The sequence below is a fragment of the Candidatus Dormiibacter sp. genome, assembly GCF_050999135.1.
GTDB classification, from domain to species: Bacteria; Chloroflexota; Dormibacteria; order Dormibacterales; family Dormibacteraceae; genus Dormiibacter; species Dormiibacter spiritus.
Genome location: NZ_JBPCPN010000035.1, coordinates 1 through 55,144, shown reverse-complemented (window position 1 = coordinate 55,144; position 55,144 = coordinate 1). Strand labels below are relative to the sequence as shown.

Below are 55,144 nucleotides of genomic sequence, written 5' to 3'. Positions count from 1 at the left end.
ATGGAAAAGCCTGACGTGGACGCCATTGACGGGCTCTCACCGGCGATCTCGATCGACCAGAAGGGCACCTCGCGGAACCCCCGCTCGACGGTGGGCACCGTCACCGAGGTGTATGACTACCTGAGGCTGCTCTACGCCAGAGTGGGCCATCCCCACTGCCCGATCTGCGGCCGGGAGATCGCGAAGCAGACGATCGAGCAGATGGCCGACCAGGTCGAGAAGCTGCCCGAGGGCACGCGGCTGATGATCCTGGGACCAGTGGTGAGGGGCCGCAAGGGCGAGTACGACAAGCTGTTGGAGGACATCCGCAAGCAGGGCTTCTCGCGGGTGCGCGTCGACGGCACCCTCTACGAGCTGGGCGCCGAGATTCCGCTCGAGCGTTACAAGCAGCACGACATCGAGGTGGTCGTCGACCGCGTGGTCGTCGGGCCCGACCAGCGCATGCGCCTGGTCGATTCGCTGGAGATAGCTGCCAAGCTGGGTCAGGGTTCTGTGCTGCTGGTTCACGTGGTCCGCCCGGGCGCCGCGGCGCCGGCCGAGGTCTGCCTTTCACAGGACTACGCCTGTCCCTACGACGGCCACAGCGTGCCCGAGCCGCAGCCACGCAACTTCTCCTTCAACACGCCCCACGGTGCCTGCCCGACCTGCACAGGCCTCGGCATGCAGCTCGTGGCTGACGCCGAGCTGGTCATCCCGGACCCCTCGCTGACCCTGCGGCAGGGCGCCATCGCCCCCTGGAGCCGCTCCCAGTTCTTCTATCCAGAGATGCTGGAGGCGCTCTGCGAGGCGGCCGAGATCGATATGGACCTGCCTGTGCAACACCTGAGCCGTCCGGACCTGGACCTGCTGCTCAACGGTTCGGGCAAAAAGAAGGTGCGCTTCTCCTATCGCAACCAGTACCGCCAGCGGCGCCACTACGAGGCTCCCTTCGAAGGCATCCTGGCCAACGTTCAACGGCGCTACGACGAAACCGAATCCGAATTCCTGAAGCAGGAGCTGGGCAAGTACCTGGCCGAGAAGCCCTGCCCCGCCTGTGGTGGCGCGCGCCTCAAGCCTGATTCCCTCGCCGTCACAGTGGCCGGCCGCAACATCGCCGACGTCTGCCGGCTAGCAGTCACCGAGGCAGTGGAGTTCGCCGACAAGCTGCGCCTCAGCGAGCGGGAGGAGACGATTGCCCGAGGCATCCTGAAGGAGATCCGCGAGCGGCTGCGCTTCCTCATCGATGTGGGACTCGACTACCTCTCGCTGGAGCGTGCTGCCAACACGCTCTCGGGCGGCGAATCCCAGCGGATCCGCCTCGCCACCCAGATCGGCTCCAAGCTGATGGGCGTGCTCTACATCCTGGACGAGCCCTCGATCGGCCTCCATCAGCGCGACAACCGGCGTCTCATCCAGACGCTGGTTCAGCTGCGCGACCTCGGCAACACGCTGATAGTCGTCGAGCACGATGAGGAGACGATCATGGCGGCCGACTGGATGGTGGACATCGGGCCGGGCGCGGGCGAGCATGGCGGCGTGGTGGTGGCGCAAGGGCCAGTGCAGGACGTGGTTGCCAAGAGCGACTCCCTCACCGCCCGCTATCTGCGCGGTGACCTCAGCATTGCGCTGCCGCGCAGCCGCCGCCCGGGGAACGGCAAGGAGCTGGTGATCAGGGGCGCGGCGGCCAACAACCTGCGCGGCATCGACGTCCGGCTGCCGCTCGGCTGCTTCATCTGCGTGGCCGGCGTGAGCGGCTCAGGGAAGTCGTCACTCATCAGCGACGTCCTCGCCCGCAAGCTCGGCCAGCACTTCTTCCGCGCCAAGGACAAGCCCGGTCGCCACGACCGGATCGACGGGCTGGAGCATCTGGACAAGGCGATCCAGATCGATCAATCGCCAATCGGCCGCACGCCTCGCTCCAACCCGGCGACCTACACCGGCATGTTCACCTCGATCCGGGAGCTCTTCGCGCAGTTGCCGGAGGCAAAGGTGCGTGGTTACGGCCCCGGCCGCTTCTCGTTCAACGTCAAGGGCGGTCGCTGCGAAGCCTGCCAGGGCGACGGCATCATCCAGATCGAGATGCAGTTCCTGCCCGACGTCTACGTGCAGTGTGAGGTCTGCCAGGGGACGCGCTACACGCGCGAGGTGCAGGAGGTGAAGTTTCGCGGCCACTCGATCTCTGAAGTGCTGGCGATGACAGTGGATGAGGCGAACGAGGTCTTCGAGAACGTCCCTCGGATTCTGAGCAAACTCAAGACCCTGCGCGATGTGGGCCTTGGTTACATCCGGCTCGGCCAACCGGCCACGCAGCTGTCGGGTGGGGAGGCGCAGCGCGTGAAGCTCTCGACCGAGCTGTCACGCCGGGACACCGGCAAGACCATCTACGTGCTGGACGAGCCGACTACCGGTCTCCACTACGCGGACGTAGAGAGGCTGCTCCACGTGCTGCACCGGCTGGTCGAGCATGGCAATACTGTCGTGGTGATCGAGCACAACCTGGACGTTCTGAAAACAGCCGATTGGATAGTCGACCTCGGTCCCGAAGGCGGGGGGCGAGGCGGTGATCTCGTCGCCGAGGGCACCCCGGAAGAGGTCGCCGTCAATGCCAACTCCTACACCGGCACATATCTACGGCGGGTGCTGGAGCGTGCTCAGCCGCACCTGGCCGCCGCCGACCAAAACGGCCGCCGTGCCGCGCGGAAACCGAAGGCTGTGAAGACGCCGCTGAAGGTGCCCGCTTGAGCGCATTGGCGGATCTGAGGGAGGTGCTGTTCGAGGTCAGCGACCTCCATCAGGCGGCTGAGCTGCTGGGCTGGGACCAGGAGACATACATGCCTGCCGGCGGCGTGGCGGACCGTGCAAATCAGCTCGGCACCCTGAGCCGTATAGCCCACGAGCGTTTCGTCGCTGCGAGCACTGGGCGGCTGCTGGAAGCCGCCGAGTCGGAGGTGAGCGGCCTGGCCGACGATTCGGACGACGCGCGCTTGGTCCGGGTGACGCGCCGCGATTGGGACCAGGAGACCCGGCTGCCCAGCGACCTGGTCGTGGCCCTGGCGCGCGAAGGCGCGATCTCGCGGCCCGTCTGGCAGGAGGCCCGCGCCAAGGGCGACTGGGCGCTGTTCGCGCCGCGGATGCGGATCACTGTGGAGCTGGCCCAGCGTGTGGCGGAGGCAATCGGAACCACCGGCAGGGCCTACGACGCTCTCATCGACCTGAACGAACCGGGTCTCGACACGGCTCAAGTGGAGCACCTGTTTAGCCAGCTGCGGGACCGGATAGTGCCGTTGCTGCGTCGGGTCCAGGAGCACTCAGACCGCGTAGACGTGTCGGTGCTGAGCCGCGAGGTCGAGCCGCAAAAGCAGCTCAGTTTTTCGACCCGCGTCGTCGAGCGTCTCGGTTACGACTTTGGGCGGGGCCGGCAGGACCTCTCCGCCCATCCGTTCTGCACCTCCTTCGGAATCGGGGACGTGCGGATCACAACCCGGGTCAAGCCGAGCCTGCGAGAGGGCTGCCTCTTCTCCTCCATTCACGAGTCGGGCCATGCGATGTACGAGCAGGGCATCTCGCCGGTCCTGGCTCGCACCCCCCTCGCCATGGGCACCTCGCCCGGTGTGCACGAGTCGCAGTCGCGCCTCTGGGAGAACCTCGTGGGGCGCGGGCGGCCTTTCTGGCAGCACTTCTACCCCCAGCTGCAGGAGGCCTTCAACGGGGCTTTGAACGAAGTGGGGGAGGAGGAGTTCTATCGCGCCTGCAACGCGGTGGAACCTTCCTACATTCGGGTCGACGCCGACGAGCTGACCTACAACCTGCACATAATGCTTCGCTTCGAGATCGAGAAGGAGCTGCTGGAAGGGCGGCTGGCTGTCGAGGAGGTGCCCGAGGCCTGGGCAGTGCAGGTGAAGGAGTATCTGGGCCTGGAGCCACCGTCAGGGGTGGAGGGGCCGCTGCAGGACATCCACTGGACCCAACCCATGCTCGGCGGCTTCATCGGTTACGCGCTGGGCAACGTGATAGGCGCCCAGCTCATGGAGCGCGCCCGGACGGGGCTGCCCCAGCTGGACGCTCAGATCGCAGCCGGTGATTTCGCTCCTCTCCTTGGCTGGCTGCGCGAAAACGTCTACCTGCACGGTCGCAAGTTCACGCCCCAGGAGCTGGTCCAGCGGGTGACGGGACGGGCGATAGAGGCGGGGCCCTGGATCCGCTACGTGGAAGGCAAGTTCGGCGATCTCTACGAGCTGAACTGAGCGCAGGGCTGATTCCGGCCCATGAGGTGGTCGGAGCCGAGTCGGGTGAGCGCGTGGTGCTGGTTCCCGGCACGTTCAGCGACAGGGGCGCGTGGCTCAAGCTGCTGGGCGCCCTCACTCCTCGCTTTCGCTGCGTCCTATTCGATCCTCGGGGAACCGGGCGAACAGCCGACCCGGGTGTCCCCTTCGGCCCCCAGCAGCTGGTGACCGACCTGCTCGCCGTCATGGACTCAGCCGGCTTGGCTGACGCCCACCTCGTCGGGCACTCGCTCGGCGCCACGGTCGCACTGCTGCTGGCGGCAGCAGCCCCCGGCCGCGTGAACAGTGTGGTGGCAATCTCTCCCGCGGAGCATGCTGACGCTCGTCTGCGGGCGGTGTTCGACCACTGGGAAGCGCTGGCGCGCTCCAATTTGACCGATGACCAGCTTCACCTCGGTTTGGTGCTTCCGGCCTTCGGTCGGGCGGCCTTCGCCCGCCTCGTGCCGGGGGTGGTTCGCCAGCTGAGCGCTCGTCCGCTGGGACGCGAGTCGATCCTGCGCTACATCGAGTGCGACAGGCGCCAGGATCTACGTCCTTTCCTGGGCTCGGTGGGGACGCGGACGCTCGTCATCGCGGGGGCAGAGGACGGCCTGACCGGATCTGTCCACGCGCTGGCGGTGGCAGCGGGCATAGAGGGAGCGCGCTGCGAGATCGTGTCAGGCTCAGGCCACACTCCCCAGGTGGAGCGGGCGCCGGCTCTCGCCCGGCTGCTGGTGCCCTGGCTCGGCGGCGGCTAACCTTCGTCGGGTGACCTATCTGGTTACCGGCGGCACCGGCTTCATCGGCCGCCACCTGCTGGGGCAGCTGAGCCGGCGGCAGGAGCCGATCCTGGCGCTGGTCCGTGAGGGCTCAGTCGGCAAGCTGAAGCGACTGCAGCCGCCCGGCGTGAAGCCGCTGGTAGGGGACGTCACGAAGCCTGCCCTGGGGCTCAGGAAAGCGGATCTGGCGCGGCTCGAAGGCGCGGTCATCTTCCATCTGGCGGCAATCTATGACCTCACCGCGAGCGAAGCTGACAACCGGCGCGCGAACGTGGCAGGCACCCGCCACGTGGTGGAGCTGGCCAATCGCGTGGGCGCCGGCTGCTTGAACCACGTGAGCTCCATCGCTGTGGCCGGGCGCGACTTTCGGGGCGGGTTCAACGAGGAGATGTTCGATCAAGGGCAGGCGCTTGACGAGCCTTACTACAGGAGCAAGTTCGAAGCTGAGCGCATAGTCAGGGAAGAGTGCGCTGGGCCGTTCCGGATCTACCGGCCGGGCATTGTCATTGGCAGTTCGGTGGATGGCGCCGCGGATCGGGTCGACGGTCCCTACTACGCCTTCAAGGTGCTCCAGCGCCTGCGCGACGCACTGCCCGCCTGGGTGCCGCTGCTGGGCTTGGAGGGCGGCCAGTTGAACCTGGTTCCTGTCGACTTCGTGGCGGCTGCGCTGGCTCACATAGCCGCGCAGCCCGGCCTAGACGGTCGCACCTTCCACCTCGTCGATCCCAAAGCGCTCTCGTTTGGTGACACCGTCAACGAGTTCTGCAGGGCGGCGCACGCCCCGCAGTTCACCCTGCGCCTCGATCGGCGCGCTCTGGGCATGGTGCCGGAGGGCGTGAGCGGCATGCTCTCGGCCTGGCCGGTCATGCAGGCGCTGCGGCGCCAGCTGCTGGAGAACGTCAAGATCCCGCCGGCGGCCCTGGCCTACGTGAACAACCGAGCGCGGTTCGGTTGTGAGCAGGCCCAAGCGGCGCTGGCCGGAAGCGGCATTGCCTGCCCGCCGCTGCACAGCTATGCCTGGAAGATCTGGGACTACTGGGAGCGGCAGCTCGATCCGGAGATGCTGACGCCCAACAATCTGGAGGCGGTGCTGCAGGGCAAGGTGGTCGTCGTGACTGGCGCTTCCTCAGGCATCGGCCGGGCGCTGGCAGGCCACCTGGCGCGGCACGGCGCCCGCGTGATGCTCGTCTCGCGCTCCCGAGACAAGTTGGAGGCACTGAGGCTAGAGATAGCCGCCGCGGGCGGCCAGGCCTGGGTCTACCCGACTGACCTGGCGGATATGAGCGCCTGTCAGCGCTTCGCTGAGCAGGTGCTTCAAGATCACCGTGCAGTCGACATCCTGATCAACAACGCGGGCCGCTCGATCCGGCGCTCCATCGCGCAGCAGACCGATCGCTTCCATGACTTCGAGCGCACGATGCAGCTCAATTACTTCGGCGCCGTGAAGCTCGTGCTGGCCTTTCTCCCCGGCATGCGCCAGCGCGGCAGCGGCCATATCATCAACGTTTCCTCGATAGGAGTGCAGTCTTATCCACCCCGGTTCGGCGCCTACGTGGCTTCAAAGAGCGCCCTGGCGGCGCTCGCCCGCTGCCTGGGGCCGGAGGTGGCGGACGATGGAGTGGCGGTGACCAACGTGCACATGCCGTTGGTGAGAACGCCGATGATCGCTCCGACCGACATCTACGCCAACTTTCCCACCATCGATACCGATCAGGCGGCGGAGATGGTTCTCCAGGCGGTTCTCAGCCGACCGCCGGAGGTGTCGACAAGGCTGGGCAAGCTGGGAGAGGGGGTCGACACCGTTGCTCCGGGGTTGCTCAAGCTGGTCATGACCGGCGCCTACCACGCCTTCCCGGAGTCGAGCGGCGGATCAGAGGCACGCGCGGGCAAGGAGGAGGGGGAAACCGAGATGTCGACCGAGGCCGCCGCCCTGGCGTACCTGATGCGAGGAGTCCACTTCTAGGACACCAGGCGGACGCTCACGCCTCAGCCGGAAGCCGAGAGCTCGCGGCTCAGCGCTGACCGAAGACCCCGGCGAGCACGCCGGCGAAGATCAGGATTACCACCCCGATCGCCAGCACGAACAGGGCCAGGTGGACGTAGCCCAGGATGAGTCCGGCGACGGCCAGACCGCTGCCTCCCTCGCCGGTCCGCCGGATGTCACGGCGCGCCATGTGGCCGGTGACCACTGCGACGATGGCGCCCACCAGTGGCAGGAACACGAAGGAGGCCGCCCCGGTGGCCAGACTGACGATGGCCAGGGCATTGGTGGGGCGAGAGCCGCCGGGGACTCCGACCCAGCCTCCTGGCGGTGGGGCAGGGGGTCTGGGTGCCGGCTCGTTGGGATGGTAGGGGCGTTCCTGCACAGTCCAACAGTAGCTCAGTTCCTAAGATCGAGCCAGTGAGCGAAGCCCAAGTCCAATCGATCCGTCAGCGGCTGCGGGCAGTGCCGGAGACACCTGGCGTCTACCTGCTCCGCGACGCCTCGGGCCAGGTCATCTACGTGGGCAAGGCGATCCGGCTCCGGGACCGGCTGCGCAACTACTTCACCCCTGGTTACGGCCAGACAGCGCGGCTGGCGGAGCTGCTCAACCGGGTCTTCGACTTCGATGTGGTGCAGGCTGCCAACGAGGTCGAGGCGCTGATCCTGGAGTGCAATCTCATCAAGCACTACCGCCCGCGCTTCAACATCCGCCTCAAAGATGACAAGAACTACCTCTACCTGAAGCTCCCTCTGCGGGAGGAGTTTCCTCGTGTCCACTACACGCGCCGGATCCAGAACGACGGCGCTCAGTACTTCGGCCCCTACACCAGCGCCCAATCCCTACGCAGCACTGTCAAGAGCCTGCGCCAGCTCCTGCCCTTCAGGACTTGCTCCGACGACATCTTCAAGCAGCACAAGGTCTGCCTCGACTTCCACATCAGGCGCTGTCCAGGGCCATGCGAAGGCCGTGTCGACCGAGCCAGCTACGGCTCCCGCATCCGGGAGGTGGGCCTCTTCATGGAGGGTCGCTCGGACATGCTCACCAAGCGCCTGAGGGAGCGGATGGAGCAGTCGGCGGAGAACCTGGACTTTGAGAACGCGGCTCGCTTCCGGGACCAGCTGGCGGCGATGGAGAAGATCGCCGATCGCCAGAAGGTGCTGACGCACAGCCGGGACGACGAGGACCTGGTCGCCTACGCGCGGCAGGGCCGCCACGTCTATGTCGAGGTGGCCTACGTGCGCCAGGGCAAGCTGATCGGCCACGATGGGCATGCCCTGGAGGGCGCCGGGGAAGCTGGCGAAAGTGAGCTGCTGCGCGGCTTCCTGCTGCAGTACTACGCCAGTGCCACGCACATCCCGCGGCGCATCCTCCTGCCAGGTCCAGTCGATGAGCCGGCACTGGTCCAGGACTGGCTCTCCAGCCGCCGCCAGGGCGCTGTGAAGCTGGAGGTGCCCCAGCGCGGCCGCCGGCGGCAGCTGGTCCAGCAGCTGAGCGACACGGCAGCGGGCGAGCTGACCCAGCTGCGGATCCAGGCAGACTATGACCGCAGCCGCACTGAGCCGATGCTCGCCGCGCTGGCTGAAGTTCTGGAGCTGGACGAGCCGCCTCATCGCATCGAGTGCTATGACATCTCGAACATCCAGGGCCAGTCGGCGGTGGGCTCCATGGTCGTTTTCGAAGACGGCCGACCGCGCAGCGATCACTACCGCAACTTCAGGATCAAATCCACACCAGGGCCCAACGACTTCGCCATGCTGCAGGAGGTGCTGCGGCGCCGCTTCGAGCGCCTCGAGCTCTCGCTGCGGCGCACCGACTCGGGCGACGGGGCAGCGCTGCCGGGCGGGACTGAGGACGCTTCCTTCTCGAGCCGGCCGGACCTGGTCCTGATCGACGGTGGGAAGGGCCAGCTGAGCGCGGCGATGGAGGTGTTGGAGGAGGTTGGCTTCGCCGATATTCCTACCTTTGGCCTGGCCAAGGAGCACGAGTGGCTGTTCGCGCCGGGTCGTTCCGAGCCGATAGTGCAGGAGCATGACTCCGCTGGAATGTTCCTGGTCCAGCGAGTGCGGGACGAGGCCCACCGCTTTGCCATCACGCATCACCGCAAGACGCGCACGAAGAAGGCGTTGAGCTCACCGCTCGATTCGGTGGAGGGCGTCGGCCCGGCCCGCAAGCGGGCGCTTCTGCGGACATTCGGATCGCTGCAGGGCCTCCGGGAGGCCAGCTTGGAAGACATAATCCAGGTGGGAGTGCCGGAACGGGTGGCGCTGCGGCTGAAGGAGCTGGTGTGAGCGGCCTGATCGTGCTGGCTGGAGTTGAAGGGGCCGCGGCGCAGGCTCATTTTCTGGCGACTGGACGCCCGCTGGAGGTGATCAGCGGCCCCACCGCGGAGCGCCTGCGTCAGCTGGACAAAGAAGGCCTTCGTTACGTGCTGATCCACGTTGGGGAAGACAACGGTGAGGCCGAGGGCAGCTACGAGCGAGCCCACCACCGCGTCACCCTGGCCGACGTGCCTGAGCTGGCGCTGCGGCTTCGGCAGCGCGAGAAGAAGCTGGTCACCTGCCTAGCCTTCGGTTACAAGAACGGCGTGCCGCCGGACGCAACCTGGCTCGTCGACGTTCGCTTTCTCGACAATCCCTACTGGGAGGAGAGCTTGCGCCCGCTGGACGGGCGGGACCCCGCAGTGACGGAATACGTGCTGCGTCAGCCGGCGGCCCGCGAGCTGCTGGATCGGCTGGAGTCGGTGCTGCGTTGGTCCATCCCGCTTTACCAGCGCGACGAGCTCACTGTGGCCTTCGGCTGTACCGGAGGCCGGCATCGCTCAGTGGCCCTGGCCCAGGAGATGGCGGTCCGGGTCAGCGCGATGGAGGGGCTGGACGTCGAGTTCAGGGCCCGCGACCTCTGAGCGTTGGGCCGACAAGTCGCTGGAGCCCGAAACCGAGGCCGGCGACGGCGACATAGGCGAGCCAGGTGAAACCCCAGTCGGGGATGCGCAGGACGCTGAGAGAGCCGAGCCCGGCGGCCACGCCGACCAGAATCCAGCCGGGGCCCGTGATGGCGCAGTGGGTCTCCCGGCAGGCGATGAAGTTGCGGATGCAGTAGGAACCGACGTAGAGGAAGAAGAGAGCCCAAAGCCCGCCCCAGAGGAGGCGTGGGGTGTGCAGTCGGTTGAGGCCCACGCCGGCGGCAAAGACCGCCAGCGCCAGCCACACCGGCCGCCAACCGCTGTGAAACGATCTCTCCCGTCCGGCGACCACAACGTTTTAGTGTGCTACTGGTGAGGGGACTACGGGCGCTGGTCATCGGCGGTGCGGGGTTCGTCGGCGTCGCCGCCTGCAAAGAGCTGATGCGGCGGGGCGTGGAGACGATCGCCGCCGGCCGCACGCCCAAGCCGTACGGCACCTTCACCAGCCACGCCGCCTTCGACCGCCGGGACCCGGACCAGCTTCACGAGAACCTGAAGCGAATCCGGCCCGACGTGATCTGCGACCTGGCCGCTTACCAGCCTGGCGAGGTGCAGGAGGTCCTGCGCAGCTTCAGCGGCCGCTACGTCTTCGTCTCCACTGGCGTTTATCCGGATGACTTCGGCCCGCGCCCGGCCCGGGAGGAGGACTTCCAGCCTCTTACTGGCGGCATCCCGCTGGACCCCCAGGAGTACCGGGAAGGAAAGCGCTGGTGCGAAACGGTTCTGGCCCGTCGCCCGGAGCGAGATTGGGTGGTGATCCGACCGCCCGCCATCCTCGGGCCGGACGACCACACCCTGCGCATCGCCGCCTACATCCAGCGGGTCGAGGACGGCGGCCCCCTGCTCGTGCCGGAGGAGACTTTCGAGCAGCAAGCGGGCCTCGCCTGGGTGAAGGACGTCGGCTATGCCTGCGCCCTGGCAGTGGATCAGCGCCCTCAGCTGCACGGGCCATACAACGTCGCGTTCGACGGCGTCAGCCTCCGGGCGCTCATCGAGTCTCTGGCCGGGGCGCTCGGCAGGCCCGCCCGGTTGGTCCCGCTGCCGTATGCTGAGCTGCCGCCGGGGGCCAGCCCGTACGGCCCTGATCCCAAGCGCTCGGCAGGCTATGACCTCACCCGGGCACGCCTGGAGCTCGGCTTCCAGCCGAGCCAGCTGGAGGACGCGCTGGCCGACACTCTGGCCTGGTACCAGGTGCAGCGGCCCTCCCACCCCGGCTACGCGAACCGGGCCCAGGAACTGGAGATCGCAGCTGCCCGAGGCTAGCGACCTGACCGCCGCCTTCAAGCAGCAGGCGAGAGCCTGCGCCACTCTCGGTTCGCCGCTGTATGAGCACCTGCTCGGCTGCGCAGCGGATGAGATCGCGGGCGGCGGCTGGCTGTTCGACCTGCTTCGCCCGCATGCAGAGGCGGCGGTCGAGAACGCGTTGGCGCTCAGGCTTCTCGCGCCGATCCATCGCTGGGTGCTCAGAGGAGAGCTGCCCGATCTCGCCCAGCACTACCGCTCGGCCGGCGGGACCCTGCCGCCGCGCGGCGCCTGGTCGAAGTTCGCTGCCGCCTGCGCCGACCGCCGAGTTGAGCTCGAACAAGAACTCGGCCTCGGCTGCCAGACCAACGAAGTGGGGAGGAGTGCGCCACTTGCGATCGGCTTTCTGCATGTGGCCGGGAAGACCGGCCTGCCGCTGCGCCTGCTCGAGCTGGGTGCGTCCGCCGGCCTGAACCTGCGCTGCGACAAGTACTGGGAAGCTCGCTGGTTCCTGGCCCTGCTCGAGGCAGGCGTTCGACGGGTCCCTGTGCCAGCGATCGTCGAGCGGCGAGGCTGCGATGTCAATCCGCTGGACCTGGCGGACGAAAACGCCGTCCAACGGTTGCGCTCCTTCGTCTGGCCGGATCGAATCGACCGCTTGGCGATCCTTGACTCTGCGCTCGACCTGGCCGCTTCCATCCGAGTGGAGATCGATCGAGCAGACGCCGCCGCCTGGCTCCCACCTCAGCTCGAACTTAGCGCTGAAGGCGTCGCGACTATCGTCTTCCACACAGTGCTTTGGCAGTACGTCAGCGCCGGCTCCCGCCAACAGATCGAGACCACCTTGCAGGAAGCCGGAGAGCGGGCCAGCGACGCGGCCCCGGTTGCGTACCTGCGCTTTGAACCAGTCGTTCCGGGCGCCCGGTTCCAACTGCGCTTGACGTCTTGGCCGGGCGGCCGTGAAGAACTGCTGGCGACAGCCGACCCGCACGGCCGCTCTGTTCTGCGGATGGATGCTCCGGGCCTCGGCGCCCAGGAGTGACGTGGGCCACCATGTCAACGCTGTCTGAGCTGGCTACCACAGAGAAATGGCTGTACACGGATCAGCGCATTAGTAGCCAACCGATGGCGATCCGCCGAACAGGCGACGCCCCGGCCCTCAGAAGACCCCCTACCTCAGACCGGGATTACGAGCGCCTCCAGTTCCCGGGGATAGTCGGTCATCACGCGGTGGCCCGAGTCGGTGATGCAGACGGTGTCCGAGTGGCGGAAGCCGCCCAGCTCGGGGAAGTACAGGCCCGGCTCGATGGTGAGCACCATCCCGGGCTCCAGCACTGCCTCCTCGCCTCGATCCAGGAATGGCGCCTCGTGGGCCTCCAGTCCGATCGAGTGGCCCACGTGATGCCGCAGCCGATCGGCGCAACCAAGGTCCCCGGCTAGGCCGGCCACCTCCCGATCCACCTCCGCCATTGGAAGACCCGGCCGCAGCACCTCGATCGCCCGCGCCTGCAGGGCCAGCATCTTGGCGAAGGCGTCGCGCTGGGCGCCGTTCGGCTCGCCCACGAACATCGTTCGCTCCAGCTCGGAGTGGTAGCCGTCGATATCTGCCGAGGCGCCGCTGACCAGCACATCACCGCGCTGCAGACCGTGGCCGCGCACGAAGCCGTGTGGATAGGCAGTCTTGCGGCCGCCGACGAACATGGCCGTCAGGCCGTTGCCACCGAATGAGCGCGGCCGCCAGCCCGGCAGGCTGCGGATCATCTCGCGCAGTGTCTCCAGCTCCGCAGGTGCGTAGCACTCGAGCTCGGTTTCTCCCGGGCGGATGGCCTCCTGCATGCGCCGGTGGCCTCGGGCCGCCCACTCGCAGCTGACCTGGATGCACTCCAGCTCTGCCGCTGACTTCTTCCGGCGGAGCGTTTCAACGAGCATCTCGCCGTCTGCCACCGGCGCTCCCAGCAGCTCGGAGAGCCGCGGCCCCCGGTAGCCCCAATACGGGACCACGCCGTCATGGTCCGCGCCAACGGAACCGGAGCTCACGAGTGAGCGCAGCACTTGGGCCAGCTGCTCGAGCGGGTGGCGCTCGCCGGGATACTCGAAGTACACCTCGACCCGGTCGACACCGGGAATGCTCTCGGCGTGCTCCTTCTCGACCGCCGGCACCACCAGCACCGTCTTTCCGCCAGGTCCGAGCACAAGGACCAGGGGACGCTCAGTGGGCACATGATGGAACCCTGTCAGGTAGGCGATCCGCGCCGGATAGAAGACCGCCAGCGCACTGAGACCCGCCGCCTCGGCGCCCGCCCAGACGGCAGCGCGGCGGCGGCCGAACTCCTCGGCGGTTATCTCCGGCGCCGGCCGAACCTCGGTGGTCAATAGGCTGCCAGATCGCGCATCGCCTGGGCGATCCGGGTCGGGTTGGGCATGAAGGCGTCCTCCTGCGGCTTGTTGAAGGGCATGGCCGGCACGTCAGGCCCGGCGACGCGCACCACCGGCGCGTCCAGGAATTCGAAACCTTCGCCCGCGATGATCGCGGCGATCTCGGCGCCGAAGCCGCCAGTCAGATTGTCCTCGTGGACCACCATGGCCCGAGCCGTCTTCTCGACCGAGCGGAGGATTGTCTTCTTGTCCAGGGGTGAGAGGGTCCGGAGGTCGATCACCTCGACCGAGATGCCCTCTTCGGCCACTGTGGTGGCTGCCTCGAGGCAGTAGTGGACCATGAGGCCCCAGGCCACGCAGGTGATTTTGTCGCCCTCCTGGCGAACGGCGGCGGGGCCGATAGGTGTCAGGTGATCGCTGCCGGGCAGCTCGCCCTTGATCAGCCGGTAGCACTTCTTGTGCTCAAAGAGGAGCACCGGATCGGGATCGCGGATGGCAGCCTTGAGCAGTCCCTTGGCGTCCTCCGGCGTACTTGGGATGACGACCTTCAGACCGGGCACGTGGGAGTAGAAAGCCTCGACCGACTGCGAGTGGTAAAGGCCGCCGTGGACGCCGCCGCCGTACGGCGCCCGGATCACTATCGGGCAGCCGAACTCCCCGTTGCTGCGGTAGCGGATGCGCGCCGCTTCGCTGACTATCTGATCGAACGCCGGGTGGATGAAGTCCGCGAACTGAATCTCTGCCACCGGCAGAAGACCATTCAGCGCCGAGCCGATCGCCACCCCCACGATCGCGGACTCGGCCAGAGGAGTGTCCAGCACGCGGTCGCCGCCGAACCTGGCGTGGAGACCTTCGGTGGCCAGGAAGACCCCGCCCTTGCGGCCGACGTCCTCCCCCAGCACCCAGACCCGATCATCCCGCTCCATCTCCTCGGCCATCGCCTCGCGGATGCCTTCGATCAGCGTTCCCTGCGCCATGGTCGGCTACCCCTCCTCCGCGAAGACATGGCGCGCCAGGTCGGCCACGTCAGGAGACGGCGCTGCCTCGGCCTGCTGAACCGCCTCATCCACTTGAGCCGTCGCCTCGCGCTGGATGCTCTCGTCCTCCGGGTCCGAGAGCAGTGAGTGCCGCTGCAGGTAGATCCGGAAACGCTCGATCGGATCCTTGCGCAGCATCGCTTCCAGCTCCTCCTGCGGACGGTAGCGCCGCTGGTCGTCATCCGAGGAGTGGGAGGTGAACCTGGCGACTTTAGCGTCTATCAGCGTTGGCCCCTCGCCGCTCCGAGCGCGCTCGACCGCCTGGCGCATGGCCGAATACATAGCAAGTAGGTCGCCGCCATCCACCGGCAGGCCTGGCATGCCGTACCCGACGGCGCGGCTGGCCACCGACTCCACGCTCATCTGGAGCCGGTGAGGAACCGAGATGGCGTAGTCGTTGTCCTGCACTATGCAGATCATCGGCAGCTGGTGCACGCCAGCGAAGTTGAGCGCCTCGTGCCAGTCGCCCTCCGACGTGCTCCCCTCACCCAGGCAGGCCACCGCAACCTCGCCCAGCCCGCGGACTTTGCTGGCGTAGGCCAGGCCCGCCGCATGGACAACCTGGGTCGCCACCACGCTGGAGGTGGTGATGATCCGGGCGCGCTTCAGGCCGAAGTGGCTGGGCATCTGGCGGCCACCGGAATTGGGGTCGGCAGCGCGAGCGTATACGGAGAGCAGGAAGTCGAGCGGCGTCATTCCCAACGCCAGGCAGAAGGCAAGATCACGGTAGTAAGGACACAGCCAGTCCTTGCCTGGCTCGAGAGCGTGGGCGGCCCCGACCTGGGCTGCTTCATGGCCTTGCCCGGAGATGACGAAGGGCGCCTTGCCCTGCCGGTTCAGAACCCACATCCGGCGATCAATGGCGCGGGCCAGCACCATCTGCCTGTACATGGTCAGCAGCTGTTCGCGCCCGAGGCCGAGTTGAACGTGGCTCGGAGCGGGCGAGGTCGCCGTCCGGCCGTCTCTCTCATCGCTCATGCCGCCGATTATCCGCCACCTGTGCCTTCAGTTGCCTGTACCAGCCGAACAGACCGGTACAGGCACTCGAGGCGGGCAGTCAGCGCCTATTCTCAGGCCGGATGTACTGCACAGCCGGGCAGCCGTGCCGGGGCAGTGAGCAGGTGGGAGCTCAGAGATGTCGTTCGCCGCTGAGGTGAAGGCTGAGCTGGCCGGGCTCACCAGCGCTCGCGCCTGCTGCCAGCTGCACGAACTACGCGGCGCCTTCCACTCAGTCAATGGGGTCATCGACCCGGCCGGCCAGTTGGCCCGCTTTCCGCTGCTGCGCAATCTGCTCGCGCGTCGAGTCGTGCGCCTGACCAGAGCGCTGGGAGCGGCCGAATCCCGGTTTCAGCATCACCGGACCCCGCATCAGACGCTTTACGACGTGGAGGCACGACTGCCGACAGCGCTCGTTGCCAGCCTCGTCGCGTCGCCGACGGTGCCGGAGCGCGCCTGCGACCGGAAGGCGCTGCTCCGCGGCTTCTTCCTCGGCTGCGGCTCCATCAACGCCCCGAGCGCGCGCTATCACCTCGAGTTTGTGCCGCCCAGTGTCGCCTGGGCTGAGGCGGTCCAGGCGACGCTGGCGGACCTGTCAGTGCGCAGCGGCGTCAGCACTCGAGGCGCTCAACCACTCGTCTACGTAAAGGACGGAAACGGCATAGTCCGCACGCTCTCCCTGCTGGGGGCATCGCGCTCGGTCATGGAGTTCGAGAGCCTGCGGATCGTGCGGGAGGTCCGGGGACTGGTGAACCGCAAGCTGAACTTCGAGACAGCCAATCTGGGCAAGACAGTCGGTTCCGCCGTCCGCCAGCTGGCGGCGATCGAGCAGCTGGAGAAGCGCGGTCGGTTGGACGCCTTGCCGCCGGCGCTGCGGGACGTCGCTCGGCTGCGGCGCGGCAACCCCGAGGCCGCGCTGGCGGAACTGGCGACTCGCTTGCAGGTCTCGAAGTCAGCCGTCAACCACCGCTTGCGTCGGCTCGAACTGGAGGCGGCTGGGGCCTTTCCGCCCAAACCGCACAACTAGCAGCGCCGCCGAGTGTCGCGGGACAATACGGTCGCGGTCTACCATTGAACCGTCCCCTTTGACGGCGGCTTCGGTGCGCTCTGCGATGCGCTCGCCGGTGCCCATAGCGGAGGCTCACATGACCATCAAGGTCGGCATCAACGGCTTCGGCCGTATCGGCCGCAACATCTTCCGGGCCGCCAGCGAACTCAATCCCGAGATCGACGTGGTGGCTGTCAACGATCTGGGCGACGCGGCCACGTTTGCCCACCTGCTGAAGCACGACACGGCACTGGGCACGTTCGGGGGCTCGGTGGAGGCAGCCGACGGAGCCATCATGGTCGACGGCCGGGAGCTGAAGTTCCTCTCCCACCGCGATCCCGGCGAGCTGCCCTGGCGCGAGCTGGGCGTGGACATCGTCGTCGAGTCAACAGGGCTGTTCACCGACGCCAACAAGGCACGCGTCCACATCGACAAGGGTGGCGCCAAGAAGGTGATCATCTCCGCTCCCGCCAAGAACCAGGACTACACGGTGGTCATGGGCGTCAACGACAGCGGGTACCAGCCTGATTCGCACCACGTCATCTCCAACGGCAGCTGCACCACCAACTGCCTGGTCCCAGTCGTCAAGGTGCTGAACGACCGCTTCGGCATCGAGAAGGGGATGATGACCACCGTCCACGCCTACACCGCCGACCAGCGCCTGCAGGATCTGCCTCACTCGGATCTGCGACGCGCCCGGGCGGCTGCCGACAACGTGATTCCCACCTCCACTGGCGCCAACCGCGCGGTGGCGGAGGTGCTGCCCGAGCTGGCCGGCAAGTTCATAGGCATGTCCTTTCGGGTGCCGGTGCTGGACGTGTCAGTCATCGACCTGAGCGTCGACCTGCAGCGACCAGCCGACGTGGAAGCCATCAACCAGGCCTTCGACGAGGCGGCTGCCGGGGAGCTGAAGGGCATTCTGGAGGTGTCGCATGACCAGCTCGTCTCCTCCGACTTCAAGGGCAACCCGCACTCCTCGATAGTCGACGCGCCCCTGACGTTGAGGCTCACCGAAAAGGGGGCGAAGGTCGTCTCCTGGTACGACAACGAGTGGGGCTTCAGCTGCCGCATGGTGGACGTCATCGGACTCGTCGCCAAGGGACTGTGAGCCTCAAGGCCTCCTATCACGACGTCCCGGTTCAAGGTCGGGCGGTGCTGGTGCGGGAGGACCTCAACGTCCCCCTCAGGGATGGCCGGGTCGCCGACGACACCCGTTTACGAGCGGCCCTGCCCACGCTGCGGGGGCTGTCAGCGGCGGGCGCCAGGGTGATAGTCATGTCGCACCTGGGCCGACCCCAGGGCAGGGTTGACCCCGCGCTCTCGCTGCGCCCGATCGGCGCCTGCCTCTCGCAGCTGCTGGAGAGGCCGGTTGCCTTTGCCGAGGACTGCGTGGGGCCGGCCGCCCTGGAGGCAGCCGCCAAACTGAGGAATTCTGAGCTCCTCCTGCTGGAGAACGTCCGCTTCCATGCCGGCGACGAAGCAAACGATCCCGACTTCGCGGCCCAGCTGGCCACACTCGGTGAGATCTACGTCAACGACGCCTTCGCTGCCTCGCACCGAGCCCACGCCTCGGTCGTGGGGGTGGCCGAGCGGCTGCCCGCCTACGCCGGCGATCTGATGTTGAGTGAACTGCAGGCACTGCACACGGCATTGGACGACCCCCAGCGGCCGCTGCTGGCCATAGTTGGCGGCGCCAAGATCTCGACCAAGGCAGGCGTTCTCCGGCACCTGCTGGACAAGGTGGACCACCTGCTGATCGGCGGTGCGATGGCCAACACCTTCTTGAAGGCCGAAGGCAGGGAGGTGGGCAGCAGCTTCATCGAAGACTCGGCTCTGACCGAGGCAAGCTCGGTCGCCGAGATGGCGGGTGAAAAGCTGGTCCTTCCGCTGGACGCCGTCTGCGCCAGGCAGATGGCGCGCGGGCAGGAGCTTCGAACGTTCGCAGTGGAATCGGTCGAACCTGGCTGGATGGAGTTGGACATCGGCCCTCGGACCCGGGAGCTCTTCGCCGCCCAGGTGGCCGGCGCGGCGACAGTCGTCTGGAACGGGCCGGTCGGCGTCAGCGAGATCCCCGAGTTTGCGGGCGGTACGCGGTTTCTCGCCGAGGCGATAGCCGGCTCGGGTGCCTATTCGCTGCTCGGCGGTGGTGACACCGCTGCCGCTGTGGAGGCGTTGGGGCTGGCGGGCCGCTTCTCGCACGTCTCGACCGGCGGCGGAGCCACTCTCGAATACCTGGAGGGCCGGGAGCTGCCCGGCGTAGCCGCTCTGCGAAACGCTGCCTGATGAGTCCCCAGCGGCCCTTGCTGGCGGCCAACTGGAAGCTCAACCCCGTCACGGCAGAGGCTGCCGCGGAGCTGGCGCGGGGAGTTCTGGAACGCGGCGAGCGGCTTTCGACCGAGGTGGACGTCGTGCTCTGTCCGCCCTACTGCTGGCTGCTCGGCGTGGCCGAGATCCTGCATGGCAGCCGTGTGGAGCTGGGCGCCCAGAACTGCTACTGGGAGCCGTCCGGAGCCTACACAGGGGAGGTCTCGGCAGCCATGCTGGCCGGCTGGTGCCGGTGGGTGATAGTCGGCCACTCGGAACGGCGGAGCCACTTCGGTGAGACCGACGAGATGGTGGCCCGAAAACTGGCAGCTGCCCTGGAGAGCGACCTCAACGTGATCGCCTGCGTCGGTGAGCAGGCGGCTGACTTCGACTCCGGCCGCAGCGCGGAGACCGTTGCCCGGCAGACCGACGCCCTGCTGGGCGTGACGGAGCTCCAGCGCCTGCGGCAGCTGGTGATCGCCTACGAACCTGTCTGGGCGATCGGGAGCGGCCGCAGCGCCGAGCCGGAGCACGCCTACTCGACCATGCGGGTGATCCGGCAGCGCCTGCGAGAGCGCTTCGACCAGGCGGCGATCGAGGTTCGCCTGCTCTATGGCGGCAGCGTGAAGGCGGCCAACGTGGCGGGCTATGTCGAGCTGCCGAACTGTGACGGCTGCCTGATCGGAGGGGCCAGCCTCGATGCCATCGAGTTCTCCCGCATGCTGGCAGCCGTGGCGGAGGTCTACTCAGGAGCCGGAGGCAGGGGTGCGGAGTGAGCTACTGCCTGATCCTTCTCCGGCACGGCCAGAGTGAGTGGAACGCCCGCGATCTCTTCACAGGCTGGGTGGACATCGGCCTGAGCGCGCAGGGACAGGCGGAGGCAGTCCGCGGCGGCCAGCTGCTCCGAGAGCGGGGTCTCCTGCCCGAGATCGTCCACACTTCGGTCCTGCGCCGGGCCATCCAGACCAGCGACGTCGCGCTCGATGTCTGCGATAGGCACTGGATCCCAGTCCGCCGCTCCTGGCGGCTCAACGAACGTCACTACGGCGCCCTGCAGGGCAAGAACAAAGCGCAGACGCTGGCCCAATACGGAGAACAGCAGTTTCAGCTCTGGCGCCGCTCCTACGATCAGCCTCCGCCACCTTTGGCGGACGACGACGAATTCTCGCAGGCGGGGGACCCGCGTTATGCACATCTGCCCCCCGAGTTGAGGCCGCGAACCGAGTGCCTGAGGGACGTCCTGATGAGGCTCCTGCCTTATTGGTACGAGTCGATAGTGCCTGACCTGCAGGTCTGCCGAGTGGTTCTCCTGGCCGCCCATGGCAACTCCCTGCGCGCCCTGCTGAAGCATCTGGACCAGATCGGGGATCAGGACATCGCCGGCGTCAACATCCCCACCGGCATCCCGCTGGTCTATGAGCTGGACAGCGACTTCCGGCCGGTCCGGCAAGGCGGAGAGTATCTGGATCCCGAGGCGGCCGCCAGGTCGATCGAAGCCGTCAAGAACCAGGGCCGGAGCCAGAAAGTTGGAAGCGATCCCCGATCTGAGTAGGTTTTGCAGTAGTCCCATCCACAATTCAAGGAGGAGTCGCCATGGCTTTCGAACTACCGCCGATCCCTTACGCGCTGGATGCGCTGGAGCCGCACGTCGACGCGCAGACCATGCAGATCCATCACGACAAGCATCACGCGACGTACGTGAACAACCTGAACGGCGCTATCGAGAAGCACCCGGAGCTCGCTCAGAAGAGCGTCGAAGAACTTCTCGGTGATCTGAATGCCATCCCCGACGACATCCGGACGGTCGTCCGCAACAACGGCGGCGGGCATCTCAACCACTCGATCTTCTGGACGATCATGGGACCGAATGCCGGCGGCGAGCCGCAGGGCGCCGCGGCCGACGCCATCAGCCAGGCCTTCGGTGATTTCGCCGGCTTCAAGGATGCGGTTACAAAGGCCGCGGTGGGTCAGTTCGGCTCCGGTTGGAGCTGGGCCTATCTCTCCGGCGGCAAGCTCCAGGTCAAGGGCTTCCCGAACCAGGACAATCCAGTCTCCGAGGGCGGCGTGCCAATCCTGGGCGTCGACGTTTGGGAGCACGCCTACTACCTGAAGTATCAGAACCGCCGGCCGGATTACGTGGCGGCCTGGTGGAACACTGTCAACTGGCAAGCCGTGAACGAGCGGTTGAGCGCCGCCCGCTAAACCGCCTCAGGCTTGACGCCCAGTCCGCCGGTCGCGGCGCTCGCGAGTGCCCGGCCGGCGGTAAACTGGCCCGGTTCTTCAACCATGGATAAGATTCGCAACGCCTTTGTGATCCTGGAAGTCGTGATAGGTGTGCTCCTCATCGCGGGCATCCTGATCCAGACTCCCAAAGCGACCGGATTGGGCGGCACCATCGGCGGCGGTGACGGTGGCCTGGGCGGCGGTTACCGCACCCGGCGGGGACTTGAGCGGCAGATCTACTACTCGAGCTGGGTACTGACGTTCGCCTTCTTCCTAGTCTCCGTAGCGAATATCTGGTTCTCGAGCCACACCGGTTGACGGCGCGAGCGCTGCTGGCGCTCCTGTCGCTGCTCTTGGTCGCCGGCTGTTCGGCCAACACATCGCTGGTGAACGTGCAGGGCTCCGCTGGGCAGGGGGGTTCGGTGAGCGAGGCGGTGGTGGGGACCGCCCGCACGCTGAACCCGCTGTTTGAGCAGGAGGACAACGCGCGAGACATCGACAGCCTGATCTACCAGGGCCTCACCACAATCGGACAGGATCAGCAGGTGGTGCCGCTGCTGGCGGCCAAGCTCACAGTCTCCGATGACCGCCTTACCTACACGGTCGACCTGAAGCGGGGTGTGCGCTGGGCGGATGGGCAGCCGTTCGGCGTCGATGACGTGCTCTTCACGTATTCGGTCCTGCAGTCGCCTGACTACAGGGTCTCCAGCGGCACCGACTGGAAGAACATCAAGATCGAGCCGGCCGGCCCCAACGCTGTGCGGTTCACCCTGAAGGCTCCCAGCGCTCCGTTCCCACTGGCGCTGCGGCAGGGCATCATCGCCAAACATGTCTTCGAGAAGGTGGCGGTGGCCGACATCCCCGGCGATCCCCACAGCGGCGAGAAAGCCTTCGGCACAGGGCCGTTCAAGGTGGACGCCATCTCCAAAGACCGTCGGCTGGTGACGCTGGGCCGCAACCCGCAGGCCAAGCCGGCGCCCTTTTTGGACCAGTTCCAGTTTCGCGGCTATCCAAGCCTCGGGGACGCGCTGGATGCCGTCGCCCGGGGCGAGGCTGATTCTGCCGGAGCCCTCCAGCCGCCCAACCTGGGCGCTCTCGCCAACCGGCCGGACCTGGCCCTGCATGAAGGCAGGACCTTCACTTTCGTGGCCATGTTCTTCAACCTGAGCCAGGACCAGGCCGCCAGTCTCGATCCCGCGGCCCTTCGCCAGGGCTTGGCCAAGGCTGTCGACCGGCAGCAGATAGTCGGCCAGCAGCTGGACGGACGAGCCGAGGTGGCCAGCGGGCCCATCCCACCGTCGAACTGGGGCTACTCAGCGGCGGCCGCCAAGCGGCTGGACTACGATCCGCAGGGTGCCGAAAAGCTGCTCGACGCGGCTGGCTGGCCCAAGGATCCGGCCACTCACCTGCGCATGAAGGATGGCCGACCGCTCAAGCTCACGCTGAAGACGTCTGACGGCTTTCCCTACAGGCAGGTCGCCGATGCCCTGGCCGCGCAGTACAAAGCGGTGGGCGTCCAGCTCGAGATCGAGCCCGTCTCCGCCTCGGCGCTGGTCAGCGACCTGCGTTCGAAGCAATACCAGGTGGCGCTGGGAGCTATCGACAACGGCCCCGACCCGGACCAGACGTTCTTCTGGCACTCGGACCCCACTGTCGACGGCGTCAACTTTGCGGGCCCTCTGATGCTGCGCCAGGCACTCATCGACAAGGACCTGGAGGACGGTCGGGCCGGGGTGGACCGAAAAGCCCGAAAGCAGGCGTATGACGACTTTCAGCAGCTCATGGCGGATGCCGCGCCTGCCGTCTTCCTCTTCGAGCCCCACTACGCGTACCTGCAGAACAAGCGGGTGCGCGGCTTCCGGATCAACCCCGCCATCGATCCGGTCGACCGTTTCCAGTTCGCCGCCAGCTGGTACGTGAACAGCAAGGCGGCCTAGGCGTCAGTTGATGAGCGTTTCCGGGCGAACACCTGGGGAGGAGAAATAGTGGATCTTGGCTTGAGCGGCGCCCGAGCCCTCGTGACAGCTGCCAGCAAGGGCCTGGGCAAGGCTTGTGCGGCCGCTTTGGCGCAGGAGGGCGCCCGCGTCTTCCTGGTCTCGCGCGATGATGCGCTGCTCGCGCAGGTGGAGCGGGAGATGGGCGCTGCCGGCCATCTGGCCCTCGACCTATCGCAACCGGAGAACCCAGCCCGCGCAGTGACGGCGGCGGTCGACGCCCTCGGCGGTCTGGACATCCTGATCTGCAACGCGGGCGGGCCGCCGGCGGGAACCTTTCAGAGCACGCCGCTGGCGAACTGGGACAATGGCTACCAGCTGACGCTCATGAGCGCTGTGCGGCTGACTGAGGCGGCGCTCCCGCATCTGAAGCGGAGCGGCCGCGGGCGCATTATCAACGTCACCTCCACTTCCGTGCGGCAGCCGATCCCCAACCTCGTCCTCTCCAACGCGTTCCGCTCGGCCGTGACGGCGATGGCGAAAACGCTCTCGATGGAGGTGGCCGGCGACAACGTCACGGTCAACAACCTGGCGCCGGGGACGATGATGACCGACCGGGCCAAGGTGCTCTACGGCGACAGCATCCCCGAGGTCGAGAAGACGATCCCGATGGGCCGCCTGGGCACACCGGAGGAGTACGGAGCGGTGTGCGCCTTCCTCTGTTCCCTGCAAGCGGGATACGTGACGGGTCAGACTCTGGGGGTGGACGGCGGTCTTTTGAAGGGGGTGCACTAAAACTCATGGCTATGAAGCTGGCGGAAAGGATGCAGCGGCTGGGTACTGAGGGGGCTTTCGAGGTCCTGGCCAAAGCGCGCAAGCTGGAGGCACAAGGCAAGCACATAGTCCATCTGGAGATCGGGGAGCCTGACTTCGCCACACCCGACCACATCACAGAAGCCGCCGTCTCCGCCCTGCAGGACGGGTGGACGCACTACACGCCGGCCGCCGGCATCCCGGAGGCCCGCGCCTCGGTCGCCGCCTTCGTCGGCCGCCGGCTGGGCGTCGAAGTGTCGCCTGACGAGGTGGTGCTGGTGCCCGGCTCCAAGAACGTCCTCCACTTCGTGCTGCTCTCCCTGATCGAGCCGGGCGACGAGGTGATCTACCCGGATCCCGGATACCCCGTCTACTCCTCGCTGATCAACTTCGTGGGCGCCAAGCAGGTGCCCATCAGGCTCCGCGAGGAGCGCAACTTCCGTCTCGATCCGGAGGAGCTCGCGTCGCTGGTCAGCGACCGGACGCGCATGATCATCCTGAACACGCCCCAGAACCCCACGGGGGGAGTGCTGACCAAGGAAGACGTGGAGTTCGTCAGCCGGCTGGCGGTCGAGCGCGATCTCTATGTGGTGGCCGACGAGATCTACTCGCAGATCACCTACGGCTTCGAGCACGCCTCGATCCTGGCCGAGCCGGGGATGAAGGAGCGCACAGTCCTGATGGACGGCATGTCCAAGGCGTACGCCATGTGCGGCTGGCGGCTCGGCTACGGCGTCGCGCCTCAGGAGCTGGCTGTGCAGATGGAACGGCTGATGATCAACACGTCGTCCTGCGCCGCCGCGTTCACCCAGATGGCGGCGATCGAAGCCTTCGATTCGCCGCAGTCCGAGCAGTCGGTGAGGCGAATGGTGGGAGAGTTCCGCCGCCGTCGGGACATTGTGGTGGACGGTCTGAACGACATGCCGGGTGTGCGCTGCCAGCGACCGGAGGGTGCCTTCTACGCCTTTCCCAACATCGAAGGAACCGGACTGGACGAGCGCGACCTGGCGGCGGCCCTGCTGGAAGAAGCGGGGGTGGCGATACTGCCCGGGACGGCCTTCGGCCCGGCTGGGAAGGGGTTCATCCGCCTCGCCTACACGCAGGGCGAAGAAGACCTCCGGTTGGGCCTGGAGCGGATGTCAAGCTACCTGGCCGGCCAGCGCGCCGGCACCACTGGAAGCGTGGAGCGAGCGCGCTAGGGTCTCTCCGGTCATACCAATCGAGCAGTGCTCGAGGCACGACATCCCACCGGTCGTCACGTCTCCTCGCCTGCCGGCGGGAGCACGCTCTGGCGATAGCTCCATGGCGCTCTTCGAGAGTGCTTACCCCCCAGAAGCTCGGACAACCTCCCGATCATCGAGGAGCTCTGCTCCGATTGGTTTTCTGACGAACTTCAACGTATTCGATAACTAGCGCTCGCGTGTCTTCTTCTTGCTGCCACCGCGGAGTCGCCGCTCCTCGGTCGAGTCTCGGCGAGCGAGCTGCGCGACTACCCGCTTGGTGGGCTGCACGCTGCCGCGACCAGCGGAGTCACCGGATCCCAAGGGAGCGGTGTAGTTCAGAGAGGTGTTGCCGTGTTTCCCGACGACTTCTCGATCCGCCGCCTGGTCGAGCGCGAGCACACGATCGTCCATTGGTCGGAGTTCGACCGAGGTGGTCACTTCGCGGCCATGGAGCAGCCGGATCTCTTGGTCGGGGACATCCGGGATTTCTTTAGGCGGTTTCGATGACCATGTGCGCGGGTCGCACCTTAAGAGCAGAGCTGCCCGACAGAGGAGCCGCACGAGGCGGGCTTCTCGCCTTGGCCGCGCTCGCCCACCGACGGAGGAATACCCAACAGTAGATTACCCGACATCACCAGTCTCGCCCCCCTTGTCTCTTCTCCGGCCAACTGTCGCTCAAGGCGCCCAGATGGCAGCGCATGTCGGACTCTTAAACAGGTCGAAGGGTGAGAAGTGGAAAGCGCTTAACGAGATTCTTGGCCTGGAGGGTGTCAATGCACTGCGTCTCAACCTGCAGACGCCAGCGAATCAGCTGGCCGAGCTGCCGAAGCCGCGACTCAAGAGCCGCTACCGGCCGGGGGATGCACTCGAGGTGCATAACGTCGAAGGTCGGGCCAATCAGATAGTCGCAGCAGTAAGAGATCTATGCAAGCTCGCGGCCATTGAGCCTCCCAACGATCTCGCCGGGCGTTTACGACCAAAGGAAAGCCTGATGGCAAACATTGAATTGATCGATCTGACAAAGCATTACCGCCAGGGCACGGGCGTGATTCGAGCCCTGGACGGTGTCTCACTCCAGATCGAATCCGGCGGATCTGTGTCATTCGTAGGACGGTCTGGAATCGGCAAGACGACCCTGCTCGACATTGATCACAGCCGAGCGTTTGCTTGGCACGGCATGTGTGCTCGTAGGCATCTGTCTATTCATGCGAGCGGTAGGGGTCCCATCTATGACCCATGGTTTCATTTGGCGGGGGCACTCGGGTTCATCCGAGTGCAGCCCGAGGGCGCGACTGGTCTGAGTTGGGTCCTCTACCTCCTCTACGGAGCAGTCGCGGCAGTCGTCGTTCAAAGGCTGACGGGGGTTTGGATAACCCGAAGAATGGCGCCGTCGTCTACGTCTGAGAAGGCCTCGGTGTCTCGACTAACTCGGGGATCGGACGCGCTAGGGTCTCAGAATGCAGGCGGAGACGGGTGCCGGGGCTCGTAGATTCCCAGCTCGCTGCCGCCGGGCAGCCTCAAGTAGGCGATGAGCCCGAAGCCCTGGTCGCTGACGGGGCGGGCAAGCTCCACACCCTTGCGCTCGAGTTCGTCGACGGTTGCCTTGACGTCGTCGCACATCACGTAGAACTCGTGGCGCTGGGAACCCTCCACCGGGTGCAGGGCCAGCTCCGCCGGCGGCGCTGCGAAGATGAGCCAGCCATCGCCCGCGTCCACGAAGGGCCAGCCCAGCACGTCCCGAAAGAAGACGCGGTCCGCCTCAGCGTCTGCGCTGTAGATGATTGCGTGAAGTCCCTTGATCATGCGGGGATCCTAACTCCCTGTCCTGTCGCATCGGCTGGTACGCGAGAGCACCGCAGTCGGGAAGGCACCAAGGGGCGGCCCCATCTCAGTTCCGGCGCTCCCAGGAGTCGCTCAGCCGCCACACTTCAAGGACTGAAAACCGAGCTTGACATATTGATGTCAGCATGAGATGCTTCGATGCGTGAGAACCACGATCCGGCTGGATGACAATCTGCTCGCCCAGGCCAAAGCCGAAGCGGCCCGGTCCGGTCGCACCCTGACGGCGGTGATTGAGGATGCACTTCGCGCGGCGTTCGGACGGCCCACGGATGTGCTCAGGAAGCGGGTTGACCTTCCCACCTTCAAGGGCAATGGAGCTCTCCCCAAAGTTGACCTGGACAGCACCGCTGCGCTGTTGGATCTCATGGACGATGCTGCTCCCTGACGTGAACGTTCTCGTCTACGCCTTTCGGGAAGATACAGCGGATCACTCACGGTTCCGGAATTGGCTTCACGCGCTGGTCAACTCCGACCAGGCATACGGCCTGTCCGATCTTGTCTTGAGCGGTTTCGTCCGGGTTGTGACCCATCCCCGCATCTTTGGCAGGCCCACTCCGGTGGACTCTGCCCTTAGCTTCGTTGCCCAGCTTCGCCACCAACCCAACCGCATTCCGGTTCAACCAGGATCCCGGCATTGGGACATCTTCACCAGACTGTGTCGCGAAGCTGGAGCCAAGGGGAATCTGGTGCCGGACGCCTACCTCGCGGCGCTGGCCATCGAGTCGGGCAGCGAATGGATCACGACCGACCGTGACTACGCCCGGTTCCCCGGCCTCCGCTGGCGCCATCCTCTGACCTAAGACGTCTGGCATCAACAACGCAATATCGGTTAACCGCGCCTGCGGACCTTAGGCCGGCCAGGCGCGAAGTCACGTGCTGTCAGCCGATGTCTGGCGGGCGGACGAAGCCGAACCCGTCCTCTGCCTCCAGGCTTTGGGCCAGGTCCAGCAGCGCCCAGTCCTGGCCGAAACCGCCGATCAGCTGCACACCCACCGGAAGGCCGTCGGCGAAGCCGGCCGGCACCGACACGGCCGGCAGCCCGGCGAAGCTGACAGGCAGCACGAACTGGGTGTACTCGCTCCACTCAGCCGAGAGAAAGGTGGGGACTGCTTCGATCGCCATGGGCAGCCTGCCGAGGGTGGGACTGAGGATCGCATCCCAGCGCGTCAACTGTTCTCGCAGCGCGGCGCCGGCCGCCAGGCCTGACTCAAGTGCAGATAGGTAGTCGGTCAGCGCCAGCCGCCGGCCGGCGGCGATCAGCCTGCCCGCGGATTCGCCGTATTCGGAGGGGTCGCCGGGCTGGCTGGCGACAGAGGCGGGGCGGACCACCTGATAGGCCCTCGCGAACGTTTCGGGGTCCCAATCCACTTCGCCCAGCTCGTGGCCGAGCCCGCTGAGCGCCAGCGCCGCCCGGTTGCAGGCGGCGGCGCATTCCGGCGCGATCGGCCGGCTGCTCTGGCGGACGACGCCTATGCGCAGTGGGCGGGAAGCTGCATTCGGTGGCACCTGTGGGGCGGCCAAAAAGGCCAGCACCAGGCGCAGGTCGGCCACCGAGCGGGCCAGAGGGCCCTGGACCGAGAGCCCTGTCGGATCCGGCTGCTCGTCCGCCACGAGCCCGCGAGAGGGCCGGAGGCCCACCACCCCGCAGCAGGCGGAGGGAATGCGGATTGAGCCGCCCATGTCGTCGCCCGTGGCAAAGGTGCAGAGGCCGGCAGCCACGGCGGCGCCGCTGCCGCCGCTGGAGCCACCCGGCGTGATCCCGTGCCGCCAGGGGTTGTGGGCGGGAGGGAAGAGCGGGTTGGTGGTGCCCACTGCCGCTGCCAGCTCGGGCAGATTGCTCTTGCCCAGGATGGCCGCCCCCTGACGGCGGAGGCGGCTGACCGCGATGGCGTCGTGATCGGCCACCCGAGCGCTATAGCGGGGCGAGCCATGCGTCCATGGCATTCCGGTCACCGGTTGGGTGTCCTTGACTGCCACGCTGGTGCCCGCGAGGAGACCGGCGCCCGAGGCGGCCAGTGGATCGACGTGAACGTAGGCCGCGAGCGCGGGATTGAGGCCGGCAATGCGCTCCAGGTGGGCAGCGACGACATCGCCTGACTGGATCTCGCCTGCTGCCAGGAGGCTGCGGATCTCAGTGGCTGTGAGCCAGGCGAGTTCCTGCTTGGTCATGCGCGATGATTCTCCCATGAGCATCACCTGGACCGGCCACCCGGAAGCCGATCGATTGCTGGAGTCAGACCCTCTCGCCCTCCTGATCGGGCTGGTGCTGGATCAGCAGGTGAAGATGGAGAAGGCCTTCTCAGGTCCCTACGAGCTGCGGAAACGGCTCGGCCACCTCGAGGCAGAGCGGATTGCGCGGATGGACCCTGACCGGCTGGCCGATGTCTTCCGTGAGCGGCCGGCGCTCCACCGTTTCCCGGGCAACATGGCCAAGCGCGTGCAGCAGCTCTGCCAGGTGGTGAGTGAGGAGTACGGCGGCCGGGCGGACAGAGTCTGGCGGGAAGCCGCCTCGGGTGAGGCCTTGGCGCAGCGCATCGCTCGACTGCCCGGTTTCGGTGAGCAGAAGACAAAGATCACTGTGGCTGTCCTGGCCAAGAAGTTCGATGTGAAGCCGGAGGGCTGGCGGCGCTACTCCGCCGATTGGCACACGATTGCCGACGTCGACTCCCCCCAGTCGATGGCAGAAGCCCGGGACGTGAAACGTCGGATGAAGGCCGAAGGCAAGGCCTGAGCCGGTCGGCAGCGGCGAGCTGCCCAGATCAGCGGAGCAGGAAGCCGGGTCCGAGGGGGTCGGTTGGTTCCAGGAAGAACTCGTGGCGGCCGGTCAGGTGCGCGCTGCCCTCGATGTCGGTGACCACAGCCGGCAGGTGCGCCACCTGGGTCTCCTCGACGATCCGGCCGGTGAACTCGGAGTTGACGATGGAGCGGTGCTTGAGAACGTCGCCCAAGCCCAATTCACCGGTCGCGTGTAGAAGCGCTAAGCGGGCCGAGGTGCCGCTGCCACAGGGTGAGCGATCCACCTCACCGTTGGCGAAGATCGTCACATTGCGGTCGTCCTGAGTCCAGATCACGCCGTAGATGTCGCGCAGCGCCGGCTCCAGCGGGTGGAAGATGCCACCCCGAGCGTTGAGCGCGGCCTTCACCTCCCGACCGGCGGTGACCAGCCGGTCCAGATTCTGGGCGGTGATGGCGACTGGCGCCGGCGCGATCGCGTAGAAGGCGCCGCCGTAGGCGATGTCCACCTTCATGCCCACCACCGGCACCGATCTCTGGAGCACGAACGAGGGCACGTTGCGGAAGCGAACGGAGGTCACATCGCCCCCTTCCAGGCTGGCCCAGGTGGGAAGCCGGCCGGAGGGCACGTCGACCAGCACTCTGGCAGCTGAACATCCGTCCGGCCGAAAGACCCTGCCGCTTTCCAACGCCCAGGTGACGAGCGCGATGGTGCCGTGACCGCAGGCCGTGGAGAAGCCCGCGTTGTGAAAGAAGAGCACGCCCAAATCGGCTCCCGCATCCACTGGGGCGGTCAGAAAACAGCCGTACATGTCGGCATGGCCCCGAGGCTCCTGCACCAGCATCCGCCGCGTCCTGTCAAGATGCTCCTCGGCCCAAGCCCGCTTGGCCAGCATGGTTTCTCCGCGCGGCGGCGATACGCCGGAGGTGACTATGCGGAACGGCTCCCCCGCCGTGTGGTAGTCAACCGTCCTGATAGACTCGGTGCCGGGCTGAGACATGCTCAGCCGAGATTAGACGAGACCAGCGTTAGACCAGTTCTAGTGACGAGATGAGCCTTATCCCTGCCTCGGCGGAGTCTGCGCGCCCGCTGCCAGCACGAACGCCACTGGTGCCTGTGCACCGTGACCTGCTGGCGGACATGCTCACTCCGGTTCGTGCCTACGCCCTGCTCTGCGCGCCCGATGCGCCGGGCTTTCTGCTGGAGAGCGTGGAGGGCGGTGAGCGGCTGGCGCGCTACTCCTTCATCGGCCACCAGCCGGTTCCTCTGGAGCTGGGGGAGGGAGATCCACTTCCTGCCCTGCGCCAGGTCGCCTGCGAGCAGGTGGTTGACGCCGCCGGCATGCCTCGCTTTCTGGGCGGCGCCGTCGGCTACCTGGGCTGGGAGAGCGCCCGCCACTTCGAGCGATTGCCCCAGGCGGCAGGCCCCGGACCGCCGCTGCCTGAGAGCGCCTTCCTGCGGGCTGAGAGCCTGGCGGTGTTCGATCACGTCCTGCAGCGGCTCCGCCTCATCACCCTCCATCGGCCCGACCGGGAGGACCGCTCCGCCGCTGAGCGCCGCCTGGACGAGATGGAGGCGAAGCTGGCGGCCGAGCCGCCAACGCCGCCCGCCAAGCCGGCGGCTCAAGACGACGCGTGGACATCCAACCTAGGGCAGGAGCGCTACGAGCGGATGGTGGAAGCCGCCCGAGTCCACATCCTGGCCGGCGACGCTTTTCAGGTGGTGCTGTCCCAGCGCTTTCGGAAGCCGCTGGCCGCGCGGCCCTTTGACGTCTACCGCTGCCTTCGCGGGGTAAATCCATCGCCCTACATGTTCTTCGTCGCCTTCGGCGGCGGCCGCCACATAGTCGGCACCTCGCCTGAGGTCTTGGTGCGGGTGGAGGCGGGGGAGATCACCACTCGCCCGCTGGCCGGCACCCGGCGGCGGGACCTGGACCCCGCCCATGACGAGGCGCTGGAGCGGGAGCTGCTGACCGACCAAAAGGAGCGGGCGGAGCACGTGATGCTGGTCGACCTGGGCCGCAACGATGTGGGCCGGGTGGCCGCGCCGGGCAGCGTGCGGGTCCCCCGTTTGATGGAGGTCGAGCGTTACTCCCACGTCATGCACATCAGCTCCACTGTGACCGGCCGCCTGGCGCGCGGCCAGGATTCGCTGGCCGCTGTTCGCGCCACCTTCCCGGCCGGCACGCTCTCGGGGGCGCCCAAGATTCGGGCGATGGAGATCATCGCCGAACTGGAGCCGGAACGGCGCGGACCTTACGGCGGCGCGCTTGGCTACGTCGGCTTCGGCGGCAACCTGGATCTCGCCATCACCCTGCGCTCGATAGTCATAGCTGACGGCATCGCCTACGTCCAGTCGGGCGCCGGCATAGTGGCCGATTCCGAACCCCCTCGCGAGCACCAGGAGACGCTGGACAAGGCGGGCGCAATGTTCGCGGCCGTCGAGCGGGCGGAGGCGATGCCATGAAGCGCGTCGCCGTCTTGGACAACTACGACAGCTTCACCTACAACCTGGTTCAGCAGCTGGCCGGTTTGGACTGCGAGACCATGGTGTTCCGGAACGATGTGGTCGAACCCGAGGCCCTGGCGGCGTTCGACGCGCTGGTCATCTCGCCGGGCCCAGGCCGGCCTGAGTGCGCAGGCATCTGCCTGGCAGCCATCCGCCGACTCAGCGGCAGCATGCCCATTCTCGGCGTCTGCCTGGGCCATCAGGCCCTGGCGGCAGCCTTTGGCGGTCGCGTCGTCAGCCATACTCCGGTTCACGGCAAGACCTCGCTGGTCAGCCACCGCGGCTCAGACGTCTTTCGCAACCTCCCGGATCCGCTGCAGGCGACCCGCTACCATTCGCTGATAGTCGAAGAGGCCAGCCTGCCCGTCGAGCTCGAGCCGACCGCCTGGGATCCTGACGGCGTGATCATGGGTCTCGCCCACCGCCGGCATCCGAGCTTTGGCGTGCAGTTTCATCCCGAGTCGATCCTCACCCCCGATGGTTCCCGGCTGCTGGCGAACTTCCTGGCGCTGGCGTGATCGAGTACCTCTCGCAATTGGCCCGCGGCCAGGACCTGAGCGAGGCGGATGCGGCGCAGGCGATGGAGCAGATCATGCGGGACGAGGCAGCCCCCAGTCAGATCGCGGGCTTCCTGATGGCGCTGCGGGTGAAGGGCGAGACGGTGGAGGAGATCACCGGCCTGGCCCGAACGGCTCGCCGGCTGGCGACCCCGATCGAGATTCCGGATCCCGCCTCGCTGCTGGATGTGGTGGGAACCGGGGGCGACGGATCAGGCAGCTTCAACATCTCCACCCTCTCGGCGATAGTGGCCGCCGCCTGCGGCGCCAGGGTGGCCAAGCACGGGAACCGAGCTGCTTCTTCACTCTGCGGCAGCGCTGACGTTCTGGAGGCGCTGGAGGTTCGCATCGACCTGAAGCCCGACGGTGTGGCGCGCTGCGTTGAGGAGGCTGGTATCGGCTTTCTCTTCGCACCGCTCTTCCATCCCTCGTTCCGCTTCGCAGGCGTGCCCAGGCGCGAGCTCGGGGTGAGGACGGTGTTCAACATCCTGGGGCCGCTCTGCAACCCGGCAGGTGCCGGTCTGCTGGCCCTCGGTGTGCCGGAGGCCGAGCTGGGCCGCCGGATGGCCGACGTGCTCGGTCGGGTCGGCAGCCGGCGCGCGCTCGTCTTCCAGGGCGAGGGCCTGGACGAGCTGAGCACCGCCGGCCCTTCGCTGGTGATCGAGATGATCGAAGGGGACCGGCGCGAGTACCAGCTGGACCCCCGCGAGCTGAACCTGGCTCCGGCGGATAAGGAGGACCTGCGCGGTGGCACAGCCGAGGTGAACGCCCGCATCGCCCGCGAACTGCTGGCCGGGGCGAAGGGCCCCAAGCGGGACATCCTCCTGCTCAACTCCAGCGCCGCGCTGCGCGCCGCCGGCTTGAGCCAGGGGTGGAAGGAGGGCCTGGGCCTGGCGGCTGAAGCCATCGACAGCGGTCGCGCCGCAGCGGTCCTGGACGGTTGGGCGCGGACCTCGCAAACGCTGGCCGCCGTTTGAGCAGCCGCAGCTCAGTCCTACCGGCCACCACGCCGGACCTGCTTCGGCGGCTGGTCGCCGAGGCGGAGGTTGAAGTTGCCCGACGCCGGGCGCGGGAGCCGGAAGCTGTCCTGGCGGCGAAGGCCGCCGCGCAGCCCAGCGCCCTGGATCTGGCCGCTGCGCTCAGGGGTGGACGGCTGCGCGTCATCGCCGAATGCAAGGCGCGCACGCCTCTCCTTGGCGTGCTGGCCCCGGACTACCGGCCGGGCCGCTTGGCAGCTGCCTACCAGGCCGCCGGCGCGGCGGCCATCTCCGTGCTCTGCCAGGAGACCAGCTTCGGCGGCAGCCCCGAGCACCTGGCGGAGGTTCGGCGCGAAGTCACCGTGCCGATCCTGCGCAAGGACTTCGTCGTGAGCGAGCACCAACTGCTCGAAGCGCGGGCGCAGGGGGCCGACGCCGTGCTGCTCATCGTCGCCGCCTTGGCTCCGCTCCGGCTGGGCGAACTCCTGGCGGCCTCTCGCGGGCTGGGGCTGCAGGCCCTGGTCGAGGTGCACTCCGAGGCCGAGGTGGAGACGGCGCTCAGCGCCGGTGCTGCCCTGGTCGGCGTGAATCATCGCGATCTGATGACCTTCCAGGTCGACCTGGGCCTCAGCGAGCGGCTCCGGCCGCTGGTCCCGGAGTCGGTGGTGCTGGTGGCCGAGAGCGGCATCCACGATGCGGCGGCGGCGCGCCGGATGCTGGAGGCCGGAGTGGACGCCATCCTCGTCGGCGAGGCGCTCATGCGGGCTGCGGATCCGGCTGAGAAGCTGGGCGAGCTGCGCGTCTGAACTGCTCTGTAGTGCATCCTGCAGACTCAGCCGCTATGACGCCAGAATCGACAGGTCACCTCGTCGAGCGCTATGCCGACCTGTTGCTGCAGGTCGGCGTGAACCTGCAGCCGGGGCAGGACGTGCTCCTCACGGCCGAGGTAGAGCACGTGGAGCTGGCGCGCGAACTAACGCGGCAGGCCTACCGCCAGGGTGCACGCTGGGTCGAGGTCGCCTATGGAGACCAGCACCTCCGCCGAGCGCTTATCGACCTGGCCCCCGAGGACGCGCTGGGCCACTCGCCGGCCGGCTGGCTGGCCACCCTGGAAGACCTTGGTCGCCGCCGGGGCGCGCTGATCCAGCTCGTCGACGACGGCTCGCCTTGCGTCTTGGCGGGAGCTGACCCGGTTCGGGCCGGCCGGGCCCAGATGATCGAGCGGGGGCGGTTGAGCAAACGGCTGACCCTGGAAGAACGCCTCTGCAACTGGCTGGTGGCCGGCTGCGCAACGCGAAGCTGGGCGGAGCGAGTGCTGGGCCGTCCTGACGTGGAGGAACTGTGGCGGGTGCTCGCTCGGACAGTTCGATTGGACGCCGAGGATCCCATCGCGGCCTGGCGTGAGCACTCGGCCCGACTCGCGGAGCGCGCTCGGCAGCTAAGTGAGAGAGCGTTTGAGGGCATTCGCTTCACGGGTCCCGGCACCGATCTCTTCGTCGGCCTCACACCGGGTTCCCGCTGGCTGGGCGGCGGCGGCCAGACCAGCTGGGGCCTGGACTTCATACCCAACCTGCCCACCGAGGAGGTGTTCACCTGCCCTGACAAGCGACTGACGCAGGGCGTGGTGACCGCCACTCAGCCGCTGGTGCTGGATGGCTCGCTGATCGAGGCGCTCTGCCTCCGCTTCGAGGGCGGTAAGGCCGTGGAGGTCACGGCTGATCGTGGCGCGGAGCTGGTCCAGCAGCGGATGAGCCTCGATGCCGACGCCTCCCGGCTGGGCGAGGTGGCGCTCGTGGACAGCGAGTCGCGAGTTGGGCAGGTCGGTCGACTCTTCTGGAGCACGCTCTATGACGAGAACGCTGCCTGTCACATCGCCTTCGGCTCTGGCTTCCCGGACCTGGTGCCGGAAGCCGAGTGGGAGGCGGCGCTCTCCCGCTCCAGCATCCACACCGACTTCATGATCGGCGGCCCCGAGGTCCAAGTCTTCGGGCTGGAGCGCGGCGGCAAAGAGGTGCCGCTCATCCGGGACAACCGCTTCCAGCTGTGACGCTGGTCAAGATCTGCGGCATCTGCTCCGCCGAGGACGCGCTGGCGGCAACCGCCCTGGGCGCGGATCTCCTGGGCTTCCACTTCTGTCCCAGCCGGCGGCGGCTGAGTGCTGAAGCGGCAGCCGAAATCGTGAGCGCATTGCCCAGCGACAGGCCGCAGCTGGTTGGGGTTTTCATCGACCCCAGCGAGGACCTCGTGCGTGAGATCAGCCAGGTGGTGGGATTGGACCTGATCCAGCTGCACGGGTCGGAGCCGCCCGGCTTCGCAGCTCCCCGGCCGGTGATGAAGGCGCTCAAGGTTAGAGCGGGCGACGTGCCTGACCCCGGCGACTGGCCTGATCCGCTCCTCCTCGACTCCTGGACCGCCGACGGTCGCGGCGGCAGCGGCGAAGCCTGGGATTGGGCGGCCGGCCGGGAGCTGATCGGACGGCGACGCGCCTTCGTTGCCGGTGGCCTCACGCCGCACAACGTTGGCGGAGCTGTGCGCCGGCTGCGGCCCTACGGGGTGGACGTCTCCAGCGGCGTCGAGCGTGAGGTCCGCCACAAGAACCCCGAGCTGGTGCGAGCTTTCATGCAAGCTGTACGGGATGCCGACGCAGACAGGTAGGTTCGGTCCCTACGGCGGTCAGTATGTGCCGGAAACACTCATGGCAGCGCTGGCCGAGCTGGAGTCGGCCTGGGTGGAGGCGTGGTCCGACGCGGCCTTCCAGCTGGAACTCCGCGCGCAGCAGCACGCGTTCATCGGCCGCCCGACGCCTCTCTACTCCGCCGACAGGCTGAGCGAGGAGTTCGGCGGCGCGCGCCTGCACCTGAAGCGCGAGGACCTCTGCCACACCGGCGCGCACAAGCTCAACAACGCCTTGGGCCAGGTAATGCTGGCTCGGCGCATGGGCAAGGCGCGGATCATCGCCGAGACAGGCGCCGGCCAGCACGGGGTCGCGGCGGCGACCGCCTGCGCCCGCTTCGGCTTGGAGTGCGTCGTCTTCATGGGCCGGGAGGACATGCGGCGACAGTCGGTCAACGTGCGGCGGATGCGCCTGCTCGGCGCCGAAGTGCGCGAGGTGACGCTGGGCACCGGCACGCTGAAGGACGCGACGTCGGAAGCGATCCGGGACTGGGTCGCCAACGTCGCCAGCACGCACTATGTGATCGGCTCGGCGGTCGGGCCGCATCCTTATCCCGAGCTGGTTCGCGAGCTGCAGCGCGTGATCGGCGACGAGGCCCGCGATCAGTACCTGGCTGCGGAAGGTCGGCTGCCGGACATAGTCATTGCCTGCGTCGGTGGTGGCTCCAACGCGATAGGCATGTTCACCGCGTTCGTCGGCGATCAGGACGTCCGCCTGGTCGGCGTGGAAGCGGCGGGTCGGGGGGTGGAGACCGGACTGCACGCCGCCTCGCTCACCGGGGGCCGGCCGGGCGTGCTCCACGGCAGCTATTCCTACGTCCTCCAGACGGAGGACGGTCAGGTGAAACCCACCCACTCCATCTCCGCCGGGCTTGACTATCCGGGCGTGGGGCCTGAGCATGCGTTCCTGCGCGACCTGGAGCGCGTCGAGTACACAGCCGTGACCGACGCCGAGGCGGTGGCGGCCTTCAAGCTCTGCACCCGCCTGGAGGGGATCATTCCCGCTCTGGAGCCGTCCCACGCCCTGGCCCGAGCCCGCGGTTTCGCCGAAGAACTGGGGCCCTCCGGGCGGATTCTCATCTGCCTCAGCGGTCGCGGCGACAAGGACCTGGACTCGGTGGAGGAGTTCGATGACCAGCACTGAGGCAAGGGCACAGGGAAGCCGGCTGGAGCTGACGCTGCACAGGCCAGGAGACGAGCTGGCGCTGATCCCCTACACGATGGCCGGCTACCCAGACCGGTCCCGCTCCATCGAGCACGGCCGTGCCTATGCCCGCGCCGGCGCCGCCGCCATCGAGGTGGGCGTGCCCTACAGCGACCCGCTCGCCGACGGTCCTGTCGTCCAGCGGGCAGGCCAGGCGGCCCTGGAGGTGGGCACCACGCTGGCCGATTCCATCAGCATTGCCGCAGCGATCGCCGAGGAGGGCGCTCCGGTCGTTCTCATGACCTATGTGAACCCCATCCTGAGCCACGGCGCCCAGCGCTTCGCGACCGACGCCGCCCGGGCCGGGATCGCCGGCGTCATCATCCCGGACCTGCCGGCGGAAGAGTCCGAGCCACTGGCGGATCCGCTCCGGGCCGCCGGCCTGGACACCATCTTCCTGGTCGCGCCGACCAGTCCGGACGCTCGCATCAGGAACATCGTGCAGCAGAGCTCGGGTTTCGTCTACTGCGTCACGCTGGCCGGCGTCACGGGCCCGCGCGCGGAGCTGGACCCGGGGTTGGAGGGCCTGCTGCTCAGACTCCTGGCCGCCACGACTCTGCCTGTCGCTGCCGGGTTCGGCATCGCGACGCCTGTCCACCTGCGCCGCCTGCGCGGCAAGGCCGACGCGGCAGTCGTGGCGAGCGCCCTGCTGGCCCGCATCCACGCCGGCGAGGAGCCGCTGACGCTGGCCGAGGAGCTGCTCCAAGCTTGCCGGTGAGGGGAATCCGGGGCGCCACAACCGCTGAAGCGAACGAGCCGGAGGCGATCGCCAGGGTCAGTCAGGAGCTGCTCGAGCAGCTGACCGCGGTCAACCAGATCGATCCGGAGGAGATCGCGTTCGCCTACTTCACCACCACTCCCGACCTGGACGCGGAGTTCCCGGCGGTCGGCGCCCGGCGTTTGGGCTGGGTCGACGTCCCCCTGCTCTGCGGTCGGGAGCTGGCAGTGCCGCCGAGCAACGCGCGATCGGTGCCCCGCTGCATCCGGGTGGTCCTCCTGTACAACACTGACAGGCGCCAGCGCGAGTTCAGGCACGTGTATCTCCGGGGGGCCCAGGCAATCAAGCGGGAGCTCGACCGATATAGGTCGCAGAGAGAAGGAAACGCCGAGTGATCATCGTCATGTCCCATCAAGCCAGCCAGGCCCACCTCGAGGCAGTCGTCGAACGCGTGGTGGAGCTGGGCCTGCAGCCGGAGGTCACGCGGGGCGAGGACCGATCAGTCGTCGCTGTGGTCGGGTCTAATGCCTACGCCTACCGGGAATCCTTCTCGCACCTGCCGGGAATCCAGGAGATCCTGCAGATCTCCAAGCCCTTCAAGCTGGCCAGCCGCGAGTTCCTGCCCCGTGACACGGTGGTGGACGTGGGCGGGGTTCCGGTCGGGGGAGCCGAGGTTGTGATCATGGCCGGCCCCTGCGCTGTCGAGAACGAGGAGATGCTGGTCGACACTGCTCGCTTCGTGAAGTCGCGGGGCGCCCGCATCCTCCGGGGCGGCGCCTTCAAGCCCCGCAGCTCTCCCTACAGCTTTCAAGGTCTGGGCGAAGCCGGGCTCAAGATGCTGGCGACAGCGCGCGAGGAGACCGGGCTGGCAGTCGTCAGCGAGGTGGTGGCCCCGGCGGACGTCGGGCTGCTCTGCCGGTATGTCGACATGCTGCAGGTGGGCACCCGCAACATGCAGAACTACACACTGCTGCAGGAGGTGGGGCGTTCGGGCAAGCCGGTGCTCTTGAAGCGCGGCATGTCATCGACCATCGAGGAGTGGCTGCTGGCCGCTGAGTACATCCTGAGCCAGGGCAATCGAGGGGTGGTTCTCTGCGAGCGGGGGATTCGGACCTTCGAGACCTCAACCCGTTTCACCCTCGACCTCAACGCAGTGCCGATGGTGCGGCAGCTCTCGCACCTGCCGGTGGTGGTCGACCCCTCCCAGGGGACAGGCCGCTGGGCGCTTGTCCGGCCGATGTCTCTGGCGGCCATCGCGGCTGGCGCCTGCGGGCTGATTGTCGAAGTCCATCCGCAGCCGGATCTGGCGCTGTCCGATGGGGCCCAATCACTGGACTTCGAGAACTTCACGGCTCTCATGGCCGACCTGCAGCGCCTCCAGGCGGTCACCTCGCCCCAGCCTGCGTAGGGGAGTATCGGCCGCCCGGCGGCCGCCGAGCAAGCGTGGCGAGTCCCGAGCCTGAGCGGCTCGAAGCCGCAGCCAGGCAGGTCCTGTCAGGCCACCAGCTCCGAGGCGTCCTCTACGTGGTGGCCGGGGCCGGGCTCTGGGGCCTGAACGGGGTGGTCGGGCAGGTGGTGCTGAGCGGCCATGGGATCAGCACCCAGTGGCTGGTCATGATGCGGCTGGCCGGCGCGGGGCTGCTGCTCCTGCTCTGGTTCAGGCCCCGCTTCCCCCGGCAGTATTGGCGGCGGCTGCTTGTGTACGGGGTGCTGGGCATAGCAGCCGTCCAGTACACGTACTTTGCCGCGATCCATGAGACGAACGCCGCGACCGCCACCTTCCTGCAGTACACGAGCATTCCGATGATCGCCACTTGGCAGCTGCTGCGCGGGCAGAGTCGGCTGACGCTGTGGCTCGGACTTGCCCTGCCGGCAGCGACGGCCGGCACACTGCTCCTGGCGGCCGGCGGGGGAGGCAGCCTGGCAGTCAGTCCGCTCGGGTTGGTGCTGGGCCTGCTCTCAGCTGTGACAGCCGCGATTTACATCCTCGCCTCGGTTCCCTTGATCCGCGTCATCGGCGCCTGGCCGACAACCACGTGGGGCTTCGTGATAGGGGCTGTGCCGCTGCTGGTCTGGTCGCCGCCCTGGGCTGTGCAGCCAACGGGCAATCTGCCGCTGCTGGCAGCACTCATGGTCTTCGTAGTGCTGGCGGGCACTCTGGTTGCGTTCGGCCTCTTCATCTCCAGCCTGCATCACATATCCCCTACCGAGGCCGCCATCGCCGGCACCGCCGAACCTGTGGTGGCCGCAGCTGCCGCCTATCTGATCCTGGGCATCAACCTTCGACCGCTGCAGTACGCGGGCGGAGCGCTGATCCTCGTCGCCGTGCTGCTGCTGCGGCGGCCCGAGCAGGCAACATGAGGCGGTGATGAGGATCGGAATCATCGGCCTGGGCCTCATGGGCGGCTCCCTGGCCCTGGCTCTCCGAGAGCGAGTGCCGGGCTTGACAGTGCTGGGCGAAGACACCGACGCAGCCACGCAGCGGGCGGCCCTGGAAGGCGGCCTCATCGTCGAGGGCGACCCGCGCCAGGCGGACCTATTGGTGCTGGCCTGTCCCATCTCCTCTATGCGGGGGGTGATGGCCACGCTGGCCGGTTTCGAGGGAGTTGTCACCGACGTCGCCAGCACCAAGGTGCAGGTCCTGGCCTGGGCTGGGGAGGCCGGCCTGGACCTGGTGGGCGGTCATCCCCTGTGCGGCCGCGAGCAGTTCGGCCTCAGCGCGGCTCAGGCGGACCTCTTTGGCGGTGCGGCCTGGGTGCTGAGCCGGGACGAACCAGTGGTTGCCGACCTGGTCCGCTCGGTGGGGGCGCAGCCGATCTTCCTGACGGCGGAGCGCCACGACCGCGTGGTGGCCGGGATCAGCCACGGCGCCTTCCTCTTGGCCACCGCCTATGTGCTGGCTCTGGCCGAGTCGCCTGACTGGGAGGACATGCGGCGGGTGGCCGGTCCCGGCTTCCGCGACGTGAGCCGCCTCGCCGCCGGTGATCCTCGCCTCTACGCCGACATCGCCGCCAGCAACCGGGGGCCGGTCGCCGAGACACTGCGGGCGCTGGAGCAGAACCTGGCAACGCTGCGGCACCGCGTGGAGGCCGGCGACCAAGAGCTGCTGCACGACTTCGCCACGGCCAAGGGGCTGCGCGACAGCTGGGCTGCCGAGCACCCGGAACGCGGCCGGTGAGCACGGTTCGGGTGTGTTCGCCGGGGCGCCTGGCGGGCACTCTGCGGCTGCCCGGCGACAAGTCGATCTCTCACCGAGCGCTGATCTTCAACGCCATCGCCCACGGCCGCGCCCAACTCAGGGGCCTGTCGCAGGGCGCTGACGTCGCGAGCACCGCCGGCTGCCTACGGGCCTTGGGCGTGGAGATGGGTGAGGGCTGGGTGGAGGGTCGCGGCCTCGGCGCTCTGCGCCCGGCGGCCGGCCCGCTGGACTGCGGCAACTCCGGCACCACCATGCGGCTTCTCGCGGGGCTGCTGGCCGGCCGCCCCTTCCCGAGCACACTGATCGGCGACGACTCACTCACGCGCCGGCCGATGGACCGCGTGCTGGTACCCCTGCGTCAGATGGGCGCCGCTGCTGAGGTCGCTCCGCTTCGGGTTGGGGGGCGGCCGGTGCGAGGAATCCGGTATGCGAGCCCGATCGCCAGCGCTCAGGTCAAGTCGGCTCTCCTGCTGGCCGGCCTCTCGGCAGAGGGCCGCACCGAGATAGTGGAGCCGGCGCCTTCCCGGGACCACAGCGAACGGATGTTGGCAACCCTCGGCGCACATCTGGAAGTGGCGCCGGGCATGGTCGCCATAGAGGGGCCCTTCGACGGCCTGCAGGCCCGGGATGTGGAGGTGCCGGGCGACTTCTCCGCTGCTGCGTTCTGGCTGGTCGCCGCCAGCTTTCACCCCGACGCCGATCTGCGGCTGCGCTGTGTCGGCCAGAATCCGACGCGCACAGCCCTTCTTGACGTCCTCCGTCGCGTGGGCGCAGCGTTTTCTCTCAGCGCTGAGCAGGAGGTGAGCGGTGAGCCTTTCGGTGATATGGAGATCAGCTCGGCTGCGCGGCTGCGCCCGATCCAGCTGCAGCCGAACGAAGCCGCCTGCCTGATCGACGAGCTGCCAGTGCTGGCGGTGGCGGCCAGCCTGCTCCCCGGCACCTCTCGCCTGGCCGGCGCTGCCGAGCTCCGGGTGAAGGAATCGGACCGCATCGCCGCCATGGCCGAGGGGCTGGACCGGCTCGGGGCCGATGTCCGGGAGCTGCCAGACGGCTGGGAGATCACCGGGCCGGCGCCTCTGCGGGGCGCCCGCGTGAACAGCCACGGCGACCACCGGGTCGCCATGGCCCTGGCGGTCGCCGGGCTGCTGGCCCATGGGGAGACCGAGATCGAAGGCGCCGAATGCGTCGACATCTCCTACCCCAACTTCTGGCAGGACCTGGAGCGGGTCAGCCTGTCGTGACCCAGCGTCCCACAGCTAGAGTCGCAGAGTGATCACCATCCTGGGCGGCGGAGTGGCCGGCGCTGCGCTGGCCCGGGCGCTCGCGCTGGGCGGGCGCCGGGACGTGGTGGTCGTCGATCCCTGTCCCTTCGGCACTGGCTCGACCGGAAAAGCGCTCGGCGGCTTCCGGGTCCAGCACGGCAGCGCTCTCAACATCAGCCTCTCGCTGGCGTCGCGGCCCTACTTCGCCGCCCGCGCCGATCGGATCGAGTTCGCTTCGGTCGGTTACCTGTATCTCGCCGACACGGCCGTGGCCGGGGCTGAGCTGGCAGCGCGCGCCGAGCTGCAGGCCGCGCACGGACTCCCCATCCAGCACCCCGACCCTCGCACCCTCTTTCCCGAGGTCGTCGCTGACGACCTCTTCGGGACGAACTACTGCGCCTGGGACGGCGTCTATCTGCCGGCCAAGGTGCTGGCCTGCGCCCGTGAGGAGGCCACCGCGGCAGGGGCCAGCTTCCGCTATGAGACCAATGCCAGCCGGGAGGACCTGGCCGCGGAGCAGGTGGTGATCTGCGCCGGCAGCTGGTCACGTCAGGTGGCAGCGTCGCTCGGCGTCGACCTGGGCGTGACGCCGCTCGAGCGGGGCGTCTTCCAGGTTGGCCCCTTCGAGTGGTTGAAGCCGCAGACTCCGGTGCTTCTGGAGGCCGGCTCGGGCTACCACTGCCGCGAGCGGCAGGGCCGGCTGCTCGTCATCGGTCCGGGCGATCCGAACGCCTGGGAGCATCATCGCCAGTGGCTTGAGCGCCGCCTCCCGGCGGCTGCAGCCGAGCAGCCGGAGGACCACTGGACGGGCCTCTACGAGATGACCAAAGATCACCACCCGCTGGTGGGATCGACTGAACGAGAGGGGATCTGGGCGATGTGCGGCTTCTCAGGTCACGGCGTCATGCATTCGCCGGCGGTGGCCGAATCGCTGGCGGCGATGCTGCTGGGCGATACTCCGCCGCTCGATCTGACCCCGCTCAGCCCGCTCAGGACTGAGGCCTTGCTCGATCGGACGCAGCTCTGATGGCGGCGCGGCGCGAGGAGGTGCTCTGCGTACGGCGGGCTGAGATCTTTCCCGACGGCGCCTGGCACGGCTTCGTGGGCGAGGGATTGGAGAGGTGTCAGCGGGTGATTCGGGAGCAGTCGTTCTTCCTACCCCGGGCCGAGGTGGAGGACGACAGCACCTACCAGCAGATCATCCCTTACTGCGCGTTCCGCCACGGTGACCACTACTTCCTCACCCGCCGGCTGAAGGCGTCCTCTGAGAAGCGCCTCCGCCAGCAGTACTCGCTGGGCGTGGGCGGTCACATCAACCGGAGCGATCTGGCAGGGGGAGATCCGATCGCTGATGGCATGCGCCGGGAATGGGAGGAGGAGGTTGTGTACCGGGGCAGGTTCAAAGCAGAGCTGCTGGGGCTGCTCAACGACGACTCCTCACCTGTCTCGAAAGTGCATCTGGGAGTTGTGTTCCTGATCGACGGGGACTCGGCGGAGATCGCCATCCGCGAGACCGACAAGCTCTCAGGTGAGCTGCTCACGCTGGAGGAGATGCGCATCCACTACCTGGCCATGGAGTCGTGGTCGCAGATGGTGTACGACAGGCTCCTCAGCGAGCGAGTGGAGGAGGGGGATTCCGGACTGCGAGTGCAGCGGCAGGCTCCTGAGCCGGATGCTGTCTAGCCGCTCCGGCGTACGAAACCCATCGCGTCGTACATCGCTTGCAGAGTCGGCGCGGACACTTCGCGCGCCTTCTCCCCGCCCTGGCTGAGCAACTTTTCCAGCTCGAGCGGATCGGAGCGCAACCTGAGGTAGCGCTCCCGGATGGGGTTGAGGCACTCGATCACCGCCTCCGCGACGGCGGCTTTGAAGCGACCATAGCCCTGGCCGTCATACTCCGCCTCGATCGACTCCGGTGAGCGCCCGGAAGCCACCGACATGATGTCGATGAGGTTTGTCACGCCAGGTTTGTCCTCCGCCCTTCGTACGTCACGTCCCGCGTCGGTCACCGCTGACATCACCTTCCTCCGAATCGCATCCGGTTGATCGACGAGCAGGATCTTGCCCATGTCCGAACTTGTTGTCGTGCCCATCTTCTTTTCGGGGTTGGTGAGGTCCATGATCCGTGCTCCCTGCGCCGGGTACTGTCCCCGTGGCAGCTTGAACGTCTCGCCGAAGCGTTGGTTGAAGCGAACCGCCATGTCGCGGGCCAGCTCCAGATGCTGCCGCTGATCGTTGCCGATGGGCACGAGATCCGTCTGGTAGAGCAGGATGTCGCCGGCCATGAGCACCGGGTAGGTGAACAGGCCGGCTGTGACGAAGGTCTGCTGCTCCGCCCTCTCCTTGAATCCGGTCATGCGGCGGAGCTCGCCGAAGCTGGCGACGGCGGAGAGCAGCCAAGCGGCTTCGGCGTGGGCGACGTTGTGGCTCTGGACGAAGATGGTTGAGCGGTCGGGTTCGAGCCCGGTGGCAAAGAGCATGGCGGCGAGGTTGAGCGAGCTCTCCCGCAGGGCCGACGGGTGGTAGTCGACTGTGACTGAATGCAGGTCGACGATGCAGAAGAAAGCTTCGCCCTCCGCCTGAGTGGCCGCGTACTGGCGGAATCCGCCTGAATAGTTTCCGAAGTGCTTATCCCCAGTCGGCTGGATGCCGGAAAAGATGCGCATTGGCCTGCGATTATCCCCGGTTCGGGCTCAGCCGGCGCGCGGCCAGTAGAAGTGCGGCCTGGCAGGGCAGGTTCTCAGCGACAGCGCCGATGGCCTCCTCCAGAGGCAGCCAGAGCCGCTCTCTGACAGACCCGTCAGGGTCCTCGCCGCCCACGCTGCCCAGCTCCGTCGCCAGGAAGAGAGAGATGCGCTCGTCGCAGAAGCCAGGACTCGAATAGCCACCACCCAGCTGGTGCCAGCGACCGGCTTCCAGACCGCATTCCTCCCGCAGCTCCCGCCGGGCCGTCTGCTCCGGCGTCTCACCGGCGTCGATCAGCCCGGCGGGTGCTTCCAGCAGCGTGCCGCCGGTCATCGGTCGGTCCACTCTGACCAGGGCCGTCCTGCCCTGCGCATCGACTGCCGCGATGACCACAGCAGCCGGATGCAGCACCAGCTCGTTGCCTCTCGCGTCCACGAACACCTTTATCAGTCGCCCGCTGAAAACCTCCCTGCGCACTGGGCGACTCTACCCAGCCGGCTCAGTTGCGTATCACTTGAGCGGATGACACGCAGTGAGGACCGCAAGTGAGATATGTGGAGGCGGGCGGCGAGCGCATCTCCGTCATCGGCCTCGGCACCTGGCAGTTCGGCTCGGGGGAGTGGGGGTACGGCGGCGAATATGCCGAGCGGACGGCCGCCGAGATAGTCAATCGGGCGCTGGACCTCGGCATCAATCTGATCGACACCGCCGAGATCTACGGGCTCGGCCGCTCCGAACGCATAGTCGGCAGGGCTATCGCCGGCCGCCGCGAGCAGGCGTTCCTGGCCACCAAGATCTTTCCGGTGCTGCCAGTCCCTTTCGTCATCCGCCGCCGGGCGCGAGGAAGCGCCCGACGCCTGCAGGTCGAGCAGATCGACCTCTACCAGCTGCACTTCCCCAACCCACTGGTGCCGGCTTCAGCTCAGCTGGGCGGCCTCGGGCGGCTGCTCGCGCAGGGCCTCATCCGTCACGCCGGGGTGAGCAACTACTCGCTGGCCGCGTGGCAGCGGGCAGATCGGGCGCTCGGTTCGCCAGTGCTGTCCAACCAGGTCTCCTACAGCTTGCTGCAGCAGGAGCCGCGGGCCGGGCTGGTGCCCTTCGCCCAGCGGGAGAACCGGATTGTCATCGCCTACAGCCCGCTCTCGCAGGGCGCGCTCTCCGGCCGCTACGGACCTCAGCGCCGGCCCAGCGGCCGGATCCGCCGCCTGAACCCGCTGTTCCGCCGCCCGCAGCGGTTGGCCGTTCTCGGGGCGGAGCTCAGGGCAGTCGGGGAGCGGCACGGGGCCACCGCCTCCCAGGTGGCGCTCGCCTGGCTCGTGAATCAGCCCCAGGTGGTAGCCATTCCCGGCGCCAGCTCGGTGGCGCAGCTGGAGGAGAACGCGGCGGCGGGAGATCTGCGGCTGGACACCGAGGACATCGTCAAGTTGGATGCGGCGGCGGCGCGCTTTCACAGCGCCTGACCAGGGACAGCGCTGACAGGTGGACAGATTCCTGCTTCGGTTACGTCAGCGCGAGATCAGGACGCCGGCCGGTCGCGCAGCTCCCCGCGCCACGTCTCGCCGCTGGCTCTGGCAGCACCTCTTTGGCGCTCGCGGCGCCACCAGTAGGTGGCGACCAGCCCTGTCAGGAGAACGCTCACGCCGCCCAGGACGAAGCCGGAGCGAGGCCCATACTGCTCCGCCACCCAGCCCACGAGGAGCGATCCGAAGGGAGTGCTGCCGACGAAGACCACGCCGTAAAGGGCCATCACTCGGCCCCGGAAGGCAGCGTCCACCCTGAGCTGCAGGGTGGAGTTGGCTGTCGCCTGGAAGGCCAGCGAGGCAACGCCCAGGGGGACCAGCACGAGGAGCTCCCAGATCAGGCCCGGCGCCACAGCCGCACCGAGCAGGCAGAGACCGAATACCAAAAGCGCGCCGAGCAGACCCGGCCAGCCAATCGTCCGCCGGGAGGCGGTGAAGAGGGCTCCTGCCAGAGAGCCGAGGCCGAGCGTCGAGAAGAGCAGGCCGAACGTCGTGGCGTCGCCGTGGAAGCTGTTCCGCGCGACCAGCGGCAGGATGACGTTGAAGTTCAGGGCGAGGGTGCCCACGGAAGCGATGATGAGCAGCAGCGCCCGCACCTCGCGGTTCCGCCAGGCGTAGCTGATTCCCGCTCGCAGCTGGCCCCGACCGCGAGCTGCCGGCAGTGAGCGCTGCAGCTCCGACGGGTTCATCGCGGCCAGCGCCAGCAGCACTGCCAGGAAGGAGGCGGCGTTGATCAGGAAGCACCAGCCGGTCCCCGCTGCCGAGATCAGGACGCCGGCCAGGGCCGGACCGATCACCCGGGCGCTGGTGAACACAGCGCTGTTGAGGCTGACCGCGTTGGTGATGTGCTGGCGTCCCACCATCTCCATCACGAACGCCTGCCGGGCCGGCATGTCGATGGCGGCGACGAAGCCCAGGGCCAGAGCGAAGGCGTAGACCATCGCGACGTTGACCACCCCACTCAGCGTTGCCAGGGCCAGGCCCAGAGCCAGCACGCCCATCGCCGCCTGGGTGCCGAGGAGGACGCGGCGCTTGTCGAATCGATCCGCCACGAGGCCGCCCCAAGCTCCAAGGAGCAGAACAGGCAGGAACTGGAGGGCGCTGACAGCGCCGAGCGCGACGCCGCTCCCGGTCAGATGCAGGACGAGCCAGGATTGGGCGATCCGCTGCATCCAGCTGCCGCTGACGGAGACGACCTGACCGAAGAAATACAGGCGGTAGTTGCGGACGGCCAGGGAGCCAAAGGTGCCCCCTGCAAGGCGGCGCAACGCCGTCACCGGGGGCCCTCTTCAAGCAGCTTCTCGAGCAGTTCCAGCGTTCGCTGCAGCTGGGCAAGTTCGCTGGAGGCGAAATGCTGCAGCCGAGCGGCCAGGTAGGCGGTCTTCTGCCGCCGCCGCCGATCCAGCTCATGGCGGCCGCGGGTGGTGATGGCGATCCGGCTGACGCGCCGGTCACCCGGCTCCGACTGACGGCTAACGTAGCCGAGCTCCTCCAGAGCCTGGACTGTCGCGGTCATAGTGGGCGGCTTCACTCCCTCCTCGGCCGCCAGCTCACCGAGTGACAGGGGTCCATGGCTGCGCAGGCTGGCCAGCGCCAAGCTCGCAGTGGGGCTGAGTCCTCCCTCCGCTTCGCGTCGAAGGCGGCGATTGAGCCGCGTCACCACAGTGCGCACACGGCCGGCCAGCTCGAGAACGGTGGCTGCCTCAGTGATGGGCGTCGACACGTTAGTTAGTCTACCTAAGTATCTGGCACCAGTGCATCCTTGCCGGCGGTCTGGCCGCAGCCGGCGCCGCCCGGATAGACTTCGTGCATGCAGACGTCGATCGGTGCTGGCGCGCCGGTCACCGTGTCGCGCCGGGTGCTCGGCCTGCGCTGTCGGGCCTGCGGGCAGGAGTACGAGACGCAGGCCACGCATGTCTGCCCGGCCTGTTTCGGACCACTTGACGTCGCCTACGACTACGCGGAGATCAGCCGGCGGGTCAGCCGGGCGAGCATCGAGGCGGGGCCGACCAGCATGTGGCGGTATCGCGACCTGCTGCCGCTGCCGGACGACGCGCCGATCGTCTCTCTGGGTGAGGGGTTGACGCCGCTGATCAAGGCGGATCGGCTCGGCGCGGAGCTTGGGCTGCGCAACCTCTACCTCAAGAACGACAGCATGAACCCGACCAACTCCTTCAAGGATCGGGTGGTTTCGGTCGCAATCTCCTGGGGTCGAGCGCACGGATTCCAAACTTTCGGCTGCGCCTCCACCGGAAACCTCGCCAACTCGGTGGCCGCCTACTCCGCTCGGGCAGGAATGGACTGCTACGTCTTCATCCCCGACGACTTGGAGGCCGGGAAGGTGACCGCGACAAGCGTTTTCCAGCCCCATCTGGTGGCGGTGCGGGGGAACTACGACCAGGTGAACCGGCTCTGCAGCCAGCTGCTGGAGGACCTGCCCTGGGGGTTCTGCAACTTGAACCTGCGGCCCTTCTACGCCGAGGGCTCGAAGACGCTGACCTATGAGACCGCCGAACAGCTTGGCTGGCGGCTGCCGGACGAGATAGTGATCCCCATCGCCAGCGGGTGCCAGTTCGTTCGCCATCGCCGCGCTGTCGGTGAGCTGATCGATCTCGGCCTGGCCCCCGAGCCGGCCGCTCTGCCGCGGCTGACCGGCGCGCAGGCGCTGGGCTGCGCGCCCGTCTACAACGCCTGGCGGGCAGGCAGCCAGCGGGTTCAGCCAGTCCGGCCTGACACGATCGCTCGCTCAATCGCCATCGGCAATCCCTCGGACGGCGGCGACGTGGTCCGCATCGCGGCCGAGACCGGCGGCGTCGTGGAAGCTGTGAGCGAGCCTGAGATAGTTGACGCGATCAGGCTTCTGGCTCGGACGGAGGGCATCTTCACGGAACCGGCCGGCGGCGTGACCATCGGCGTTCTGGCCAAGCTGGCACGATCCGGCCGCTGGAGCGGCGAGGAGGTGGTCGTGGCCTACGTGACGGGTCATGGCCTGAAGGCGGCCGAGGCCGTCGCGGATTCCAAACTCGACCACCTGATCGAAATAGACCCGAGTCTGCGGTCGTTCCAGGAGAGAGTTCTCAGGACAGCCAAGGAGTAGTTACAAGTGCCCCAATTCCGTATCCCCGGTCCACTGCGCAATCTGAGCGGCGGTCAACCCGTCGTCGAAGTCCAGGCGGAGGATCTGCGCGGCGCCATCGATGCGCTCGACGGCCTGCACCCTGGTTTCAAGGGTCGACTCCTCGACGACCAGGGGGAGCCGCGCGAGTTCGTAAATCTCTTTCTCAACGAAGACGACGTGCGCCTGGGTGACGGCCTGGCTTCCAAGTTGAAGGCGACCGACGAGATCGCCATAGTGCCGGCGGTGGCGGGAGGCTCTGCCAGGCGCACGTTCGTAACCGGTGCAACCGGATTCATTGGATCGGCCACGTCAGTTAGCAGCTAAGGGGGTACGAGGTTCTCGGACTCGGCCTGCTCCGACGCGGCCGCGTGTGGTCACCTCGGGGACGCTCATGCTCTCGCTTGGGACGCCTCGTGCTCACGTTGGGACGCCTCGGGGCGGAGGACCTCCATAACGGGACCGTAACAGCAGCCGCGTTCTTAGGACGCGAGCGAATCGATGTACGCTGCGGACTTGGCTTGGGTCAAGGTCCCTCCCGAGAACCATCCCGTCTTTCGCGCGGCGCTGCCGAAGGACCCCCGCGTGGAGACCGTCCGGATGTTCGGTGGGGTCGCTGCGAAGGTGAACGGCCACCTGTTCGCGGGTCTGTTCGGACGGTCGACGATGGTGATGTTGGACGAGTCTGATCGGGCAACAGCGCTGGCGCTCGAGGGGGCGGCCTTGTTCGATCCCATGGGTAACGGACGAGCTCGGAGCGACAAGGTCATGCTGCCCGAGAGCGTTATGAACGATCCGGCCGAACTTCAGCGTTGGCTGGGGCGAGCGTTCACAGCAGCCGCGATGTTGCCGTCAAAGCCAACGAAAGCGGCCCGAGCGCCCTAGCGTTCACCGCCGTTCGGCCGTGGCGCCGGATCAAGTCGGCCGGCGTCACCGTGCTTGTCTGAAGCCCAAGCGGCCTGACTGCGCTTGACATCCCCTACCCCTTGGCGCCCCAAACCAGAGGCTGGGCGCCCGCTTCGCCGCCTCTCTGATCGCTCCCTAGACTGGCAGGATGCGCATCGCGGTGGCCCTCTCGGGCGGAGTCGACTCGAGCGTGGCGGCAGCCCTGCTCGCGAAAGAAGGGCACGAGGTGACAGGTATCACCCTGCAGCAGTGGCCGCGCGACGATCAAGCCGCGGGCCGGCATGGGGGCTGCTGTTCGCTCTCCGCGGTGGAGGACGCCCGCCGCGTGGCCGCCCAGCTCGGCATTCCCTACTACGTCTGGAACCTGGAGCGGGAGTTCGGCGAACGGGTCATCGAGCCCTTCCACCAGGCTTATCGCGAGGGCCGGACCCCCAATCCCTGCCTCAACTGCAACGCGTTCGTCCGCTTTGACCTCATGCTGCGGCGCGTGCTCGACCTCGGCTTCGACGCCATGGCAACGGGGCACTACGCCCGGATCTTGGCAGGGCCCCTCGGGCCTGAGCTCCACGAGGCTCGAGACCCGGCCAAGGACCAGTCGTACATGCTCTACCACCTGACCGAGCCGGTGCTGGCGAAGCTGCGCTTCCCGCTGGGCGAGCTGACCAAGCCGGAGGTTCGCCGGCTGGCCGCCGACCTCGGCCTGCCAGTGGCGACCAAGCCGGAGAGCATGGACATCTGCTTCATTCCGCGCGGCCACACGCGCACCTATCTGAGCAGGCGGCTGCCGGTCGCCACCGGCGACGTGGTGGACAAGAGCGGACGGGTGCTGGGGCGGCATGCGGGCACGGCGCTGTACACGGTCGGCCAGCGACAGGGGCTGGGTCAGCTCGACCAGCCCGGCCCCTGGTACGTGACAGCCGTCCACGCAGGTCGAAATCACCTGACGGTGGGCCGGAGGGAGGACCTGGCAGTGCGGCAGGTGGAGCTCTCGTCCGTTCGCTTCGTGGCCGGAGCGGCGCCTGACCGGCTTGCTTGCCAGGCCCGGCTGCGCTACCGCGCCCGGCCGGTGATGGCGACCTATGCCGCCGGCCGCCTGGAGCTGGCGGAACCGTTCTCTGGCGCCGCGCCCGGCCAGGCCGCAGTCCTGTACGAGGGCAGTCGGGTGCTGGGCGGCGGCATCATCGCCTCCGCCGCCTGAGCGTTCCTGGACTGAGGCGAATGGGGGTTGGCAGAGCGGACGCCGGCTCGGTCTAGAGTGAAGCCATGAGCACCAAAGTCGAAAAGAGCGAGCAGGAGTGGAAGGCGGAGCTCAGCCCTGAGCAGTATCACGTCCTTCGGGAGCAGGGTACCGAGCGCCCCTTCACCGGCCGCTACTGGGACGTCCACGAACAGGGCAGCTATCACTGCGCCGGCTGCGGCGCCGAGCTGTTTCAGTCGGCTACAAAATTCGACTCCGGCACGGGCTGGCCGAGCTTCTGGGCTCCGGCGGACGACGCGTCGGTCACGCTGCACAAGGACCGCAGCCTTTTCATGACGCGGACGGAGGTGCGCTGCGCAAGCTGCGGCGGTCACTTGGGCCATCTGTTCGACGATGGTCCGCAGCCGACCGGCCAGCGCTACTGCCTCAATTCGGCGGCCCTGGAGCTTCGTCAAGAGGGCACAAGCTGATGGCGGTCGCAACCTTCGGTGCCGGCTGCTTCTGGCAGGTCGAGGCGACCTATCGGGCCCTGCCGGGGGTGCTCGACACTGCTGTGGGCTACATGGGCGGCAGCAAGGCGAACCCCACCTACCGTGAGGTGTGCACAGGCCGCACCGGCCACGCCGAGGTGCTGCAGGTCGAATACGACCCCGAGCGGGTGTCCTACGACCAGCTGCTGGACCTGTTTTGGGAGAACCACGACCCCACAACTCTCAACCGCCAGGGGCCTGACGTCGGCACCCAGTACCGCTCGGTGGTCTTCGCCTCAGATGAGGCCCAACTTGGCGCGGCCCAGGCTTCGCGCGAGCGCTGGCAGCCTCGCTTCAGGCGTCCGATTGTTACCGAAATCGTTCCTGCGGAGACGTTCTGGCGGGCTGAGGAATACCACCAGCGCTACCTGGAGAAGCACGGACTGGTCAGCTGCACGCTGGGCACACCAGTCCACTGAGCGGCCCCGGACCCGGCTCCTCTGAAGGCACCAACCCGCAGCTGCTGCGGCTGCCGGGGCCCTTGGGCTCGAGCCCTGAGCCGTCCGCCGCTCCCGGCCCGCGCCCTTGGGGACCACTTCGAGGGGCGCGTCGGCGGGCACGTTGACGCGAAGCTCGCAGTTCATGCCAGCCAGCATCTCGAGCGCCTCCAGCACCTCGTTGCCGGCTTGTGGGGAGGCGAAGCTCAGGGGGCGGAGCACGATCGGGGCGAGCGACCGGATATTTGGCTAGCGCTCGACCCGCTCGCCGAAGAGAACGCCGCCGCCTGGCTGGTCTCGAAGGTTGCGCCGAGGTGTGGCCCGCGGTGCATCAGGTGATCCGCGGCTGAGATAACTTACCGCTTGATAACGTATCTTGCATTGCGTGGCCAGACGGACCCGCAATCGCAAGGGTGCGGGAGAGCGGCTTCGCGTCGAGCTGCTCGAGGCCGCGTCCCAGCTGCTCGCCGAGGCCGGCGACGCCAGGTACGTGAGCGTCCGGGCGGTGGCAGCGGCGGTCGGGGTCACCTCGCCGTCCGTCTACCGCCACTTCTCCAGCAAGGAGGACCTGGTGCGGGAGGTGCTGGGGCTTCGCTTCGGCGAGTTCCGGGAGGCGCTGGCAGCTGCGGCCCAGGGGACCAGCGACGCCGGGGAGCGGTTGCTGCGGGCGTGTCGAGCCTATACCCGGTTCGGCCTGGCCAACCCGGGTCACTACCGACTGCTCTTCAGCACGGCCGGGACGGGTCCCGCGGGCGCTGGGCTCCCCCAAGGCGAGCCGCACCCGGGCGCTTCCTCGCTGGCGACCCTGTTTGAGCTGGTCGCCAACCGACTGGGTGACGGCGTTCGGTCGGAACCACTCGCCCTGGAGCTCTGGGCGTCCCTCCACGGCATCGTCGACCTCCGGATCACCAAACCGGAGCTGGAGTGGCCCCCGGAAGACGACCTGATCCAGCTCGCTGTGCGCGCCATCGACCAGGCGGCGACGAAGCGCGCCTGAGCGGCGGAACCAGGTAGCCGGAGGGGGCTTGACGAGCAGCCTGCCAATCGGTAACCTATCTATCGATAAGTTATGGCAGGATAGTCGCGATGGCAGAGATGCGTTTCCTCAAACACTTCCCGAAAGCGATCCTTCGGTCGCCACTTCACCCGGTGATGAGCCGGCGGTTCCTACTCCTCTCGTTCCAGGGCAGAAAGACCGGGCGGCGGTACCACCTGCCGCTGGCGTATCTCCGGCGCAACGGGGAGGTGATTATGACCACCGACAGCGGCTGGTGGCGCAATATGCAGGGAGGGAGGCCGGTGCAGCTTCGGATCGCCGGTCGGACGCTGAGCGGAATCGCCTGGGCCGTGAAAGACGAAGCGGAGGTGAGAGCCGCCATGCGGGACCTGATCGCCTCGCAGCCCTCCTACGCTCGTCTGGCTGGAGTGCAAAAGAACGAAGACGGCTCGCTGGACCTGGACCGTGCCGCGCGCGAGCGTGTGCTGATCCGGGTCGAGCTGGAGCCTGCGTCATGACCCTGGTGGACGTTCTCGGCGGCTTCACGCTGCTGGTTACCGGGTTCGTGTCATGCGCGGAGTTCGGGTCCTACGCCTTGGTGCACCCCGTGCTGCGGCGGCTTCCTCCGACCCACCACATCAGCGTCGAGCAGGGGCTGCTGCGGACCTTCGGGCGGGTCATGCGGTGGGCATGACCCTCTGCCTGGTGCTGGCCGTCCTCCATGCATCCATCCCAGGCGGCCAGGGCGGTCCGCTGCTGTGGCGATGGCTGGCGACGGCGTCCTTCGCGGCAGCGCTCCTCTCCACGATCATCTTCAACGTCCCTATCAACCTCGCAACGGGGCGGTGGGACGCCAGCAACCCACTGGCAGACTGGAAAGCAGACTCGCAACCGTTGGGAGGTGTTCCAGGGCCTGCGG

58 protein-coding genes and 2 pseudogenes (1 of these 60 cut by a window edge) are annotated in these 55,144 nt (G+C 67.6%); 48 read left to right on the top strand and 12 right to left on the bottom strand.

Annotation, left to right across the window (positions count from 1 at the left end; translation table 11 throughout):
* The 4 genes in view from uvrA to ACR2MZ_RS09280 are tightly spaced (at most 26 nt apart) and all read left to right on the top strand, a layout consistent with a single transcriptional unit that may run on beyond the window.
* Window positions 1-2,721, top strand: the 3' portion of a protein-coding gene (uvrA, locus tag ACR2MZ_RS09295) for an excinuclease ABC subunit UvrA (protein WP_434004771.1). Its footprint begins 207 nt before the window's first position; the window shows 2,721 of its 2,928 coding nt (coding positions 208-2,928); its start codon lies beyond the left edge, outside the window; it ends in the stop codon at window positions 2,719-2,721.
* The gene (locus ACR2MZ_RS09290; protein WP_434004770.1) at window positions 2,718-4,223 is read left to right on the top strand and encodes a carboxypeptidase M32; all 1,506 of its coding nucleotides are present in this window, start codon (window positions 2,718-2,720) and stop codon (window positions 4,221-4,223) included. The genes uvrA and ACR2MZ_RS09290 overlap by 4 nt, the downstream gene beginning before the upstream one ends.
* Before the next feature lie 26 nt (window positions 4,224-4,249).
* A complete protein-coding gene (locus ACR2MZ_RS09285) occupies window positions 4,250-4,999 on the top strand; it encodes an alpha/beta fold hydrolase (protein ID WP_434004769.1) in 750 nt (249 codons plus the stop codon).
* Window positions 5,000-5,009: 10 nt separating this feature from the next.
* Window positions 5,010-6,983 carry an SDR family oxidoreductase gene (locus tag ACR2MZ_RS09280; RefSeq protein ID WP_434004768.1) on the top strand — a complete coding sequence of 658 codons (1,974 nt, stop codon included), beginning with the start codon at window positions 5,010-5,012 and terminating at the stop codon, window positions 6,981-6,983.
* Between the two features lie 49 nt (window positions 6,984-7,032).
* Here ACR2MZ_RS09280 and ACR2MZ_RS09275 read toward each other — a convergent pair whose 3' ends face one another.
* Window positions 7,033-7,386, bottom strand: a complete 354-nt coding sequence (locus tag ACR2MZ_RS09275) for a DUF4190 domain-containing protein (protein ID WP_434004767.1) — start codon at window positions 7,384-7,386, stop codon at window positions 7,033-7,035.
* Between the two features lie 35 nt (window positions 7,387-7,421).
* Between ACR2MZ_RS09275 and uvrC the strand changes: the two genes are divergently transcribed.
* Together uvrC and ACR2MZ_RS09265 are read left to right on the top strand one after the other, a co-directional pair.
* Window positions 7,422-9,293 (top strand): excinuclease ABC subunit UvrC, encoded by a 1,872-nt coding sequence (gene uvrC / locus ACR2MZ_RS09270; protein WP_434004766.1) that lies wholly within the window; start codon window positions 7,422-7,424, stop codon window positions 9,291-9,293.
* A complete protein-coding gene (locus tag ACR2MZ_RS09265) occupies window positions 9,290-9,907 on the top strand; it encodes a RapZ C-terminal domain-containing protein (protein WP_434004765.1) in 618 nt (205 codons plus the stop codon). The genes uvrC and ACR2MZ_RS09265 overlap by 4 nt, the downstream gene beginning before the upstream one ends.
* Here ACR2MZ_RS09265 and ACR2MZ_RS09260 read toward each other — a convergent pair.
* Window positions 9,888-10,259 carry a hypothetical protein gene (locus ACR2MZ_RS09260; protein WP_434004764.1) on the bottom strand — a complete coding sequence of 124 codons (372 nt, stop codon included), beginning with the start codon at window positions 10,257-10,259 and terminating at the stop codon, window positions 9,888-9,890. The two genes, ACR2MZ_RS09265 and ACR2MZ_RS09260, sit on opposite strands and share 20 nt — an antisense overlap.
* A 20-nt stretch (window positions 10,260-10,279) precedes the next feature.
* On the opposite strand from ACR2MZ_RS09260, the gene ACR2MZ_RS09255 reads away from it, so the two are divergent.
* Together ACR2MZ_RS09255 and ACR2MZ_RS09250 are read left to right on the top strand one after the other, a co-directional pair.
* On the top strand, window positions 10,280-11,230 hold the full coding sequence (locus tag ACR2MZ_RS09255) for an NAD-dependent epimerase/dehydratase family protein (RefSeq protein ID WP_434004763.1): 951 nt from the start codon (window positions 10,280-10,282) through the stop codon (window positions 11,228-11,230).
* Entirely contained in the window at window positions 11,217-12,251 is a 1,035-nt protein-coding gene (locus ACR2MZ_RS09250; protein WP_434004778.1) for a DUF2332 domain-containing protein, read from the top strand. Before ACR2MZ_RS09255 ends, ACR2MZ_RS09250 begins: the two co-directional genes overlap by 14 nt.
* 134 nt (window positions 12,252-12,385) lie before the next feature.
* Here the strand turns inward: ACR2MZ_RS09250 and ACR2MZ_RS09245 are convergent, their stop codons facing one another.
* Genes ACR2MZ_RS09245 through ACR2MZ_RS09235 form a run of 3 tightly spaced genes read right to left on the bottom strand, consistent with a single transcriptional unit; the run spans window position 12,386 to window position 15,600 of the window.
* A complete protein-coding gene (locus tag ACR2MZ_RS09245) occupies window positions 12,386-13,582 on the bottom strand; it encodes a M24 family metallopeptidase (RefSeq protein WP_434004762.1) in 1,197 nt (398 codons plus the stop codon).
* Entirely contained in the window at window positions 13,579-14,562 is a 984-nt protein-coding gene (locus tag ACR2MZ_RS09240) for an alpha-ketoacid dehydrogenase subunit beta (RefSeq protein WP_434004761.1), read from the bottom strand. Before ACR2MZ_RS09240 ends, ACR2MZ_RS09245 begins: the two co-directional genes overlap by 4 nt.
* A gap of 6 nt (window positions 14,563-14,568) precedes the next feature.
* Complete coding sequence (locus ACR2MZ_RS09235) at window positions 14,569-15,600, bottom strand: thiamine pyrophosphate-dependent dehydrogenase E1 component subunit alpha (protein ID WP_434004760.1); 1,032 nt, start codon at window positions 15,598-15,600, stop codon at window positions 14,569-14,571.
* 157 nt (window positions 15,601-15,757) lie between these two features.
* On the opposite strand from ACR2MZ_RS09235, the gene whiA reads away from it, so the two are divergent.
* The 11 genes and pseudogenes from whiA to ACR2MZ_RS09180 all read left to right on the top strand — a co-directional run.
* A complete protein-coding gene (gene whiA / locus ACR2MZ_RS09230; protein ID WP_434004759.1) occupies window positions 15,758-16,645 on the top strand; it encodes a DNA-binding protein WhiA in 888 nt (295 codons plus the stop codon).
* 118 nt (window positions 16,646-16,763) lie between these two features.
* Window positions 16,764-17,774 carry a type I glyceraldehyde-3-phosphate dehydrogenase gene (gene gap / locus ACR2MZ_RS09225; RefSeq protein WP_434004758.1) on the top strand — a complete coding sequence of 337 codons (1,011 nt, stop codon included), beginning with the start codon at window positions 16,764-16,766 and terminating at the stop codon, window positions 17,772-17,774.
* A complete protein-coding gene (locus tag ACR2MZ_RS09220; RefSeq protein WP_434004757.1) occupies window positions 17,771-18,949 on the top strand; it encodes a phosphoglycerate kinase in 1,179 nt (392 codons plus the stop codon). Before gap ends, ACR2MZ_RS09220 begins: the two co-directional genes overlap by 4 nt.
* On the top strand, window positions 18,949-19,746 hold the full coding sequence (gene tpiA / locus ACR2MZ_RS09215) for a triose-phosphate isomerase (RefSeq protein WP_434004756.1): 798 nt from the start codon (window positions 18,949-18,951) through the stop codon (window positions 19,744-19,746). Before ACR2MZ_RS09220 ends, tpiA begins: the two co-directional genes overlap by 1 nt.
* A complete protein-coding gene (locus ACR2MZ_RS09210; RefSeq protein ID WP_434004755.1) occupies window positions 19,743-20,522 on the top strand; it encodes a phosphoglyceromutase in 780 nt (259 codons plus the stop codon). Before tpiA ends, ACR2MZ_RS09210 begins: the two co-directional genes overlap by 4 nt.
* 41 nt (window positions 20,523-20,563) lie before the next feature.
* On the top strand, window positions 20,564-21,172 hold the full coding sequence (locus tag ACR2MZ_RS09205) for a superoxide dismutase (protein WP_434004754.1): 609 nt from the start codon (window positions 20,564-20,566) through the stop codon (window positions 21,170-21,172).
* Between the two features lie 84 nt (window positions 21,173-21,256).
* A complete protein-coding gene (gene secG / locus ACR2MZ_RS09200; protein ID WP_434004753.1) occupies window positions 21,257-21,511 on the top strand; it encodes a preprotein translocase subunit SecG in 255 nt (84 codons plus the stop codon).
* Complete coding sequence (locus tag ACR2MZ_RS09195; RefSeq protein WP_434004752.1) at window positions 21,508-23,130, top strand: ABC transporter substrate-binding protein; 1,623 nt, start codon at window positions 21,508-21,510, stop codon at window positions 23,128-23,130. Before secG ends, ACR2MZ_RS09195 begins: the two co-directional genes overlap by 4 nt.
* A 48-nt stretch (window positions 23,131-23,178) precedes the next feature.
* Window positions 23,179-23,922, top strand: a complete 744-nt coding sequence (locus ACR2MZ_RS09190) for an SDR family oxidoreductase (protein ID WP_434004751.1) — start codon at window positions 23,179-23,181, stop codon at window positions 23,920-23,922.
* Window positions 23,923-23,933: 11 nt separating this feature from the next.
* Window positions 23,934-25,139 carry a pyridoxal phosphate-dependent aminotransferase gene (locus ACR2MZ_RS09185; RefSeq protein ID WP_434004750.1) on the top strand — a complete coding sequence of 402 codons (1,206 nt, stop codon included), beginning with the start codon at window positions 23,934-23,936 and terminating at the stop codon, window positions 25,137-25,139.
* A gap of 357 nt (window positions 25,140-25,496) precedes the next feature.
* Window positions 25,497-25,670 (top strand): annotated as a pseudogene (locus tag ACR2MZ_RS09180) (epoxide hydrolase); the annotation flags it as partial.
* A gap of 945 nt (window positions 25,671-26,615) precedes the next feature.
* On the opposite strand, the gene ACR2MZ_RS09175 reads toward ACR2MZ_RS09180, so the two are convergent.
* On the bottom strand, window positions 26,616-26,966 hold the full coding sequence (locus ACR2MZ_RS09175) for a VOC family protein (protein ID WP_434004749.1): 351 nt from the start codon (window positions 26,964-26,966) through the stop codon (window positions 26,616-26,618).
* A 181-nt stretch (window positions 26,967-27,147) separates the two neighbouring features.
* Between ACR2MZ_RS09175 and ACR2MZ_RS09170 the strand changes: the two genes are divergently transcribed.
* Complete coding sequence (locus ACR2MZ_RS09170) at window positions 27,148-27,390, top strand: ribbon-helix-helix domain-containing protein (protein ID WP_434004748.1); 243 nt, start codon at window positions 27,148-27,150, stop codon at window positions 27,388-27,390.
* On the top strand, window positions 27,377-27,805 hold the full coding sequence (locus ACR2MZ_RS09165; RefSeq protein ID WP_434004747.1) for a type II toxin-antitoxin system VapC family toxin: 429 nt from the start codon (window positions 27,377-27,379) through the stop codon (window positions 27,803-27,805). Before ACR2MZ_RS09170 ends, ACR2MZ_RS09165 begins: the two co-directional genes overlap by 14 nt.
* Before the next feature lie 79 nt (window positions 27,806-27,884).
* On the opposite strand, the gene ACR2MZ_RS09160 is transcribed toward ACR2MZ_RS09165, so the two are convergent.
* On the bottom strand, window positions 27,885-29,174 hold the full coding sequence (locus ACR2MZ_RS09160) for an amidase (protein WP_434004746.1): 1,290 nt from the start codon (window positions 29,172-29,174) through the stop codon (window positions 27,885-27,887).
* A gap of 16 nt (window positions 29,175-29,190) precedes the next feature.
* Here ACR2MZ_RS09160 and ACR2MZ_RS09155 point away from each other — a divergent pair, with 16 nt between their 5' ends.
* Window positions 29,191-29,736 (top strand): HhH-GPD-type base excision DNA repair protein, encoded by a 546-nt coding sequence (locus tag ACR2MZ_RS09155; RefSeq protein WP_434004745.1) that lies wholly within the window; start codon window positions 29,191-29,193, stop codon window positions 29,734-29,736.
* A gap of 28 nt (window positions 29,737-29,764) precedes the next feature.
* Here the strand turns inward: ACR2MZ_RS09155 and ACR2MZ_RS09150 are convergent, their stop codons facing one another.
* Window positions 29,765-30,739, bottom strand: coding sequence for a proline racemase family protein (locus tag ACR2MZ_RS09150; RefSeq protein WP_434004744.1), 975 nt, complete (start codon window positions 30,737-30,739; stop codon window positions 29,765-29,767).
* A gap of 50 nt (window positions 30,740-30,789) precedes the next feature.
* Here ACR2MZ_RS09150 and ACR2MZ_RS09145 point away from each other — a divergent pair, with 50 nt between their 5' ends.
* From ACR2MZ_RS09145 to ACR2MZ_RS09075, 15 genes are all read left to right on the top strand, one after another.
* On the top strand, window positions 30,790-32,205 hold the full coding sequence (locus ACR2MZ_RS09145; protein ID WP_434004743.1) for an anthranilate synthase component I family protein: 1,416 nt from the start codon (window positions 30,790-30,792) through the stop codon (window positions 32,203-32,205).
* Entirely contained in the window at window positions 32,202-32,765 is a 564-nt protein-coding gene (locus ACR2MZ_RS09140) for an anthranilate synthase component II (RefSeq protein WP_434004742.1), read from the top strand. Before ACR2MZ_RS09145 ends, ACR2MZ_RS09140 begins: the two co-directional genes overlap by 4 nt.
* A 62-nt stretch (window positions 32,766-32,827) precedes the next feature.
* The gene (gene trpD, locus ACR2MZ_RS09135) at window positions 32,828-33,781 is read left to right on the top strand and encodes an anthranilate phosphoribosyltransferase (RefSeq protein WP_434004777.1); all 954 of its coding nucleotides are present in this window, start codon (window positions 32,828-32,830) and stop codon (window positions 33,779-33,781) included.
* Window positions 33,778-34,587, top strand: coding sequence for an indole-3-glycerol phosphate synthase TrpC (trpC, locus tag ACR2MZ_RS09130; RefSeq protein ID WP_434004741.1), 810 nt, complete (start codon window positions 33,778-33,780; stop codon window positions 34,585-34,587). Before trpD ends, trpC begins: the two co-directional genes overlap by 4 nt.
* A 35-nt stretch (window positions 34,588-34,622) precedes the next feature.
* Window positions 34,623-35,828 carry an aminopeptidase gene (locus ACR2MZ_RS09125; protein ID WP_434004740.1) on the top strand — a complete coding sequence of 402 codons (1,206 nt, stop codon included), beginning with the start codon at window positions 34,623-34,625 and terminating at the stop codon, window positions 35,826-35,828.
* A complete protein-coding gene (locus ACR2MZ_RS09120) occupies window positions 35,825-36,436 on the top strand; it encodes a phosphoribosylanthranilate isomerase (RefSeq protein ID WP_434004739.1) in 612 nt (203 codons plus the stop codon). Before ACR2MZ_RS09125 ends, ACR2MZ_RS09120 begins: the two co-directional genes overlap by 4 nt.
* The gene (trpB, locus tag ACR2MZ_RS09115) at window positions 36,417-37,598 is read left to right on the top strand and encodes a tryptophan synthase subunit beta (protein WP_434004738.1); all 1,182 of its coding nucleotides are present in this window, start codon (window positions 36,417-36,419) and stop codon (window positions 37,596-37,598) included. Before ACR2MZ_RS09120 ends, trpB begins: the two co-directional genes overlap by 20 nt.
* Window positions 37,585-38,376, top strand: coding sequence for a tryptophan synthase subunit alpha (trpA, locus tag ACR2MZ_RS09110; protein WP_434004737.1), 792 nt, complete (start codon window positions 37,585-37,587; stop codon window positions 38,374-38,376). The genes trpB and trpA overlap by 14 nt, the downstream gene beginning before the upstream one ends.
* On the top strand, window positions 38,373-38,771 hold the full coding sequence (gene aroH / locus ACR2MZ_RS09105) for a chorismate mutase (protein ID WP_434004776.1): 399 nt from the start codon (window positions 38,373-38,375) through the stop codon (window positions 38,769-38,771). Before trpA ends, aroH begins: the two co-directional genes overlap by 4 nt.
* Window positions 38,768-39,784 carry a 3-deoxy-7-phosphoheptulonate synthase gene (gene aroF, locus ACR2MZ_RS09100; RefSeq protein ID WP_434004736.1) on the top strand — a complete coding sequence of 339 codons (1,017 nt, stop codon included), beginning with the start codon at window positions 38,768-38,770 and terminating at the stop codon, window positions 39,782-39,784. Before aroH ends, aroF begins: the two co-directional genes overlap by 4 nt.
* A gap of 35 nt (window positions 39,785-39,819) precedes the next feature.
* The gene (locus ACR2MZ_RS09095) at window positions 39,820-40,737 is read left to right on the top strand and encodes a DMT family transporter (RefSeq protein WP_434004735.1); all 918 of its coding nucleotides are present in this window, start codon (window positions 39,820-39,822) and stop codon (window positions 40,735-40,737) included.
* 7 nt (window positions 40,738-40,744) lie between these two features.
* Window positions 40,745-41,554, top strand: coding sequence for a prephenate dehydrogenase (locus tag ACR2MZ_RS09090; RefSeq protein WP_434004734.1), 810 nt, complete (start codon window positions 40,745-40,747; stop codon window positions 41,552-41,554).
* Complete coding sequence (gene aroA / locus ACR2MZ_RS09085) at window positions 41,551-42,816, top strand: 3-phosphoshikimate 1-carboxyvinyltransferase (RefSeq protein ID WP_434004733.1); 1,266 nt, start codon at window positions 41,551-41,553, stop codon at window positions 42,814-42,816. Before ACR2MZ_RS09090 ends, aroA begins: the two co-directional genes overlap by 4 nt.
* A 28-nt stretch (window positions 42,817-42,844) precedes the next feature.
* A complete protein-coding gene (locus ACR2MZ_RS09080; RefSeq protein ID WP_434004732.1) occupies window positions 42,845-43,864 on the top strand; it encodes an NAD(P)/FAD-dependent oxidoreductase in 1,020 nt (339 codons plus the stop codon).
* Window positions 43,864-44,520, top strand: a complete 657-nt coding sequence (locus ACR2MZ_RS09075) for an NUDIX domain-containing protein (RefSeq protein ID WP_434004731.1) — start codon at window positions 43,864-43,866, stop codon at window positions 44,518-44,520. The genes ACR2MZ_RS09080 and ACR2MZ_RS09075 overlap by 1 nt, the downstream gene beginning before the upstream one ends.
* Here the strand turns inward: ACR2MZ_RS09075 and trpS are convergent.
* Together trpS and ACR2MZ_RS09065 are read right to left on the bottom strand one after the other, a co-directional pair.
* A complete protein-coding gene (gene trpS / locus ACR2MZ_RS09070; RefSeq protein ID WP_434004730.1) occupies window positions 44,517-45,503 on the bottom strand; it encodes a tryptophan--tRNA ligase in 987 nt (328 codons plus the stop codon). The genes ACR2MZ_RS09075 and trpS overlap by 4 nt on opposite strands.
* A gap of 10 nt (window positions 45,504-45,513) precedes the next feature.
* Window positions 45,514-45,999 (bottom strand): NUDIX hydrolase, encoded by a 486-nt coding sequence (locus ACR2MZ_RS09065; protein ID WP_434004729.1) that lies wholly within the window; start codon window positions 45,997-45,999, stop codon window positions 45,514-45,516.
* A gap of 68 nt (window positions 46,000-46,067) precedes the next feature.
* Here ACR2MZ_RS09065 and ACR2MZ_RS09060 point away from each other — a divergent pair, with 68 nt between their 5' ends.
* Window positions 46,068-46,982 carry an aldo/keto reductase gene (locus tag ACR2MZ_RS09060; protein ID WP_434004728.1) on the top strand — a complete coding sequence of 305 codons (915 nt, stop codon included), beginning with the start codon at window positions 46,068-46,070 and terminating at the stop codon, window positions 46,980-46,982.
* 56 nt (window positions 46,983-47,038) lie between these two features.
* Here ACR2MZ_RS09060 and ACR2MZ_RS09055 read toward each other — a convergent pair whose 3' ends face one another.
* Both ACR2MZ_RS09055 and ACR2MZ_RS09050 read right to left on the bottom strand, forming a co-directional pair.
* On the bottom strand, window positions 47,039-48,319 hold the full coding sequence (locus ACR2MZ_RS09055) for an MFS transporter (protein WP_434004727.1): 1,281 nt from the start codon (window positions 48,317-48,319) through the stop codon (window positions 47,039-47,041).
* Window positions 48,316-48,765, bottom strand: coding sequence for a MarR family winged helix-turn-helix transcriptional regulator (locus tag ACR2MZ_RS09050; protein WP_434004726.1), 450 nt, complete (start codon window positions 48,763-48,765; stop codon window positions 48,316-48,318). Before ACR2MZ_RS09050 ends, ACR2MZ_RS09055 begins: the two co-directional genes overlap by 4 nt.
* Window positions 48,766-48,852: 87 nt before the next feature.
* Here ACR2MZ_RS09050 and thrC point away from each other — a divergent pair, with 87 nt between their 5' ends.
* From thrC to ACR2MZ_RS09000, 10 genes and pseudogenes are all read left to right on the top strand, one after another.
* Window positions 48,853-50,139 carry a threonine synthase gene (thrC, locus tag ACR2MZ_RS09045; RefSeq protein WP_434004725.1) on the top strand — a complete coding sequence of 429 codons (1,287 nt, stop codon included), beginning with the start codon at window positions 48,853-48,855 and terminating at the stop codon, window positions 50,137-50,139.
* Window positions 50,140-50,145: 6 nt separating this feature from the next.
* A complete protein-coding gene (locus ACR2MZ_RS09040) occupies window positions 50,146-50,484 on the top strand; it encodes a MoaD/ThiS family protein (RefSeq protein WP_434004724.1) in 339 nt (112 codons plus the stop codon).
* A gap of 189 nt (window positions 50,485-50,673) precedes the next feature.
* Window positions 50,674-51,042, top strand: a complete 369-nt coding sequence (locus ACR2MZ_RS09035; RefSeq protein WP_434004723.1) for a TfoX/Sxy family protein — start codon at window positions 50,674-50,676, stop codon at window positions 51,040-51,042.
* Between the two features lie 169 nt (window positions 51,043-51,211).
* Complete coding sequence (mnmA, locus tag ACR2MZ_RS09030) at window positions 51,212-52,261, top strand: tRNA 2-thiouridine(34) synthase MnmA (protein ID WP_434004722.1); 1,050 nt, start codon at window positions 51,212-51,214, stop codon at window positions 52,259-52,261.
* A 65-nt stretch (window positions 52,262-52,326) separates the two neighbouring features.
* The gene (gene msrB, locus ACR2MZ_RS09025) at window positions 52,327-52,731 is read left to right on the top strand and encodes a peptide-methionine (R)-S-oxide reductase MsrB (RefSeq protein WP_434004721.1); all 405 of its coding nucleotides are present in this window, start codon (window positions 52,327-52,329) and stop codon (window positions 52,729-52,731) included.
* Window positions 52,731-53,210 (top strand): peptide-methionine (S)-S-oxide reductase MsrA, encoded by a 480-nt coding sequence (gene msrA, locus ACR2MZ_RS09020; protein ID WP_434004720.1) that lies wholly within the window; start codon window positions 52,731-52,733, stop codon window positions 53,208-53,210. Before msrB ends, msrA begins: the two co-directional genes overlap by 1 nt.
* Before the next feature lie 403 nt (window positions 53,211-53,613).
* Complete coding sequence (locus tag ACR2MZ_RS09015; RefSeq protein WP_434004719.1) at window positions 53,614-54,225, top strand: TetR/AcrR family transcriptional regulator; 612 nt, start codon at window positions 53,614-53,616, stop codon at window positions 54,223-54,225.
* Window positions 54,226-54,314: 89 nt separating this feature from the next.
* Window positions 54,315-54,743: a nitroreductase/quinone reductase family protein gene (locus ACR2MZ_RS09010; protein WP_434004718.1), complete on the top strand. Its 429-nt coding sequence runs from the start codon at window positions 54,315-54,317 to the stop codon at window positions 54,741-54,743.
* Complete coding sequence (locus tag ACR2MZ_RS09005; RefSeq protein WP_434004717.1) at window positions 54,740-54,919, top strand: hypothetical protein; 180 nt, start codon at window positions 54,740-54,742, stop codon at window positions 54,917-54,919. Before ACR2MZ_RS09010 ends, ACR2MZ_RS09005 begins: the two co-directional genes overlap by 4 nt.
* Window positions 54,916-55,144 (top strand): annotated as a pseudogene (locus ACR2MZ_RS09000) (hypothetical protein); the annotation flags it as partial. The gene ACR2MZ_RS09005 and the pseudogene ACR2MZ_RS09000, both read left to right, overlap by 4 nt.

Bases quoted from the DNA above. Each gene is read 5' to 3' on its own strand.
- ACR2MZ_RS09090 (WP_434004734.1), top strand. From the start codon at position 40,745: ATGAGGATCGGAATCATCGGCCTGGGCCTCATGGGCGGCTCCCTGGCC.
- msrB (WP_434004721.1), top strand. From the start codon at position 52,327: ATGAGCACCAAAGTCGAAAAGAGCGAGCAGGAGTGGAAGGCGGAGCTC.
- ACR2MZ_RS09185 (WP_434004750.1), top strand. From the start codon at position 23,934: ATGAAGCTGGCGGAAAGGATGCAGCGGCTGGGTACTGAGGGGGCTTTC.
- ACR2MZ_RS09140 (WP_434004742.1), top strand. From the start codon at position 32,202: ATGAAGCGCGTCGCCGTCTTGGACAACTACGACAGCTTCACCTACAAC.
- trpD (WP_434004777.1), top strand. From the start codon at position 32,828: ATGGAGCAGATCATGCGGGACGAGGCAGCCCCCAGTCAGATCGCGGGC.
- thrC (WP_434004725.1), top strand. From the start codon at position 48,853: ATGCAGACGTCGATCGGTGCTGGCGCGCCGGTCACCGTGTCGCGCCGG.
- trpS (WP_434004730.1), bottom strand. From the start codon at position 45,503: ATGCGCATCTTTTCCGGCATCCAGCCGACTGGGGATAAGCACTTCGGA.
- gap (WP_434004758.1), top strand. From the start codon at position 16,764: ATGACCATCAAGGTCGGCATCAACGGCTTCGGCCGTATCGGCCGCAAC.
- msrA (WP_434004720.1), top strand. From the start codon at position 52,731: ATGGCGGTCGCAACCTTCGGTGCCGGCTGCTTCTGGCAGGTCGAGGCG.
- trpA (WP_434004737.1), top strand. From the start codon at position 37,585: ATGACCAGCACTGAGGCAAGGGCACAGGGAAGCCGGCTGGAGCTGACG.
- ACR2MZ_RS09160 (WP_434004746.1), bottom strand. From the start codon at position 29,174: ATGACCAAGCAGGAACTCGCCTGGCTCACAGCCACTGAGATCCGCAGC.
- ACR2MZ_RS09155 (WP_434004745.1), top strand. From the start codon at position 29,191: ATGAGCATCACCTGGACCGGCCACCCGGAAGCCGATCGATTGCTGGAG.
- ACR2MZ_RS09150 (WP_434004744.1), bottom strand. From the start codon at position 30,739: ATGTCTCAGCCCGGCACCGAGTCTATCAGGACGGTTGACTACCACACG.
- ACR2MZ_RS09165 (WP_434004747.1), top strand. From the start codon at position 27,377: ATGCTGCTCCCTGACGTGAACGTTCTCGTCTACGCCTTTCGGGAAGAT.
- ACR2MZ_RS09235 (WP_434004760.1), bottom strand. From the start codon at position 15,600: ATGAGCGATGAGAGAGACGGCCGGACGGCGACCTCGCCCGCTCCGAGC.
- trpB (WP_434004738.1), top strand. From the start codon at position 36,417: ATGCCGACGCAGACAGGTAGGTTCGGTCCCTACGGCGGTCAGTATGTG.
- secG (WP_434004753.1), top strand. From the start codon at position 21,257: ATGGATAAGATTCGCAACGCCTTTGTGATCCTGGAAGTCGTGATAGGT.
- ACR2MZ_RS09205 (WP_434004754.1), top strand. From the start codon at position 20,564: ATGGCTTTCGAACTACCGCCGATCCCTTACGCGCTGGATGCGCTGGAG.
- ACR2MZ_RS09240 (WP_434004761.1), bottom strand. From the start codon at position 14,562: ATGGCGCAGGGAACGCTGATCGAAGGCATCCGCGAGGCGATGGCCGAG.
- mnmA (WP_434004722.1), top strand. From the start codon at position 51,212: ATGCGCATCGCGGTGGCCCTCTCGGGCGGAGTCGACTCGAGCGTGGCG.
- whiA (WP_434004759.1), top strand. From the start codon at position 15,758: ATGTCGTTCGCCGCTGAGGTGAAGGCTGAGCTGGCCGGGCTCACCAGC.
- ACR2MZ_RS09125 (WP_434004740.1), top strand. From the start codon at position 34,623: ATGACGCCAGAATCGACAGGTCACCTCGTCGAGCGCTATGCCGACCTG.
- ACR2MZ_RS09075 (WP_434004731.1), top strand. From the start codon at position 43,864: ATGGCGGCGCGGCGCGAGGAGGTGCTCTGCGTACGGCGGGCTGAGATC.
- ACR2MZ_RS09005 (WP_434004717.1), top strand. From the start codon at position 54,740: ATGACCCTGGTGGACGTTCTCGGCGGCTTCACGCTGCTGGTTACCGGG.
- tpiA (WP_434004756.1), top strand. From the start codon at position 18,949: ATGAGTCCCCAGCGGCCCTTGCTGGCGGCCAACTGGAAGCTCAACCCC.
- ACR2MZ_RS09175 (WP_434004749.1), bottom strand. From the start codon at position 26,966: ATGATCAAGGGACTTCACGCAATCATCTACAGCGCAGACGCTGAGGCG.
- ACR2MZ_RS09145 (WP_434004743.1), top strand. From the start codon at position 30,790: ATGAGCCTTATCCCTGCCTCGGCGGAGTCTGCGCGCCCGCTGCCAGCA.
- ACR2MZ_RS09010 (WP_434004718.1), top strand. From the start codon at position 54,315: ATGGCAGAGATGCGTTTCCTCAAACACTTCCCGAAAGCGATCCTTCGG.